Source organism: Devosia sp., from assembly GCF_040509215.1.
In the GTDB taxonomy this organism is placed as follows: Bacteria; Pseudomonadota; Alphaproteobacteria; order Rhizobiales; family Devosiaceae; genus Devosia.
The window spans coordinates 1-46,142 of the sequence record NZ_JBEVLL010000234.1; the positions used below are offsets into that span (position 1 = coordinate 1).

The following is a 46,142-nucleotide window of genomic DNA, read 5'->3' on the forward strand; positions in this document are numbered from 1 at the left end:
CCGACCGGGTGAACCCGGCGGATGATCCGCCAGCACCGCGATTAGCTTGCCTCGGTGGGAAGCGTTCGGCGCCTCGGCGATCTCGGGCGCACGGATGGCGAAAAACTCCTGCTCCTGCAGCTTGATCCGCTCCCACGGCGGGTTCCCCAGCACCACGTCGAACCCGCCGCGCTGCATCACGTCGGGGAACTCCAGCGGCCAATGCAAGGCGCGGACGTTGCGGGCCGCCTTGGGCGCCTCGACCATCGGCTGGCGCATCTTGCCCTGATTGAGGGCCATCCACAGTTCCTCGGTCGTCGGCACGGTGCGGGCCGATGCCCCTGCCGGCGCGCCGCCGACCTTGGGCAGCAGGAAGGCCGCCACATAGAGATCCGCCGCCGCCTTAGCGCGGACAAAGGTCTGCCCCTTGCGCAGTTCCTTGAACCGCTTGGCCTTGGCCCCTATTTGCTCGACCGAATCCTCTGGCAGGTCACGAAAGCCCGAAAAATCCAGCGCCAGCGGTTTCATCGCGGGCATTGACGCCTGACCAGTACCGAAGTCAAACCCGCCCTGCCCCGAGGTCGCGGCGCGGTTGGCCTGCAAGTAATATCGTGCGGTATCTTTGTCGTCGCCGGTCAGCGGCTTGTATGCGGCATCTGGTATGCCGTCCTGCAGCACCTGCATGTCGAACACCCCCAGCAGCGCATCGCCGCAGCGGATCTGCGCATCGAAGAAGCCCAGGGGAAGGCCGGGGTCCACCGTCTCGATCCAGAGCGCGACTTTCGTCAGTTCCACGGCCATCGGGTTGCGGTCCACCCCGTGAATGCAGCAGCGCGCGACATCGCGCAGGGCATGGCGGAAATCGGCCAGCGACGGCGTGCCCTCGGCCCGGATGCGGGCCAGCCGCGTGGCGATACGACGGGCGGCGGCCAGCAGGAAGTGGCCCGAACCGCAAGCGGGGTCGATAACCGAAAGCTTCAGCAACGCCATGGCGGAGTCGTCCGCCTCCGCCTCGGTCTTGTCGAGCACCGGGTCAAGCGCGGTGTCGAGCAGCGCCTGCACGAGGCTGTCCGGGGTGTAGTAGGAACCGGTAGTCTTACGCTGGTTGCCCTTCTGCTCGGCCGCCTCGGAGGCGAAGACCAGCGTCTTGCCGTCGCCGCCCAGCTGAGGCTGGAGTTCGAGGAGAGATTCGTAGACGGAACCCAGTTCCTCGGTCTCCATCGCGCGCCAGTTGACGGGGACCATGCCGTTCTTGTCGGCGAGCCAGGAGAGGCGATAGAGCGCCTCCATGAAGGCGCGGTTGCGCAGGCGGGCGGTTTCCAGATGGGGCAGCCTGTCCTCGGCAAAGAGGCCGCCGAGGGCGGGCAGCGCAAGCACGGGCTGGCCATGCGCGAGAGCGCGGAAGACGATCTTCATCCCCTCGTAGCGGTCATGGTACCTGTCCCATGTGGCGGCGCGATAGCATTGCTGGCGCAGCAACTGGAGCGAATAGCCTTGGGCGTAGAGGACACGGGCTTCGGGTTTGGCCTTCTCGGGATGGAGGAGGTTCCGGTCCTCGGCCACCATGAGGAAAATCAGGCGGTAGACGAGGCGCAGGAGTTCGTTGAACCATTCGGTCAGGTTCACTTCGCCGGACTGGAGCTTCGCGGCGAGGTCGGGGTTGGCCTCGATGAAGCCTGAGCCGAGGAGTTTGAGGGCCAACTGGACCTGACCTGCCAGACGATCACGTGCAGCCTCGCCCTCCTTGGAGCCGGCATCCCGCCAGCGTTCGAGCGCGCAATCTGTGGCAGGAGTGTCTACCGCCCCGAAGCGGGAACGGTGGATGAGGAGCCAGAGCACCGCAAAGGACGCGATGTCTTCGTTGGTGAACATCTGCGTCAGATCGGCCTCGATATAGGCCGGTCGGGTCAGCGAGGCATTGTCGCGCATGAGGCGCAACCGAGCCCCGTTGGTGACGATGCCCCAAAGGTTTTCTTCCCTGTCATTCAGTTGGTCCTGAAGGGCGAAGGCCGGCGAGCGAGACCGGTCTGTCGAGAGCGTCGGACTGCGGCGATCAAGCTGCTCCGAGGGTGGGACAACGACGACAGGCACACGATCGGACGAGGTCAGCGCGATTGGTGCCGCTGCCACCGCAAGATCGGCGTAGCCGAAAGTTTCCTTGAAGAAGTCGGCGATGAAACGCGTGGTCGCGGCTGGCGATGGGTGCTCGATCTTCGCAAACGCGTCATAATGAGATTGTCCCACGCGGAATGCTGTGGCGATTTCCTCACGTATTTGCAGTCCTCTACGGACGCCGTACTCCTCAGGGGCCTGCTCAGGTGCCTGGCGCTGATCGATCTTGGCGATCATCGCAGGCGCGATCAGGTTGCCCTCCAGGCTCAGAGACGGCCACGCAGACATGTCGGTGATTGGTTTGCGGGCCATGACTACACTTCCCCGGGAACGAGCACGAAGAGACCGATGACATCGGGGGGAATGACCGCCTCAACACTGACACGGGACGCAGAACCGGAGGCTGTACGCAGACGGGCGTGATCTTCAACCAACTCGGCAGCACGCTGCCGAATGAAGTCAGCAATCGGACCTTCGAGCATTTCAGGAAGAGCAGCCTTTGCCGTGTTGATCATTCGGTCGCGGGCGACCGGCGCGAGATCAGCGGTCGCCGGCGACGCCAGTAACGCACGCACATCACTGCCAGACGCCACCACTGAATTGCTGTCGATGGCAACAAGCACCGCTTCCTCTGCGAGCAGAAGTCGCTCGCGCCGAGCATGAACCGTGAGCTTGTAGCGAATGCGCAAGAGCACGACGCGGGTCATCTGAGTGACGGCTGCACTCGGCCAGGCCCCCACGCGACCGATGCCGAGATCGGGCAATGTTTCGGTGTCAAGCGAAGCTTCGAGCAGGCTTTCGGCCAGGGACGACGTCAGAGGATGTGTCCTGGTCAGAAGTGAAGTGCCGGACGGTGCTGGTTCCTGCGTGGCCAATTTCACGGATCCCTTCAGACCACGCTGCTCCAGCTTTTCCTTGAGGCTATCTTGAAGGGCGTGCACGTGAGCGAACTGCAGCGACTTCTTCTTTTCGAGGGGTACCCCGAACCGCGACATTGCCCTTTCGACGAATTCGAGCGTTTCCGCGGGTGATCCCAAAAGGGACTTCGCCTTGTTCCATTCGGGGGCGACTTCACTGGGCTTCATGGCGTTTTGTGCAAACCGAGCCCGTGATCGTTTTTCATTCTCGCTGGCGTCGCGCCAGCGGGTCTCCATCACCTGGATGCCGTTATCCAACCTTAGATCAAGTGTCAGCTGGCGGTTGGCTCCCCCGCCCCTACGAAGCATCATTGCCGCCATGAGGGCGTCAGTGACGGGTCCCCGCTCGTCTGGAAGAGGAACGGTCACGCCGGTTGCCTTGCGTATCTCTTCGGCCTTGCGAAGAATGACGTCCAAAACAGCGCCATCGATGGCGCTGTCAGGCGAAAACATCATAACTGAACGAACGAGTTCAGCGGGCTGCCCAAAACGGTCAACACGACCCTCGCGCTGTTGATGTCGGGTGGGGTTCCAGGAGAGATCGTAGTGTATCACGGTGTCGAAGAGCTGTTGGAGGTTGATGCCTTCCGACAGACAATCTGTGGCAACAAGAATGCGCTGAGCGCCGGCGGCACCTTCTTCGGTCGCCATCTCTGCGACGCGGTCTCGGCGTTCGTCCGGCGTCAACTCACCCGTTACTGCCTGCACATTAAGTTTTGGGAATACCTTCCGCAGCCCTTCCTTCACATGTTCCGCCGTTGCCAGATAACGACAGAACACGACAGGATTTGCGCCAAGTTTGATCAGCGGTTTGAGGGCCTTGACGAGAGCGTCTAATTTGGGGTCGTCGGCAGTCAGAAGCCGGCTGGCCTTGTCCAGCAGTCCTTGGAGCGCAGGATCATTGGAGAAGACTGTGTTTGGCTCAATGTCGACGGCGTCTTCGTCATCGCCATCCTCGTCATAAATTTGCGGCTCGAGGCGGTCGATTTCATTGGAAGCCCGGTTTCGCAACGCGCTCATCGCTGCCGCCGGTGACGAACCGACACAACGCATCAGCGCCAGCGTACCCCAGAAGGCAAGCCGCTGGTCTTTTTGCGTATCCCCGGCCCGGGACACGACGGATAGACAATAATCGAGGACAGATTCGTGAAATGCTCGGTGATCGTCGGTCAATCGGTAAGAGTATTCTGTAGTTTCATGCTTCGGAAAAGCACGCTCCTCATCCCAGTTCCCGTCGACCAAATCTACTCGCCGCCTTTGAACAAACTGGCGGGCAAGCCTTTCACGGTAGCCTTGATTTTCGAAGTTTACGCCACCGAATTCTACATCGATTAATGACAGAAGGCGGGCGAACGCATCTTCGTCCCCGGAATGCGGCGTTGCGGTGAGCAGAATCAACCTACGCGCAGGATCCCTGGAAAGGCCCTGAAGCAGGTCGAAGCGCTGCTGTCTGCCCTTGTGTGTGCCGACGCAAGCGTGAGCTTCATCTACTATAACGAAGTCCGGGCAGGCCCTGGCGAACCCATCCCTGCGCTTTTCTGCTTTGATATAGTCGAGGCTTACGACCGTGTAAGGATAGGCATCGAACAGGGTCTGAGCCAGGGGCAGGTTCCGCTCCAGACGCGCCGCAGTTCCGGAAGTGACAGCCACAGCGTCGATCCCGAAGCGATCCTTCAATTCGATGATCCACTGGTCCACGAGGTGCGGAGGGCAGAGCACAGAAAACGCGTCTACCTCGCCGCGGTCCATCAGTTCACGAAGGATCAAACCCGCCTCAATGGTTTTGCCGATGCCGACGTCGTCGGCAATCAACAGTCGCGGCACCGGCAGCCTGAGGGCCATGAGCAGCGGGACAAGCTGGTACGTCCGGGGCTCAAAAGCGAGCTGTGCCGCTGACCGGAATGGGCCCGCTCCGCGACGGAGCGTCAGTCGCAATGCGTCGGCAAGAAGTGCTGCTTTTGCCTGCACCGTTGGACGCGCATCGTCAGGCAGGTCGAAGCGAGCAGCCGCAACCGGCGCCAGCTCGAGGTCAGGAGCCAGTACAACGATGTCGTTTTCATTACCTGAGAGTGGGCGTAGGGCCAATAAGCCTTCACCGGGTGTTGGCAGGGTTACCCACTCGCGACCGCGCGCTCTAACGAGATCGCCAGGTGTAAAATTGGCCGTCATATCAACCTGCAAAATTCTTAATGAAGCCATCCGGTAGCCCTTGAGCCGGATCCGGGGGCAAACTAATCACGACCCAGCCCTTCTTCGCCGCATCCTCTTCGGCCTCAGCTGTTGCATCGGCAGTCGTCGCGGCAACTGCAAATGCGCGCCAAACGAACTCAAACTCACGACCACCAAAGGTTGCTGGCATAGTATCGACTTGCGGAATGCTTGCAGCGCTGAAGGTCTCAAGCCACGGTGACGTCACCGTTCCAGCGGCCGGCTTGGCTGCGAGGGAAATCGAGCCGCGTGCAAGATCGATAAGGAATTGCGCTACTTCCGGGCTGGAACGGTTGATCAGCTCATGATCTGGTTGGTTGAAGTATGAAAGCAAGCAGCGGTAACAACCGCGAACGCAACTTCCGTTTTCCCGCTCCCGCAAAATTTTCGCGTCGCCGGCGGCAATCGCAGCGTCAACATTGTCGAAGTGCATAAGGCCCAGAGCGGTCTTCGCCACTTCGTTAATGGCCTTTCCATCATCGATAAGGCGTGTGAGTACGCCAGCGCCGCCTTCAGTAGCCTCGTAGGCGAGGATTGCGCGTCTGTTATCCCTTGCGGGTAGTGGCTCCCCGAGGATTTCTCCCTCCTCCAATTGGAAGACCACTTCGATGCCACGAAGCAATGCGTGTTGAACGGTTGCAATCGTCTCTGGCTCGTACCGCTCCGGCTTCTCAAACCGGAACAAAAGGGCATTCTTCCTGTCACGCACAATCGGAACGATGCGAACAGGCTTGACCACGTCAGGCGGGACATCCGTGTCGCTCTCCTCGTCGTCAGCCTTCGCCCAGTAGCCAGACCTGGGATCGATGTAAAAGCCGAAAACAGTCTGATCCTTGCGACGCTTCAAGCCCTTGTTCAGGCGGCTGATTTCCGCACCATTGGCGTATTGCAGTGCCAGGAGCGAAGTTTGTCCGCAGGCGAATTCGGCGCTTGTCACTTGGATCTGCCCTTCCTTCTTCGGCCAAGAGAACACCGTCTGAATGTCAAAGCCCTGGCGCACCCTCTCTTCGTCGTTCGCGGTGATGCGCTCTGTCGGGGTCGCTTCGACATTGTCGATGCGCAACGTTTTCTTGATTGGCACCTCACCCGCCATGTGATTGCTACACCCATGGCAGCGTTCGACCTCGCCCTCATGGGAGGCGCCACAGTTCGAGCAGATGTAGATGTCCTTTGTTGCCAATTCCGATCCGTCACCCTGGCGCACCTCGGGCGGCAGTTTAGCTTTCGTGACCCGGTAGGCACGCCCTTCATGATAGATCAAGCTGCGTGGGCCGAACTCGGAAATTGCGAGGAAGCGAGCCCTGGATAGAAATGACCCTGTCCTGCCTTCGCCAGGCACAAATGCATAGAGCGGGAGGCGGGGGAAATTGTAACCAGGCAAAAATCCCTCTGTGGCCAGATACCGGTAAGAATAGAAGTCAGATCCGTTTGACGCTTTGCCCTGCTCAAGAATAGCAATCTGATCCTGAGCCTGCATTTGGGCAGCTTTGATCTTGCGGCGGTCAGCACCCGATAGACCCGTAATCTCCGAACGCTTGTTGGCCTCGGCTAACTGCGTACGAGCAGAGTTATAAAGTTCTCTCCATCGATCGAAAGCGCGGTCGAACTCCATTGGCGCATTCATAGCCGTTTGGCGAACATACTCGTCTGGGTCTGCCATCCAGATTGGCGGTTGCCCTCTGTCGGATGCCAATATCTGCTTCAAAACACGCGCCATCGGTTCCTGGGCTCTCGAAGCCAGGGCAGGCCGGGAAATTAGCATCAGGATGTCATTCTTAAGCGGGAACTTTTCGTCGTGAAGGTCCAGAATTTCAGGGATATCCGGAGAAAGCGCCAGTTTGGCTTCGGCAAGCCAAACCGCATGCATGTGCGATCGAACCAGTTCTTCATTCGTGATGTCGAGTGCAGGCGGCCGAACTACGCCGGCAACCATGTCGTTTCGCCGCTCGAAGAAATATTGGTCATGCGGAGACCCGGAGGCGCAATAGGTCACTATGACTGCAGCCTGGCCTGAGCGACCGGCACGCCCGGCGCGTTGAGCATAGTTCGCTGGCGTAGGCGGCACGTTGCGTAGGTAGACAGCATTCAATGCGGAAATATCAACGCCAAGTTCCATGGTGGGGGAACAGAAAAGTGCCGGCAGGAACCGCTCCGACTCGCCGCTTGCCCGGATTTCCGTGCGGTATTCCGAGGTCGTAAGGTGGTCAATGTCGTCCTGCTCGAACCGGAAGCGCCATTCACGCCACTCACGCTGCTTCTGCGAGACCTGCGCGGTATGCTCGCGTCCTTCCAGACCCCAGAAAGAGCTGTGGCCATCGTCAAGATTACTGGCGATCGCGGTGTAGAGGTCGTGGAAGTAACGGTTGCCCCGCTTGGCATCAACAGCAAGGGCCGAACCGGGAACAAGGCGAACCACGGATGGAGACAGACGCCAGCCCCTAACGTCGCCGTCAAGATCGACAGGCACCACAAGCCCTTCCTCGCTCAGGAAGGTGAGCACCTCCTCCATAAGGTGATAGTACTCATCCCTGTTGAGTTTCGTGCCGAGAACGGACCTCCTGTTTACCAGCCGGGCGATCCTCGAGTTGGGACCTGCTCGCAGGAGTGTTTGCTCTTCACGTAGAGTGACCGCGGTCGCGCCGCCCGCGCGCAGGGCGAGGGAAGATCGCGCACGTGGTTCCTCCTTCTGATCTATCGCCCAGGGCGATTGAAGATACTGCCGCGACTCTTCGGATACCGCTTGAAGTAAAGTGCGGTCCAAGGCTTCTGACTGTACCGCAAGCCCCTCGAGCATTGCCGACAGGACGCTCTTCAGAATGTAGAGTCGGCGATCATCGGACAGACTGCCAAGCGCCGGGTTGATTGCCGTGAAGCGGTCTCGATCCTGAGCGAGATCTCCCAGGCCGCGGAAGTGAACGTCGATCAGTTTGAGGACTGAGAGGCTGGGATTGGTAAAACGCCAGCCGCGTCTCAAGTCAGTCCAGACGCGATGTGAAAGCACGCCAGCGAGGGCAAGCTGGGCATCTTCGCGTTTTAAGGCACCGGCGTTTGGATCCAGCAGCCAATGCTGTCGGGCCCGTTTGTTCTCTGCCGTAAAGCCAAGCGCTTCGACGACTTTCACGCCAAACTGAGTTGGTGACAGACCTCCACTTCCCGCGGAAATGACTGCACGAAGTATGGCTCCGCGCAGCAAGCTAACAAACAGGAAGTCGTTAAAATGGCCAGACTGCAGCGCCGCATCCTGACGGTTGTCCGTGAAGCCAAGGAGCTTGCGTTTCGTCTCAGGAACGCCGCTGCTAGGCTTGTTCATCCATTCCAGGGCACTGGCCACCAGCAAGGTGGTTGCCGAGCTTCGCCCTTCGCCAGAAAGTCCCGCCAGCTTGCTACGTTCGCGCATGCCCTGTGTCGGCTCGTCGTGGCAGCATAGGCAAAATGCGAACTTGCCGGGGACAAACCAGAACTCACTTCCCCCTGCCCCGAAGCTGCCATCGGCACCCACCAAGTAGGATACCGGCATACGCTTCTTTCGATAGCCCCGTAGCCGCTCGATGCCGTTCTTTTCTTCCCGCCAACTTTCTGGATAGCCCTCGAGCTCGCCAGTGAACAAAAAGTCTGCATCGTCGGGCAACACCGGACAGAGATAACCTGCGACCTCGTCGTCCTCTGTGTCGAGAGGCGTATCGTCGATGCTTCGGGGCAAAAAGCGCAGTCGGCCGTCGTCATCGACTTTGGTAACGACATGGTATTCCTGGCCGCAATTGCGGCAAAAACGTGTGGGATAAAGACGGTTGCCGGGCGCTTCAGGATCCTCAAGTTGACCGTCCAGAAGGATCCGGCGAGGCCTGGCGGTGAGTGTTGTGAAAACCTCTCCGGCACCGGAAATGAAACGGTGCAGCTTGAAAGCGAGGAAAGCGCCGTCCTTCGTCCCACCACGCTCCAGCTCTGGCAAACTTATGCGGGTTAGAAATTTCTCGAGGTAGCTCCGGCAAATTTCGACATCCGCGCCACTGGCTGTTGAGAGCTTGCTGACAGCTTCTTCAAACGGGATCGGCTTTTTCCTGCGGAGCTCAAGACCGTCATCCAGACCGAGTTCAAGTTCAGCCCAAACCGAAAGCGGGTGGCGCTTGAGGACTTCGTCATCAAGCGCGTCAGGCAGGGGCTGCGACAGGACGTCCCCCAACGCGCCACGAACGTGCTCGTATTTAAGGCTGTCGTCCGTCGCGCGCTGCAAAGACTCGTCGATGACGGCATCCGGGCCGATCTCAGTGCCAAACAGACGCGACGCTACCTTGGCAACGGCAGATGCCCGACTCTCGTCTGATCCTTCCGATGCCATCGTGGCAGATGTTCCGATGCAGATTGGTTCCTTGTCTGGCGAACACCTATCGCGCAGACGTCTGACGAGCACCGCCACATCAGCTCCCTGGCGCCCGCGATAGGTGTGCAATTCATCAAGAATGATGAACTCAAGGCCTGAGGCGTTCGCAATGACCCGCGAGTCCAGGTCGTCCTGACGCGTCAAAAGCAACTCAGCCATCATGTAATTGGTAAGGAGAACGTCGGGCGGATTGGCGGCAATGCGCTCGCGTTCTTCGCGACTTTCCTGGCCCGTATAGCGCTTAACGACCGGCTTGAGCTCATCCGGCAGGCCGGAACCAGCGATGAACTTGTCAATTTCTTTCATCTGGCTATTTGCCAGTGCGTTCATTGGGTAAACAATTATCGCTGTCGTCCGTCTCGGCCTTCCTGCCCGTCGGGCTCGAATAATTGAGTCCACAACCGGAACAAAGAAGCAGAGGGATTTGCCCGATCCGGTGCCGGTCGTCACGACATAACTTTTGCCCTGCTTTGCCTTCGCAATAGCCTCCGCCTGGTGCCGATGAAAGCGAAGTGGAGTGGCGCCGAAACGAAAGACTTGGCCCGTCCCTTCATCGAGGTCACCGGCGGCGACGAGTTCAGCGACCGACGGCCCTGCCATGAAACGTGGGTTCAAGGAAAGGAGGGCATCCGGCCAGAACCTTCCTGCGTCGTACTGGGCGTCGATTTGCGACTTGAGGTCGGAGGCCCGAACCGCACTAAATGAACGGGAAAATTGCTCGTAGGCGCCAATCAGCTGGTGATCAAATTCAAACGCTTTCATAGGCGGCCCACCGTCCCCAAGATTTCTGATTCGGACTCTTTTGCCGTCACTATAGTCGCCTCTCATCTACAAACATCGGCGCAACCAGTCCTATAGATGAACATAATAGATCCGACACACGTGCCGAATATCATGGCCGGGCCAGACTGCATGCTTCAAGAGTGAGATATCAACGCCTGTACCGGTCGGCGAGGTCGCCAATATCTTACCTCATCGACACTGGACCGATGCTGTGGACCCGTTTCATCGCGCGACGAAGCTGGGAGCCGGAAACAAGCGCTCAGCGGACAGGACAGATGCCGGGAAATAGTCTGGGGCGCATATCCCATGCCCACCAATCGGGCGTATTGGGCGGCTTACTCAAACACAAGTTCCGGCAGTACGACTTCCCATTGATCGCGCTGGATATAGGTTCGGTATTCCTCCGCGTTGTCGGTCTTCTTCCAGATAATGACGGCGCCGATGGTGCCCCGGACGAAACTGCGACCATCTGGCGGAGACCAGGCTTTGGCCATGCGGGCTAACTGCACACCGTTTTGGTCCTCTATCATCCAGGTCTGTCCGTCATGCAGCAGTCGAATTTGGTCGCCGACGCGGGCAGCCGCAATCGCTGCAGTCGATGGATTCCCATGGCGAAGGCGCCCAGCCCAGGACAGGTCCACCACAGTGAGGTCGGGAACTTGGTAGGCGCGATTGGCCAAGGGAGTTTGCGCAACGCTGGGCGGCGCCTGGCGGCGGAGGGCGATGGTCCCATCACCCGGCACGAGGGCATGGGTGCCTGTGGTCATGATGGCCAGACTGCGGCGCGCGCGCGTCATAGCGACATAGAATAGTCGGCGGGGCGCGTCGGCATCCTCGTTGCGCGATGCTCTGTCCCAACCGCCGTCGAGAATGACGACATCTTGGAATTCCAGACCCTTTGCCCGGTGTGCGGTGAGCAGGAGGAGGCCCCGCTGCTCACCGCGGGCGTCGCTGGCCCACTCGGCAAACCACTCGACAATGTCCGGGCTTGGCATCGCCTGGCTAGCAAGCTCCCGCGCCAGCGCCGCCAGCCCCTCCGCGATGAGATCAGTCCAAGCATTGGGCGGGATGGCGTTCAGCGCCGAAACCATGTCGGCAATGGTCATCATGCCTGTCGGTGCTGCCCGCACCGCTTCGATGAAAAGCTGCATTTCGCGCAGGCGCCAGATGCTGGGCAGGCTTTCATTGGCCATTTCGACGGGAATGCCCTGCGCTTCGGCATAGGAGCGCACCGGCGCCAGGCGGCGCCAGTCGCGAGCGATGATAGCGGCATTGGCCCAGTTCCAGTCTGGATCGAGACGCGACAGACGCGCCAGTTCATCCACGGCCGCCATGGCCTGCGCCAGGTCATCGGATGGCGCATGGAGAAGCTGGAGCCGGCCCTGCGCGACGGGATCGAGCGCTGTCATTGCGCCACCTGAACGCTCGCCGCGGCGCTTGCGGTCGATGACGATGTAATGGCCCGATTTCATGCGATCCCGCGCCGGGGCAATCACCGTATTGGCGGCAGCGATGATGGCCTGCGTCGATCGATAGTTTTCGATGAGAAATTCTGGCCGTGCGTTGTAGTCGCCTTCGAATTTTCGGATGAAGTCGATCGAGGCGCCGGCAAAGGCATAGATGTTCTGGTCGTCATCCCCGACGGCGAAGAGGCTGAGCTTTTGGTCAGCATCCTCCAGCGAGCGGCCGGCGATGGCTGAGATCAACGCATATTCCTCGGGTCCGATGTCCTGATACTCGTCCACCAATATCCAGCGATAACCCTGGATCAGCGTCTCGCGAACGGCCTCCGCTTCGGACTTGCTCAACCCCTCCCCGTTCAACTGACGCACCGCTTCGAGCACCACACCGTCGAAATCGCGTACGCCGGTCTGCGCCCCGGCGAAACTGGCGCCGACCAGCCGCATGGCCAGAGCGTGGCAGGTCGAGACGGTGACGGCATTGACATCGTCGCCAATCAGGTGACGAAGGCGGATGCGGATTTCCGATGCGGCGTGGCGGTTGTAGGTGAGAACCAGGATTTCCCGTGGATCTTCGCGCCTCACCCGAATGAGATAGGCGATGCGATGGACGAGGACGCGCGTCTTGCCGGAGCCCGGGCCCGCAAGCACCAGAACATTGGTCTGCTCGCGGTCGTCGGAAACTATCTTCTGCTGAACGGGATTGTTGAGCGCGTCGACAATGGCTTTCCATGAAGGACCAGTGGTCTGGCGTCTGATTTCCATGCCCTTGCCGGGCATCCAGCGGCGCATGAAGGCGTCGCGATCGAGCACGAAATAGTCCTCGGAGAGCCGGACAGCTTCTCTGATCTCCAGCAATCCCTTTTCGGCATAGGCAGCCATGACATGGGTCTGGGCTGTCTGCTCGGCATAGTGTTCGTCGAGCGGGATAAAGTCCTTCTGAGTGAACTGGCCACCGCCGGGATTGAGATGCACCGTCATGGCCGGGCGGAAGATGGTGAGGCCCTTGCCCAGGGTTACCACTTCCTGTTCGTGCAGCCAGAGCAGCGCGCGCTCCATCAGCCGGGGCATTTCCTTGACGCCGCTGCTACGCAGGAAAGCATCGCCGGTCAGTGTGGCCAGTAGATCGCCCATAGTCGTCTCGACCTGGATATCCTTGCCCCGCGTACCCCTCCCGACCTTGCCGAGGAGGTGAGCGAGCAGAAGCTCCGCACCCTGATGGCGAATGGAGGCCGTCTGCTCGAGCGCCTCCCAGGAGCGCTGCAGGGTCACGGCAAGTGTGGTCCGCGACAACTTGCGTAAGCGGAGGTTGCCCTTGCCACCTTCCTGGTCGCGGCCATCGCGCCCCATGCCGCGAATGAGCTTTTCGACGATGCCGGGGCCGACGGTGGAATGGCCGCGATCGCGCAGGGCCTGGCAGGTGGCGGGCAGATTGAGAGGCACGCCGATCTCGCCCTCGGCATCGGGCGCAGCCTCGCGCATCATGGCAATGAGGTCTGTTTCCAGGCGCGATGCGAGCTCGAAGCGATGGCGCGAATAGCCTTCCCCGCCAACATGGACGAAAACAGTAATCGCCGTGTCATTGCGGGCGATGCCTAGCGCCTCGAGATCGGACATGGCCTTGTTCAGTGCGCCGGCGCCAAAGCCGCTGGCGCCGCTGAGTTCGTCCGTGGTGATGCCCTGATCGGGCGGCGCGTTGATGAGGTGGCGGACTAGATCAAGAAGCCTGTTCCGGTTGGCATCGGTCATGTTGGACTTCGCCAGTATCGCCTGTGCCTCGTCGGTCGACCTGACCCTAAGCGAGGAGGGAAAGATCTGGACCCGGTTCTCTTCACGGGCCAGCAGCGTTGCCTCCTCGAGCCAGGAGATGGCTGTCTTGACCCGCGTGTCGTCGGTGGCCGTCTCCCGGACGAATTCCCGATCCTTTTCAGCCACGACAATCTCGCCGGATGTGGCCACGACTTTGCCCGACTTGCGGGTGCGCTCGTCCATGCGACGGATCGCCTTCAGGATGGCGCCGATTTCGTGCCGGGCAAGGCGCGAGCGGGCCGAGAGCGAGAACTGTCGCTCCACATCCTCGGATGCGTAAAGCAAGACACAATCGGCATGGTCACGATCGCGGCCGGCTCGCCCGGCTTCCTGCAGATAGTTTTCCAGCGAGCCGGGGATATCGCCATGAACAACGAGGCGAATGTCTGGTTTGTCGATACCCATGCCAAAGGCATTAGTGGCGGCGATGATGCGCAGGTCGCCGGTGCGAAAGCGTTCCTGAATGGCGCGCTTTTCATCCGGCGGCAGGCCAGCGTGAAAATGCTCGGCGGCAAGGCCCTGTTGCTTGAGGAAGCCGGCGACCCGCTCGGTTTCGGCCCGGGTCGCGCAATAGACGATCGCGCCGGAGGCCCCTTGTGGCGGAAGCTTGTCCTCGATGACATCGAGAATATCGGCCAGCTTGGAGGCCTTGTTGGTTTGCCGAACCGCAAAGCTGAGATTGGTGCGCACCGAACCGCCGTCGAGCAGCCGCAGGTCGATACCCAGGCGGGTCTGGAAATGGTCGCGAATGTCGCGCACGACTTCAGGCTTGGCAGTGGCTGTCAGACAAAGGACCGGCGGTGACGGCTGATCGCCGGCGCTCTCTTTGATGAACCGGCCGACATAGCGATAGTCGGGACGGAAATCGTGCCCCCATTTGGAAACGCAATGGGCCTCGTCCAAAACCCAGAGGCCGATTTCCCGCTGCGCCAGAATGGTGCGTACGGATACGCTCCGCAATTGCTCGGGCGAGATCAGCAGCATGGACGCTTCACCCATCCTGACCTTGTCGAGTGCGTCCTGCCGCTCCGGCATGGACAGAAGGCCATTGATGGTGACAGCCGAGGCGATGCCCGAGCGCTCCATGCCCTGCACCTGGTCGGACATCAGCGCCACGAGGGGCGAGATGACGACGGTCAAAGCGCCCGTCTTGTCGAATTTGGACAAGGCAGGAATCTGGTAGCAAACGGACTTTCCTGTTCCGGTGGGCAGGATGCCGAGCAGCGACGAGCTCTTCATCGCTTCGTCAACTATGCGCTCCTGCAGCGGACGCCCCATCTCATCCACTGGCTCTGGTCTGAAGCCATCAAATCCAAACCAACGCGACAACGCTTTTACCGGATCGTTCTGCTCTCGGCACCACGTGCAAACAGGATCGTCGCAAGCGCTATCGCGCAGGTCTCGCACGATCTGCCCAGCCTCGGGAAAGGTCATGCGCACCCATGGCGGCATAACAGATTCACCGCCGGCGACGAGAATCCAGGACAGCGCGTAGGCTGTCGGCCAACCGCGCTGTGGATTGGATAGCCGTTGCAGAAGCTGTCTTATTCCCGAGTGGCAGGCGCGCCCACTTAAGAGCCGGAGAACGCTTTGCTCCGCCTCAATCAAGCTTGGCGTCGGCGCCTCCCTCACATATCGAAAGACAGCATCGAAGCCGGTCGACTGTTCGGGTCTCGTAGTTAGGAAGTGAAACGCTCCGATAGCATCCGGTTCATCTCGGTTCATTTGCTGAAGCGCGGCAAGCTGGTTGCGCAGGACGTCGAAAACGAGACGCGCATCCATTTCAGGATCATTCACATGACCGCTTTGAAGGCGGCCGTCGTGATAGTGCTTAACCAGGTGATGATAGGGATTCCGCGGGAATGCCAGAGGATTGAGCCAGAGTGTATCAATCGGGGCATTGAACAGCCTGGCCAATGCCGGCTTGGCCGCGACGAGATGTGGCAGATCGTGATGGAGGATATTGTGACCGAGAATATGCCTGGTTTCGGCGAGGGTATTGTGAAGACGGTCCAACCCTTGCTCGACCGAGCCTTTGGCGCCAACCACGACTGATGAGCCATCGAGGAGCACTGCCGCGAACGCAAACAATTTTGCAGTTGCTGGATTAACCTCTAGATCAACTGAAAGGCAGTGCCGCAGAAACGTATGATTTGTCTCACTCATTCGAAGTCGAGACTCGCGGCATAAGGCCCTCGCCGAAAATCAAATCACTATGCAATGCTAATATTGCATCGCTGCATTTTTGCGCCAGCGCAAAGCGCGCCCGTCACTAACGGGCGCTCGCCACAGGTTGGCGATTAGCGGGATCATCTCAGGCAATATGCGGGGCGCTCCTCCCGCACGGATCTTCAAAGCGAAGTTTCAGTGCAAAGCGTTTCGCCTAAGACGATCTCATCGGGGCAGACCAGTATTTGAGACAGCTGATTAGTCTGAGCCTGTCCTCCCAAACAGGCTTCATCTCGAAGAGTGCACCATTGACCGTTGGCCACCGACATGGTCCAAGTGGCCAAGTTGGCCACTGACCACATCAATGTTTTCAGTGACTTACGGGCCATATTTAGTTTTGCTGGGAATCCAGGTTCCCCAGCCAAATCTCCCTAAACATAGGATCTGCAAGGTCCAGTAAGCGCGCAAATCGCCACGTGTTGCGTTGCTGCGTCTCTTGTCGAGCTCACCGGCCGTCGGATGAGGTCACTACTCGATCAAGGTATCGTGGCGCGTCCCTTGGCCAGGAAATCAAGTGCCCGGCTCGAGGATGGCAGCCTGCCCCAAGTCGAGGACTTCGGTGGAGGCCGCCCCTACCCCCGCTAAACGCGGAGCTTGCCAAGCGGGTTTTGTGGGACCAATCTTGCCAGGCGAGACAGTGCGTTCCGCCAGCGGGAGGGTGTCATGGTGACAAAGGGTGGTTTTCTCGGTGCCGACGAGGTCAACTCGGACGCGGGGCCCGGGCGCGTAAGTCGCCGGTCTTTTCTGGCGGGTGGCGCGGCAGCCTTGGGTGCGCTCGGCCTCGCGGCTTGCTCACCTGCTGGAATGAGCATGGCGGAAGCGGAAAGAGTCTACGGGCCCGTTCCCAATGAGCGCTTCCCCATCCCGGCGGTGAAACTGAGCAAGGTCGATCCAAAGTATCTGCGCCGAACGGTGCGCTACAATTCCAATGAAGCGGTCGGCACGATCATCGTCGATCCTGCCCACTACTATGTCTACCGCATCGAAGGCGACGGAAATGCCACCCGATACGGTGCCAATGTCGGCCGCGCCGGGTTCCTCTGGAGCGGCGACGCCTATATTGGCCGCAAGGCGGAATGGCCGGTCTGGACGCCGCCCAAGGAGATGATCGCGCGCCAACCGGAGGCGGCCCCCTATGCCGGCGGCATGCCGCCGGGATTGGACAATCCCCTCGGCGCAAGAACGCTCTATCTCTACCAGAATGGCGCCTATACGCTTTACACGATCTACAGCACGATCATGCCCGAGACGATCGGCAAAGGCGTGTCGAGCGGCTGCGTCGGTCTGCTTACGCAGGACATGCTGGACCTCTACGAGAAGACCCCCGTGGATACAAAAGTTGTGGTGCTGAAGGCTTGACAGCCTCTACCGCCGACGGTGTTGCCGCGGCAACTACCGTGCCCATGTCGGCACGGTAGCGATAAACGGTCAGTCCACAGCTTAGTGGTCGGCGGCGTCCGCAGGCACCAGTTCCACGCTCGGCGCGGGCATTTCAGCGTTTTCATCGCCAGTCACGTCGATCCAGGCCTCTTCGCCCGTGGCGCAGCCCTGGATAGCGGGGAAGTAGAACGTGCCCGCCTCAAGCGTGCTCGCGAAGGTGCCGCGGAAGACGAACTCGTCGTACCAGTCGTTGGGCAGATCGCCACCCGACCAGACAATTTCGGTCACGCCCTCGTTGAGCTGGGTGCCGTGATTGTCATAGGGCTGGGAATAAGGACCGGTCACAGTTTCAAGCGTCCAGCCCGCCTTCGGCATCGGCTTCACATTGTAAAAGCCTTCCGGAATTTGGACGCGGACAACGTTGGTCGCTTCGGTCCCGCAACCGTGGGGAATGCGCAACACGGCCTTGTAGGTCGAGCCAACGGCGGCCTCCTGAACTTCCAAAGTGACGTGTGCGAAAGCGGGAACGGCGGTCAGGGCGACGACGAGTGTGGCCGAAGCGGCGAGAATGCGGATCATGATGATTTCCAGTGCGAAAGGGGGTCGGAGGGTCGGCGTTACGCCGGTTGCTCAGACCATCACTGGTGGCGCGCGGGCCTGCCCGATATGGGGCGCGGTCGAAGACTGTCTCTGCTCGACGACAGAGGGATAGAAGGTTTTTGTCGGCAGCCGGAGATATCCGAGATCAAGCGAGGCAGGCTCGACCAGGTCAATGTCATGCTTGCCAAGGCCCGCGACGGGGCACTTGGCCACCTGCGGCTGTTCGTCGGTCTGGTCCACGGTGAGCGGTGCGCAGACCGACCAGAGGTCGAGCGAGGCATAGCCGAGGGAATCGAAATCGCGCTGCAGGCCGGCGGCCTGTGCAGCGGCGCCAGCAGCACGAGGACATAAAGGGCCAGCACCGCAACGGCGGTGGCGGTCTCCCTGATGATGCTCCGCGTTCTGAACGGCATCGTGCCCCCTGATAGTGCCGCTATATCCGGCGATCAGGCTGCACTCAACGACATCTTTGTCGCAACGTCCTTGACCTTGGTCAAACCGACCTAAGCCACCTCGGTCGGCGGGCCGGGCGGGGCTTCGTCGTGGAGTGTGCCGCGCCGTCGCAGGGCGTGTGCCACGGCAAGACAGATCAGTGCCCAGGCAGCCCCGAGGGACCAGCCAGCGAGGACGTCGGTTGGGAAGTGTACCCCGAGATAGATCCGGCTCAGGCCCACTGCCGCCACGAGGATGATTGCGCCGGAAATGTAGAGGGTACGGGCTGGCCAGGTCGAAGAACGCTGCGCCAGCAGCACGCCGATCGTCAGGTAAACGACAGCGGAGGTCGTCGCGTGCCCGCTCGGAAAGCTCGATGTAAACACATCGACAGCCCCGGTGAAATCCGGCCGTGGCCGATCAAAGATCGCTTTGAGCGTCATGCTGATAATTGTGCCGCCGATGACGCTTATGGCGATCAACAGCCCGGTGCGGCGCGACCCGGTCAACAGCAGATGCAATACTACGCCGATGACCAGCACGCCGAGGACGGGGAAACTCCCCAGCGCAGTGATGTCCCTCACCGCTTCATTGAACCATGCGGGACCGAGCGGCACTGTTGGCGCAGCGGGGTCGCGGAACAGCATAACCATGGCACGATCGAAATCGGCTGTGTCGCCGTCAACAACCTGATCGGCCAGAATTCCGAAGACGGTCAGCAGCGCAGCGGCCACCGCACAGCCGATATAGAGCAACATGTTGTCTGGCGATCGCCACGCGGGCTGGACCTGGCCTGATGGGTTCAACTTCCTGTCTCCGGTGCGTATGCAAGAACTGTTACGGTGACTTTCCGATCCTTCAGCCGGGCGAAAATACGGAAATGGCGTCTGGCCTGATCAGAAAATGGGCCGGCGTCTGGGTCACCAGATCACCATCGGTATTGATCGGCATGGGCTCGTCGGTGCGAATGTCGAATTCGGTACTCTTGGCCGTGCGCACTTCGTCCCAAAGGCCATGCTCCCCCCGGCGGAAAGCGCCCAGCATCAGGCCGAATTTCCAGACGTTCTTGAGTTCAAGACTATAGAGATCGAGGTGCCCGTCCTCGATCGTCGCATCGGCATGGATCATCGTGCCGCCGCCGTAGTGAACGCCATTTCCCACCGCGATCTGCAGCGTCTTGACGCGTTCGTGGCCGGTATTGCTGATGATCTCGGCACGAAACGGCTTGGCGCGCATCGCCACCTTCAGAGCCGCGAGGGCATATCCCAACTTGCCCCAGCGGCGCTTGGCTTCCGGGGTAAGACCGCGGGCAAGATCGACGCTCAGGCCCAAGCTCGCGACATTGAAGAAGGGGTGGCCATTCACCTCACCCAGATCGACCCGGCTGATGTTCCCGGCAACGATGACGTCGGCGGCCTGCAGCAGGCCATTGGGAATGCCAAGCGTCCGCGCCAGATCGTTGGCTGTGCCCATGGGCATGATCCCCATGGGCAGCCCGGTTTCCAAAATCCCCTTGGCGGCCGAATTGATGGTGCCGTCCCCGCCGCAGACAATGACCAGATCAGCCTCATGCCGACGGCGCGCGATATCGGCCGACACTTCGTCGGGCGTCTCGAAGCGCTCCACCACGGCGTCGACCCCGCCCTTTGCCAAACGCTCGATGACCGGCGCGAGGGCCTCGGAACCGCGCCTGGCATTGGGATTGACCAGCATCAGAGCGCGGCGACGGGCAGATGGAACAGCACTCATGAATTGGACCTCGAATGGCGAAGGTCTCCACATGGCCACGAAACCGCCCCGCCGCAACCCCGGCAAAGCGCTTTCGGCAATTGAAACGCGCCGAGCGAGGGGTGTGAAGCGGGAAGTTTGGAAAGCCTCTCTCGAAGCGGACCGAACTTAGCCCTCACGCTTCAGCCGATAGCCGATGCCTGGTTCGGTCACGATGAAACCGGGCGAAGCCGGATCGGCCTCCAGCTTTTGGCGCAATTGGCCGATGGCGACGCGGAGATATTGCGTATCTTCCGTATGGGCGACGCCCCAAACGGCCACCAGTAGCTCCTTGTGGGTGAGAACTTTGCCATTGCCCGAAATCAACCGCGTCAGCAGCGCATATTCCTTGGGCGGCAGGTGTACCGGCTCGCCGTTTCGGGTCACGTAACGCATGTCGAGGTCCACCTCAACATCGCCGAACCGCACTTTTGTCGCTGCCGGTTGCGCCACGACCCGCGGACGTAGGGCCACCTTGATACGCGCCAAAAGCTCGCCGATGCCAAAGGGCTTTTCGACATAGTCATTGGCGCCGCTTTCGAAGGCTTCGATCTTCTCGCCTTCCTTGTCGCGCGCCGAAAGGATGAGGATTGGCCCTTCATAAAAGGCCCGCGCCCGCGTTAGCACATCTTTGCCGTCCATGTCGGGCAGGCCGAGATCGAGGATGACGACATCGGGGCTCCACTGCGCGATCTCGCGCAGCCCCTGCGTGCCGTTGTCGGCGCGCCGATGGTGGTATCCCGCTGCCTCCAGCGCCGGTCCGAGGAAACGATGAATTTGCGGCTCATCGTCGATGACCAGAATGCGTGCGAGTGGTTGGTTCACTTGTCTTTCCAGACGTCGGCTTCCGACTTGTTGAGAGCGATCAGCATGCGCGTGCCCTTGTCGCCATGAATTGGGCTGGCTGCCACGATGGTGCCGCCCATGGCTTCGATGAAGCCCTTGGTGATCGAGAGGCCCAGCCCCACGCCCTTGCTGCGATCGGTCGGCTCCTCGAGCCGGCGAAACTTGTCGAAGACGCGCTCCAGCTCGTCGGTGGGAATGCCTTTGCCCTCATCCTCGATGCTGATGATGATCTTCTTGCGGTCCTCATAGGCCGCGATGCTGATTTCGGTATTGTCGGGCGAATAGGCAATCGCGTTTTCAAGGATATTGACGACCGCCTGTTCCAGCAGCCCCGGATCGATCGTCACCTTGGGCAGTTCTGCGGGAAAATCGTAGGTGATCGAATGTTCGCCCAGCCTCCGGCTCAGCCGCGCCGTGGCCGCGCGAAGCACCGCCTCGATATCACTGTCTTCGAGCCGAAGCGTCACCCCGCCGCCTTCGAGCCGGGTCATGTCGAGGAGATTGCGGATATAGTGATTGAGCCGCTCGGCCTCCTCGCGGATGGATTCCAAGAGGTCCTGCTTGACCGCCGGCGCCAGCTTGTCGCCCAGCTCCAGCAGCGTCGAGGACGACCCAAGCACCGTCGACAGCGGCGTCCGCAGATCATGGCTTACTGAATTCAGCAGCGCCGTCCGGAATCGATCCGAACGCCGCAGCGTCTCGGCCTCCACCGCATGCAGCGCAAATTCGGCGCGCTCGATGGCAATGCCACCGCCATCTGCAAGCGCCGTAAGCAGCTTTTCCTGATCCGATCCCGGCAATGTCGCGACCCGCTCGATGCCGACCACGCCCGCCCGGTTCTGCACCCCGCGCAGCGGCCGGAACGACCAATTGCTCTGCGGCAAGGTACCAGTATTGTGCCCGGCCGGCTCGCCCCGCTCCCAGGTCCAGCGCGCCGCCGCCATGGCGCCCGGCCCCAGCTCCTGCGCCTCCGGCGCTCCGGCGACGGTTACCAATTCACCGTTCTCGGGAAGCAGCACGATGGACTTCGCCCCCGTCGCCGCCGTCGTCTGCTCGGCCAGCGCCCGCGCTGCCTCCGCCTTGGTCGGCGCGCGCGAAAAGGCCCGCGTCGCCACCAGCAGCGAGGTCACATCGCTTGCCCGCCGCTGTGCTTCTCGCGCCCGGTCGCGTGAACGGCCGGCCAGGATACCCGTCGCCAGCGCCACGGCGAGAAAGACCATCAGCGTCAGCAGGTCTGTCGGCGAGCCGATGGCAAAGCTGTAGCGCGGGCTCAAAAACAGCACGTTGTAGACGGCAAAGGCGCAGACCGCCGCCACCATGCCCGGCGCGAGCCCATGCACCACCGCCGCCGCCAGAATGGCCGCAAGGAAGATCATGCCCAGATCCGCCCGCTCGAACTGCAGATCGAGCAGATAGGCCAGCGCCGTGGCGACGCCCACATAACCCAGCCCAATCGCATAGGGCGCCCAGCCGCGTTTCAATATCTGCAACCACGGCCGGCGCATCCGCACCTGGTTCTCACCCGGCTCGGTCACGACGTGAATGGACACGCCCCGCGCCGCTCGCAGCAATTCAGCCGCCAGCGACAGCCCGAACATTTCGCGCAATCGATTGTCGCGGCCCTTGCCGATGACAATCTGCGTCACGTTGTTCTGACCCGCATAGGCGAGCGCCGCCGCCACGAGATCACTGCCGTTGAGCACCACCGTCGTCGCTCCCAACTGCTCTGCCAGTTTCAGCGCATCCGTCAGCTTCGAGGTCGTCCCGGCTTCTCCGTCCTCCGACCGTCCGCGTGTGATATGCGCCACGATCCAGGGCGCATCCTTCATGGTGTCAGAAAGCCGCCTGCCCTGCCGCACGAGGGCACTCGACATGCCATCGTCGGCCACCAGAACCAGAATACGATCTCCCGCCGCCCAAGGCCCCTCCAGCCCCTTCACCCGCATCGCAGCGTTAAGCTGGTCGTCCACCGTCTGCGCCGCGCGCCGCAGCGCCAGTTCGCGCAGCGCCGTCAGGTTCTCGGGCTTGAAGAAATTGTCCGCTGCCAGCCGCGCCGTTTCGGGCACATAGACTTTTCCCGCCGCCATGCGCTCGCGCAGTTCAGCCGGGGTAATGTCGATGACTTCAATATCATCCGCCCGCGACAGCGCTCCATCCGGCACCGTCTCGCGCTGCCGGACGCCGGTGATCTTGAGCACGACTTCGACGAGGCTTTCGAGATGCTGGACATTGAGCGTCGTCCAGACATCGATCCCCGCCGCCAGCAATTCCTCGACGTCCTGCCAGCGTTTCGGATGCCGCGAACCCGAGGCATTGGTATGGGCATATTCGTCGACGATCAGCAGCTCGGGTTTTCGCGCCAGCGCCGCATCGATGTCGAATTCGAGCAGCGTCCGCCCCCGATGCTCGATCGGCCGCCGCGGCAGCACATCCATGCCGCGCAAGAGGCTCTCGGTCTCCTTGCGCCCATGCGTCTCGACGAGCCCGATGACCACATCGAGCCCATCCATCTTGCGCCGCCGCGCCTGGCGCAACATCTCGTACGTCTTACCGACACCCGGCGCCATGCCCAGGAAAACCTTAAGCTTGCCCCGATGCGCCTTCTGCGTTTCGGCGAGGAGCGCTTCGGGATCTGGACGCCGGATGTCTTGCACGTCGGACTACTCGGTTTTGATCGGATAGGCGCTGTCGAGCGCCAGATTGGTCATCAGCACATTGACGCGCGCCTGGCCGATAAAGCCCAGCAGCGGCGCCTCGGTATTGGCCGCGACAAGAGCCCCTACCAAGGAGGGTTTTATACCCCGCGCCGCGGCAATGCGATCCACCTGCAGCGCCGCAAACTCCGGCGATATCTCGGGATCGAGCCCCGAGCCGGATGTGGTGACCGCATCGGGCGGAATAGCCCCTTCTGGCGCATAGGCCCGAACGGCAGCGGCATCCGCCGCCACGCGCTCGATCAGCACCGGATTGAGCGGTCCCAGATTGGACCCCGACGAGCCGGCAGCGTTGTAGCCGTCCCCCGCCGCAGAAGGACGCGGCCAGAGATAACCCGGTTCAGTCGTCACCTGCCCGATGAGGTTCGAGCCGACAACCTCGCCCGCCGCATTCCTGACGAATGACCCCTCGGCCTGCGCCGGGAACAGCGCCCCGCCCGCCGCCGTCACGACGGCAGGATAGGCGCCGCCGAGAATGACGGAGAACAGCAGCATGGAGACGATTGCAGGTCTTGCCTGGTTCAGCATTTTCTTTGCTCCTTATGCGAGACCGAGTGCGGTGATGGCAACGTCGATGATCTTGATGCCGATAAAGGGGGCGATGAGGCCACCAAGACCGTAGATCAGGAGGTTGCGCGACAGCAGCGCACCGGCCCCAACTGCGCGATATTTAACGCCGCGCAGAGCGAGGGGAATGAGCGCGACAATGATCAGGGCGTTGAAGATCACCGCCGAGAGGATCGCGCTTTCCGGGCTCGTCAGCCCCATGACGTTGAGCGCCTGCAACTGCGGCAGCACAACCACGAACAGCGCCGGAATGATCGCAAAATACTTCGCGACGTCGTTGGCAATCGAGAAGGTCGTCAGCGCACCGCGGGTAATCAGCATCTGCTTGCCGACTTCGACGATCTCGATGACCTTGGTCGGGTCACTGTCGAGATCGACCATATTGCCCGCTTCGCGCGCCGCCTGGGCGCCCGTCTGCATGGCCACGCCAACATCGGCCTGGGCCAAAGCTGGCGCGTCATTGGCACCGTCACCGCACATAGCGACCAGACGCCCCTTGCCCTGCTCCTCGCGGATCAGGCGCAGCTTGTCCTCGGGCGTCGCTTCGGCGAGGAAGTCATCGACGCCCGCCTCGGCCGCGATAGCCGCAGCCGTGACCGGGTTGTCGCCCGTGATCATCACGGTGCGCAGACCCATCTTCCGAAGATCGGCAAAGCGAGCGGCAACGCCGGGTTTCACCACGTCCTTGAGGTGAATGACGCCGATCAGCGTCTTCCCCTCGGCAATGGCCAGCGGTGTGCCACCGCTGCGGGCAATGCGATCCACCGCCTGCCGGAACTGTGCCGGTGCGTCGGCATCGGTCTTGCCGGTCAGCTTCAGGATCGCGTCGACGGCACCCTTGCGCCACGCTTTGCCGTCCGTGTCGATGCCGGAAAGCCGGGTCGATGCCGTGAACGGGATAATCGTGCTGTCGACCGGGGCCTCGAGGCTGATGCCCTTGTTGCGTGCCAGTTCGATGATTGAACGACCCTCGGGTGTTTCGTCACCCAGCGAGGTCATGACCGCCGCGCGGAAAGCCAGATCTTCCCTGATCCCCGGAGCCGGAATGACTTCGGTCGCCATGCGATTGCCGAAGGTGATGGTGCCGGTCTTGTCGAGCAGCAGCGTATCGACGTCGCCTGCGGCTTCCACGGCGCGCCCCGAGGTTGCCAGCACATTCACCTTGAGCAGACGATCCATGCCGGCGATACCGACGGCCGAAAGCAGGCCGCCAATGGTGGTCGGGATCAGACAGACGAATAGCGCGCCAAGCACAACCGGATCGAGCGCAATACCCGAATAGGCGGCAAAGGCCAGCAGCGTCACGACGGCGATCAGAAAGATCAGCGTCAGGCCCGCCAGCAGCACAGCCAGCGCAATCTCGTTGGGTGTCTTCCGCCGATCAGCGCCTTCCACCATGGCGATCATGCGATCAAGGAACGTCGAGCCCGGACGCGAGGTGACGCGCACCTTGATCCAGTCCGACACCACCGTCGTGCCGCCAGTCACCGCCGAACGGTCGCCGCCGGATTCGCGGATCACCGGAGCGCTTTCGCCCGTAATCGCCGCCTCGTTGACCGAGGCCACGCCTTCGATGATCTCGCCGTCGACCGGAATGACATCGCCGGCCTCGACGAGAATGACCTGGCCAAGGCCGAGTTCATGGGCCGGCGTCGGCACCACAAGACCCTGCTTTTCGTCGACGATCAGCTTGGCCTTGGTCGTGGTGCGCGTTGCCCGCAGCGAGTCAGCGGCGGCCTTGCCCCGGCCTTCGGCAATGCTCTCGGCAAAATTGGCAAAGAGCACGGTGGCCCAGAGCCAGAGGGCAATGGCGACGGCAAAGCCGCCATTGGTCCCGCTGCCGATGGCAATCACTGCCGAGACCGTCGCGAGGACCGCGACGAGTTCGGTGGCGAGAATAACCGGATTGCCGAACAGCTTTCGCGGGTCGAGCTTGACGAAAGCATCGCCCATGGCACGGGCTAGCGTCGCGGCCGTGAGGCCACCGGCTAGCCTTGTGCCTCCCTTGCCTTCAGTTCCAAATTCCATTGTAGACATGTGAGGAGACCTCAGTTTGCCGCGACCGCTTCGAGCACCTGGAAGTGCTCGACGATCGGGCCAAGGGCGAGCGCCGGGAAATATTGCAGCGCGCCCAGAATGATGATGACGCCGACAAGCAGGCCAATGAACAGCGCGCCCGTCGTCGGCAGGGTGCCCGTGCTCGGAGCCAGCTTGGGCTTGGCGACCATGCTGCCGGCGATGGCGAGCACAGCCACGATCGGAATGAAGCGACCGAGCAACATGGCGAGGCCTAGCGTGGTGTTCCACCACGGCACGTTGGCCGAGATGCCGCCAAAGGCGGAGCCGTTATTGGCCGTGGCCGACGTGAAGGCATAAAGCAGTTCGCTCAGCCCATGCGCGCCAGGATTGAAGAGGCTCGCAAGCCCATCCGGCCAGACGACGGTCAGCGCCGAAAAGCCCAGCGTCGACAGCGGCACGACCAGCAGCGCCACCATGGCGAACTGGATTTCGCGCGCCTCGATCTTCTTGCCCAGATATTCCGGCGTGCGCCCAACCATGAGGCCAGCCACAAAGACCGAGAGCACGGCCATGACAACCATGATGGCAATGCCCGAGCCGATGCCGCCGGGCAGAATCTCACCCAGCATCATCAGCAGCATGGACATACCGCCGCCCAAGGGCATGAGGCTGTCGTGCATGCCATTGACCGAACCATTGGATGCGCCCGTCGTCTGGGCGGCCCAGGCGGCCGTGCTGGCAAGACCAAACCGGGTCTCCTTGCCTTCCATATTGATCGGGTTTTCGATTCCCGCGGCAACGAGAGCCGGAGCTGGCTGTGCTTCGGCCACATAGATCACCCCAGCGCCAGCGCCGAGGATCAGGATGCCGGCCGTTGCGAGGGCACGGATTTCCTTGCGCGCAAAAGCCGAGCGGCCAAAGGCGAAGAAAGCGGCCCAGCCAAGCGTATTGATGGCGATAGCCGTGATCAGGTTGGTCAGCGGGCTCGGATTTTCGAACGGATGCGCCGAGTTGACGTTAAAAATACCGCCGCCATTGATGCCCAACTGCTTGATCGCAAGCTGGCTCGCGGTCGGGGCCACCGAAATGGTCTGGCTCGCGCCATCGAGCGTTGTCACGCTGACCGAAGCAGCAAAATTCTGCACCACGCCCATGCCGATCAGGGCCACGGCGAGGACGATCGAGAGCGGCAGCAGCACATAGAGCGTCGTGCGCACCAGGTCGGCCCAGAAGTTGCCGATTCCGCTTTCGCGATTGCCGGCAAAAGCCCTAGCCAGCGCAGCAGCAATAGCTGCACCCGTCGCCGCAGACACAAAGTTCTGCGTCGTCAGGCCGACCATCTGGGTGAAGTGGCTCATGGTGGTTTCGCCACCATAGCTCTGCCAGTTGGTATTGGTGACGAAGCTGACGGCCGTGTTGAACGCCAGGTCCGGCGAGACGCCGGCAAAGCCCTGCGGGTTGAAGGGCAAAATGCCCTGCAGACGCAGCATGGCGTAGAGCAACACAAAGCCGAAGAGGTTGAAGGCGATCAGCGAGGCGCCATAGCCCAGCCAGCCCTGCGACTTGTTGGGGTCGATGCCGGCGACAGCGTAGAAGCCGCGCTCAACGGGTTTCAGCACCGGGTCGAGCCAGGTGCTTTCCTTGTTCCAGACGCGCGACATGAAGATGCCCAATGGCCAGCCCAAAGCGAGGGCGAGACCAAGGGTCAGGGCGATTTCCGCCCATCCTTGCCAGTTCATTTTGAAGAGTTTCCGCTAAAGTTTGTCGGGCCGGAACAGGGCGATGACCATGTAGACGGCGATAGCGAGGGCGCCGAGCCCCCAGAGCCAGATCAGCATGGCGCTAGACCCGAGCCAGGAGTTTTGCGAGGGCAAAGGTCAGGACAAAGAAGCCCACGCCCAGCGCGAGAAAGAAGATATCGAACATGTCGAGCCTCCATGAGAGAGGCCCGCACATTCATACCTTCGGGCGTAAAGTTTCCATACGGAATGCATAAAGCCGCATAAAGCGCGCATAAAGAAAAGGCGCCGCTGATCCCCCAGCGACGCCCCAAAAATCAAGACTTTCGAACCAAACTAGCCGGCAAAGAACGGCTGCGTGCCATGTGCCTCGATGGCATTGGCCAGGCGCCCGAGCGCGTGGATATAGGCCGCGGAACGCGCCGACACATTACGAGACTGGGCGATGTCCCAGACCGCACGGCCTTCGCGCTCGACGATCTTGAGGAGGCGCGCGTGGATCTCTTCGAGGTCCCAATAGTAGCCCTGACGGTTCTGCACCCATTCGAAATAGGACACAGTGACACCGCCGGCATTGGCCAGAATATCGGGGAGGACGATCACGCCCTTGTCGTTGAGGATCTTGTCGGCATCCGGGGTCACCGGGCCGTTGGCCAGCTCCAGCACAACCTTGGCCTTGATCGTCGCGGCATTGTCCTTGGTGATCATGTCCTCCAGCGCGGCCGGCACAAAGAGATCAGTCTCCACCCCGAGGAGATCATCGGGCGAAATGACATGCGCGCCGAGTTCGGCGGCCATGTCGGCAACGCGACGGCCGGCTTCCTTGCCCGCGATCAGCTTTTCGACGTCGAGCCCACCCGGACGATGGATCGCCCCGGTCGAGTCCGAAACCGCAATCACTGAATTGCCATCAGCCGCCGTCAGACGCGCATAGTACTGCCCGGCATTGCCAAAGCCCTGAATTGAAACCGTATGGTCCTTGTCGAGGCCGAGTTCGGTCGCCAGGTGCCGCACGAGATAGAAGCCACCGCGCGCCGTCGCGTCATTGCGGCCGAGCGAACCACCGAGCGCAATCGGCTTGCCGGTGATGACGGCCGGGCGAACTTCGCCGGTGATCTGGTTATATTCGTCGGCCATCCAGCCCATGATCATGGCATTGGTGTAGACGTCAGGCGCCGGAATATCGCGGTCGGGGCCAATGATATTGGCAAAGGCCTGCACATAGGCGCGCGACAGGCGCTCCAATTCGGTCTTGGACAATTGATGCGGATCGACCCGCACCGCGCCCTTGCCGCCGCCATAGGGGAGGTTCATCACCGCGCACTTGAAGGTCATCCAGAAGGCCAGCGTTTCGACTTCCTCGACGGTGGAATCGGGATGGAAACGGATGCCGCCCTTGGTCGGGCCGCGCGTGTCGTCATAGCGGCAGCGCCAGGCGAGGAACGACTTGCGCGAGCCGTCGTCCATGCGGATCAACAGGCGCGTCTTGGTGGTTTCGCGCGGATATTTGAGTTTCTCGATGACGTCCTGGTCGATCTTGAGATGGTTGGCGGCCTCTTCGAGACGCAGAAGGGCGCGATCTAGCAGGGTGTCGTCGGACATCATGGTTCCTTGCGATCATGAAATGTGCACTATGCACAAAAATGCATCAACAAACTTCCATATCAGAATGCATAGGTCAATAATCCTGACGCTTGTTGACCAGAATATATTCTGCCCGCCTATTGACTGTGCATTTCTGCGGTCGGAGTATCGTAAAACCTCGTTATCCCGGTTCCATTCACCTGTGTTTCCTTCCCTTCCCCTGCCCGAAATCCTCATCAATTCAGACGATTACAACCGCGTCATGGTGCTGGCCGAGCGCTCGTTCGAGTCGATGCCCTATGTCTCGGCCTATCTCGAGCGCGAGTTGAAACGGGCAGAGGTCTGCGATCCGTGGAACCCCGCCGGTGTCTCGATGGGCCACCGCGTCATGTTCCGGCTGGATGATGAAGGCCAGGTCCGCCTCGGTCGCCTGACCTACCCCAATCGCGCCTTCGGCGAACGCGGCAATGTACCCATTCTCGGCCCCGTCGGCGCCGCGCTGATCGGCATGCGCAAGAACTCGTCCATCGAATGGCTCGACGATGGCCGCCTCCGCACGCTCACTGTGCTGGACTACGGCTGGTAGCGCATCGCCGGAATATTGCATTCCGACCACCCAAGCATCGCGAATAAAATATTACTTTATCTGATCTGCGGCAGGTAGACTCATTCGCGCGCCAGCCATGTCGAAGATCGGCCCGACCAAATTCTTCCTGTGACAGCGCGCCTAAATATGCGCCATCGCTTGGCTTGTTCGCCGGCCCAGCAGGCGTCTTCCACAGCCCGGTCGTCACCGGAATAGAATATTCCTTCAATCGTTGACACTTGGAATATTCGCTCCTAGCATCCCCTTGCAACGATGCGAAACGGTGTGTGGAGGCTCTTCTGGGAGAGGGCCGCAGAGTCACGCCCCGGTTCGTCGCCGAGAGGAGCGGCGCACAAGACATGGACCTGCTCGTCAATCTCTATAGCCGCAAGCTCGACGAACTCCGCACCCGCGTCGAGGATGTCGAAGCGACCATTCGCGTCGCCCTGCCGCCCGAGCAGCACATCATCAAGGATTGGGTTCGCACCCATTTTTCCGAATACTGGGTCAGCGAAGTCAGCGCCGCCATGGCCCACCAGCCGCCCGGCTGCCTCATCGCCACGGTCGATGGCCAGCTTATCGGCTTTGCCTGTTATGACGCGACGGCGCGCGGCTTTTTCGGCCCTACCGGCGTTTCGGAAGACCAGCGCGGCAAGAATATCGGCCTCGCCCTCTTCTACCACACCCTCGCCGCCATGAAGGCGCATGGCTACGCCTACGCCGTCATCGGTTCGGCTGGTCCCGTCGATTTCTACGTCAAGGCGGCCGGGGCCATGCCCATCCCGTCGGACAAGGAAGACATCTATCAGGGCCTGTTGCGCATCAAGAAGCCCGAGGCAAACTAGACAATGACCACGACGCCCCTCGCCCTTTTCGTCGGCATGCCGGGATATGAGCTCTCGGCCGACGAGATCGCCTTCTTCCGCGAGACCGATCCCTTCGGCCTCTTCCTCTTCAAGCGCAATCTCGACAATCCCGAGCAGATCAAGCGCCTCGTCCACCAGTTCAAGGAGGCCGTCGGCCGCGAAGATGCCCCGGTCTATATCGACCAGGAAGGCGGTCGCGTGCAGCGCCTCGACAATGGCAATTGGCCGCTGTTTAGGAGCCTCGGCCAATTCGGTGCCCTCGCCCGCAAGGATCTCGAAACCGGCAAGCGCGCCCTGCGCCTCTCGACCCTCGCCATGGGCTCGATGATGAGCGAACTCGGCCTTGGCAGCGGCACCACGCCGGTCGTCGATCTCGCCCGCAAGGGCACGCATGACGTCATCAGCCAGCGCTCCTTTGGCGACGATCCCGATCTCGTCACCGCCATGGGCCGCGTCGTCATCGATGCCATGCTCGAAGTCGGCTCCATGCCGATCATGAAGCACATTCCCGGCTATGGCCGCGTCACCGTCGACCCCCATTTCGATTGCCCGGTGGTCGATGCCGAAGTCGAGGACCTGCGCCAAACCGATTTCCGCCCCTTCATCGCGCTCAAGGATTCCCCCTGGGCCATGGTGGCGCACTTGGTCTTCACCCAGATCGATAAGGACCACCCCGCCTCCGTTTCGCCTGCGGTCTGCGATCTGATCCGTCGCGACATCGGCTACAATGGCGTTCTTATAACCGATTGCCTCACCATGGAGGCGCTCAAGGGAACCTGGCCGGAACGCGTGCGCGCTGCGCTCGATGCCGGCTACGACATTGCCCTCCATAGCCAGGGCGATCTCAACGCCAGCGAGGCGGCAGCCAAGGCGGCGGGTCCGCTCGCCGCCGAAAGCCTCGCTCGTATCGACCGGGCCCAGTCGCGGCTCGGCAAGTCTCGTGTGGACGTGAGGGCGCTCCATGCCGAGGTGGAAGACATTTTCAGGGAGAACGGACTTGCTTGAGGCAGGACCGTATTCAAAGGAGAGACGTATAATGCTGAAAACTACGCTGATCGCGGCCGTTTCGGTTGCGACTCTGGCCATGGCGGCACCCGCCAGCGCCCAGAACGTGCTGACCCTGAGCTCGGAACAGACCACGACCTTCGTGCGCAATTTCAACCCGTTCGGGCAGACTTCGGCGCGCTACACCACGCTCGATTTCATGTACGAGCCACTGGTCGTGTTCAACCGCCTCAATGGCAACGAACCCAATTTCCGCCTCGCCGAAAGCTATGAGCTGGCCGACGATCTCAAGTCGATCACCTTCGTGCTGCGCGATGGCCTGAAGTGGTCCGATGGCGAAGCGCTCACGGCCGACGACGTCGTCTTCACCTATGACTACATCAAAAAATTCCCGGCGCTCGATTTCATCTCGGTTTCGGCCCAGCTCGCTTCGGTCGAAAAGGTCGATGACCGCACGGTCAAGTTCAACCTCAACGAACCCAATTCGCTGATCGCCAATACCATTGTCGGCATGCCGATCGTGCCCGAGCACATCTGGGCCGACATTGCCGATCCCGTGACCTTTGCCAACGAAAACCCGGTCGCGTCCGGCCCGATGACCGAGATCACGCGCTTTACCCCGCAGGTCTACGAACAGTGCCGCAATCCCAACTATTGGGACGCTGAAAACCTCAAGGTCGACTGCCTGCGCATGCCGCAGCTCGCCGACAATCCGCAGGTTCTCGCCGCCCTCGCCGATGGCACGCTGGATTGGGCCACGAGCTTCATCCCCGACATCGACAACACCTTCGTCGCCAAGGACCCGGAGCACCACAAGTACTGGTTCACCCCGTCAAGCCTCGTCTCTTTCCAGGTCAGCCAGATCACGCCCGACGAGAACAACCGCAAGGCGTTCACCGATGTGAACTTCCGCCGCGCGCTCTCCATGCTCATCGACCGCCAGACCATTGTCGACATCGCCGGCTATGGCTATCCGCTGGTCAATGAAGACCCGGCAAGCCTTGGCGAACTCTACAAGGCCTTCGCCAATCCTGAAGTGGAAACCCAGTTCGGCCAGTACGGCAAGTTCGATCTCGAAGCTGCCGTGGCTCTGCTCGATGAGTCCGGCTACGTCGACGCCGATGGCGATGGCTTCCGCGACAATCCCGATGGCACCCCGATCGCCATCGACATCATGGTTCCCAATGGCTGGACCGACTGGATCGACGCTGTCCAGATTTCCATCGAAAGCCTCGCCGAAGCCGGCCTCAACGTGAAGATGTCGACCCCGGAAGCTGCGGTCTGGACCCAGAACCTGATCGACGGCACCTATTCCATGACGCTCAACGCCCTGGCATCGGCGGCCAATCCCTACTTCCCGTATATCCGCTCGTTCAACCCGGGCGATTTCGGCAAGAGCCGCTTCACCGCGCCGCATTGGGAAAATGCCGAGGTTATGACCCTCCTTGACCAGTACACCCAGTCCAAGGACCCGGCCGAGCAGAAGTCGCTCATGGACCAGCTCCAGTTGATCGTGGCCGAAGCCATGCCGATCATCCCGGTCTACAACAGCCCGTCCTTCTACGAGTACAATACCAGCCGCTTCACCGGCTGGGCCGACGCCGAGAACCCCAAGTACTCGCCCGTCGTTTCCAACGCCAACCCGGCCCGCCTGCTGCAGCTGCTCGATCTCGATCCAGTGGCTCAGTAATCGTTCGCGCTGACCCCCCACCCATCCTCCCCCTGCCAGGGGGAGGAGCCGTTCGGTGGCTCACGTATTTCACGGCAAACTCGATAAGTCCCTCCCCCTACCAGGGGGAGGTTAGGTGGGGGTAGGCCCCAGCGCCCCGCCACCACGAAAGGCACAAGCACCGATGACCTTCCTGCTCCGGCGTCTCGCCTTCTACCTTGCGGCCTTCATTGCCGCGGCCACCGTCAATTTCTTCCTGCCGCGCCTGATGCCGGGTGATCCCATCCAGATCATGTTCGCCAGCGCCGGCTCGGAACTCAGCCTCGAAAATCTCAACGCCCTGAAGCTGACCTTTGGCTTCATCGATGCGCCCATCGGCGAGCAGTATCTGCGCTACCTGCAGAGCGTCTTCACCGGCGATCTCGGCCGCTCGATCAAGTACTTCCCCCTGCCCGTCACCGAGCTTCTCGGCCGCGCCCTCGTCTGGACCCTTGGCCTTGTCGGCATCGCGACGCTCTTCAGCTTCTGCCTCGGCACCTTCCTCGGCATCATGGCCGCCTGGCGCCGGGGCACGGTGTTCGATTCCATCGTCTCGCTCACCGCGATCTTTTCAAGCTCCGTCCCGGCCGTCGTCGTTTCGCTGATCATGCTCTTCCTCTTCGGCTATACGCTCGGCTGGTTCCCCAACGGCTATGCCGCCGATCCGCTGCTCGATCCGGGCTTCAACTGGACCTACATTTCGAGCGTCATCCACCACGGCACCCTCCCCATGCTGACAATGGTCATCGTGCTCACGGGTGGCTTTGCCGTCACCATGCGCAACAACATGATCAACCTCTTGGGCGAGGACTACATCGTCATGGGCCGCGCCAAGGGCCTCGCCGACAATCGCGTCATGCTCTGGTACGCCGCCCGCAACGCCCTGCTGCCGACCGTCTCGAGCCTAGCCATTGCGCTCGGCACCGTGCTTGGCGGCTCGCTCGTCACCGAAGTGGTGTTCAACTATCCCGGCCTCGGCAACACGCTCTATCAGGCCATCATCGCCCGCGATTACCCCGTCATCCAGGGCCAGCTCCTGATCATGACCGCCGCCATGCTCATCGCCAATTTCGCCGTCGATCTCAGCTATGTGCTGCTCGACCCCCGTTTGAAGAAGGCCTGAGCCATGACGCTTTTCCGCCAGCTGCTCGGCAACAAGAAGGCGATGGTGGGTCTCACCATTCTCCTTCTGATCATCCTCGTCGCCATTTTCGCGCCGTTCCTCACCGAATATAGCCCGGTGAAGCGCGTCGGCCGCCCGCATCAGGCTCCCTCATGGGAACATTGGCTGGGCACGACCCGTCTCGGCCACGATGTCTTCGCGCGCCTCGTCTACGGCGCCCGCGTCTCGCTCGCGGTCGGGTTCGGTGCCGGCCTGGCCATCACCATCATCGGCACCGTCCTCGGCATCATTGCCGGTTACAAGGGCGGCGTCATCGACGAGGTCATCAACTTTTTCACCAATATGGTGCTCGTCGTTCCCAACCTGCCGCTCCTGCTGGTCCTTGCCGCCTTTATCGGCCAGGCAAGCCCACTGGTGATCGCCGTCATCCTCGGCCTCACCTCCTGGGCCTGGGGCGTGCGCGTCACCCGCTCGGAAACCCTCTCCATCCGCCAGCGTGACTACGTCAAATCCGCTGAAATGCTTGGCGAACCAAGCTGGCGCATCATGGCCTTCGAGATTTTCCCGAACCTGATTTCCATCGTCGGCATCAATTTCATCGGCAGCGTCATCTTCGCCGTCATCACCGAAGCGACCCTCGAATTCCTCGGTCTCGGCGATCCCAACACCGTCTCCTGGGGCATCATGCTCTACAACGCCCAGAACGCCTCGGCCCTCTCGGTCGGCGCGTGGTGGGACCTTCTCGCCCCGTGCTTTGCCCTCGCCGTTCTCGGTCTTGGCCTCGCGCTCATCAACTTCGCCATCGACGAAATCGCCAATCCGCGCTTGCGTACAGGCGGCATGCTCAATCGCTGGACCCGAATGGTCCGCATTGGAGAGGGCAAGCTATGACCAATCCCGTTCTCTCCATCCGCAATCTCAACATCGACTATATCGGCGCCGAAAAAGACTTCCACGCGGTCAAGGATGTCTCCTTCGACATCGCGCCGGGCGAGTTCTTCGGCCTTGCCGGCGAATCCGGTTGCGGCAAGTCGACCATCGCCTTCGCCGTCAGCCGACTCCACCGCCCCCCTGCCCTTATCCGCAAGGGCAGCCAGATCCTCGTCGGTGGCCGCGACGTCTTGGCACTCGACGACAACGAGTTGCGCAGCTTCCGCTGGCGCGAAGTCGCCATGGTGTTCCAGAGCGCCATGAACTCGCTCAATCCGGTGCTGACCATCGAGACGCAGTTCTACGACGTCCTCAAAGCCCACAGCCGCATCAGCCGCGCCGAAGCCCGCACCCGTGCCGCCGAACTGCTAAAGCTCGTAGACATCTCCCCCGACCGCCTGACATCTTATCCGCACCAGTGCTCGGGCGGCATGCGCCAGCGCATCGTCATCGCCATCTGCCTCGCGCTCAATCCAAAGCTTCTGATCATGGATGAGCCGACCACCGCGCTCGACGTTGTCGTGCAGCGCGAAATCCTCCAGCGCATCGACGTCCTCAGGAAAGAACTCGGCTTCTCCGTGCTCTTCATCACCCACGACCTTGGCCTCATGGTGCAGGTCAGCGACCGCATCGGCATCATGCTCGAAGGCGAGCTGGTCGAGGTCAACGACGCCCAGACCATCTACCGCACGCCCCAGCATGCCTACACCAAGCGCCTCTGGGCCTCGATGCCCAAACTCCATGGCGAACAGATCCGCGAGGGAGCCAAGTCATGAGCGACGCCATCCTCGCCCTCGACAATGTCAGCAAAACCTTTGGCCGCGCCGACAAGCCCGTCTACGCCGCCCGCTCGGTCTCCTTCGGCCTCCATCCCGGCCGCACCCTGGCGCTGGTCGGTGAATCCGGCTCCGGCAAGACCACCGCCGCCCGCCTCATCATGCGCGAATATACTCCCGACGAAGGCCAGTTGCTCTTCCGTGGCACGCCCCTCGGCAAGGCCAATGCCAAGGCCCTAAAAGCCTATCGCGCATCGGTGCAGATGGTGTTCCAGGATCCCTTCGCGGCCCTCAACCCCACCCACACGATCCGCTACCACCTCGAACGCCCGCTTCGCCTCCATCAGCCAAAGCTGAACAGCAGGGAGCGCACCGCCGCCATCGAGGAACTACTAACGCGGGTCAAACTCGACCCCGCTCTGCTGATGCCAAAATATCCGCACGAACTCTCAGGTGGCCAGCGCCAGCGCATCAGCATCGCCCGCGCGCTTGCGGTCAATCCGCAGGTCATCGTCGCCGACGAGCCGACCTCGATGCTCGACGTCTCCGTGCGACTCGGCATTCTCAATCTGCTTAATGATATGAAAGCCCAACTGGGCCTGGCGCTCCTCTACATCACCCACGACATCGCCACGGCGCGCTATGTCGCCGAGGACATCATGGTCATGTATGCCGGCCAGATCGTCGAATGGGGCGACACCGAGAGCGTGCTGACCAATCCCCAGCACCCCTATACGCGGCTATTGCTATCCGCGGTGCCCGACCCCGATCGCCGCTTCTCGGACACGCGCTTTTCCGAAGAACTCAACCGCATCGAGTTCATCCGCCGCCAATCGGCCCTGCCGCAGCCCGAAACGCGGGAAGTGGCAAACAACCACTTCATCCGGCCGATGCCGGAATAAGAAACTCCCGGCGCGCGCAGTGCACGCCGGGAGTTCTGCTTTTACCAGCTCGCGAGAACGGCGCCGTTGAAGGTCGTCTCGACGAAGGTGCGGATTTCATCCGAGTGGTACGCCTCGACCAGAGCCTTCACCCACGGCTTGTCCTTGTCTTCGGTGCGAACGGCAATCACGTTCACATAGGGGCCCTTGGGGCTTTCGCGCAGAATCGGGTCGTTGACGGGATCAAGGCCAGCCTGTTCGGCATAGTTGGTGTTGATGCCGGCAGCATCGACGTCCGGCAGAACGCGCGGCAGCTGGGCAGCGTCGACTTCGAGGATCTCAAAATTCTTCGGGTTGCCGATGATGTCAGCAACGCTCGCAGCGGTGCCCACGCCTTCGGTCAGGTCGAGCAGGCCATTGTCCTCGAGCAGCAGCAGCACGCGGCCGCCATTGGTCGGGTCGTTCGGAATGCCGATCTTGGCGCCATCGGGCAGGTCGGCAATGTTCTCGAACTTGTCCGAGTAGATGCCGATCGGGAAGTTCACGGTCGTCGCCACGGACTCGATGGCATAACCACGATCCTTGACCTGGTTGTCGAGGTAAGGCTGGTGCTGGAAGGAGTTCGCGTCGAGTTCGCCCGAATTCAGCGCCTCGTTCGGAATGACATAGTCCGAGAATTCGAGGATTTCGAGGTCGATGCCCTGGGCCGCCAGGATCGGCTTCACGGCTTCGAGGATCTGGGCATGCGGGCCGGGGGTGGCGCCGATCTTGATGGTTTCGGCATAGGCCGGCGCCGCGATCAGGCTGAGGCCAAGGGCCACACCGGCAATGACGGTCTTGAACGACATGGGAGAAAGTCCTTTCGAGGGAGGGGAGTTAGTGGCGCGAGCGCTTGTCGAAGCGTCGCGCAAGGGAATCGCCAAGGCTCTGCACGCCCTGGACGAGAACGATCAGCACCAGCACCACGGCCAACATCACGTCGGGCATGAAGCGCTGATAGCCGAAACGAATACCGAGATCGCCGAGACCGCCGCCGCCCACAGCACCCACCATGGCCGAATAGCCGATGAGGCTCACGACGGTCAGCGTCAGCGCCAGCGTGATCGCCGGCAGCGCCTCGGGCAGCAGCACTTTTTGCACGATCTGCAAGGGGCTCGCGCCCATCGATCGCGCCGCCTCGATCAACCCCTGATCGACGCCACGAATGGCCGCCTCGATCACGCGGGCAATGAAGGGCGCCGCCGCAATAGTCAGCGGCACGATGGCCGCGCTGGTACCGATGGAAGTACCGGCAATCAACCGCGTCAGCGGAATGATTGCGACCACGAGAATGATGAACGGCGTCGAGCGCGCCGCATTGACGATGAGCCCAAGCACAGCATTGACCGCCGGCGCCGCAAACAGTTCGCCGCGCTGACTGGTCGCCAGGAAGACGCCGAGCGGCAGGCCGATCAGCGTACCAATGACCCCGGCAATGCCGACCATGTAGAGAGTCTGCACGAAGGAATCGACGAGCAGCTTCAGGATTTGGGGCGAGAAAACCTCAGGCATAGCCGAGCACCTCCGTTTCGAGACCCAGTTCCTTGGAGGTCACCAAAAGGGCGGGCAATTTGGCCACGTCCGGCAGGCTCACCACCAGCGTGCCGAAAGGCCGGCCGGAAATGTGGTCCACCTTGGCCTGTACGATGCCGAGATCGACATCGAGTTTTCGAGTCAGCACGGAAAGCCACGGCTGCGCCGCGCCCTCCCCCTTGAACACAAGCTGCACCAGCGCTTCCTTGCCGGCCTCTGGCGCGGCGGTCAGACGCTTGGCCAGATGCTCGGGCAATTGCGTACCGGTAATGCTGGCGACGAAATTGCGCGTCGTCGCATGCTGCGGCCCGGTGAACACATCATAGGTCGCGCCCTCTTCGACGATGCGACCTTCGTCAATCACCGCCACCCGATCGGCAACGCCCTTGATCACCGACATTTCGTGGGTGATCAGCAGCACGGTCACGCCGAGATCGACATTGACCTGCCGGAGCAGCGCCAGAATCTGTTCCGTCGTTTCCGGATCGAGCGCCGAAGTCGCCTCATCCGAGAGCAGCACCTTTGGATTGGTCGCCAGCGCACGGGCAATGCCGACACGCTGCTTCTGCCCACCCGAGAGTTCGGCGGGATAGCGATCGACCTTGTCCGACAGTCCCACCAGATCAAGCAGCGGCAACACACGCTTGCGGATTTCGGCTTTCGATACGCCAGCAATTTCCAGCGGCAGCGCCACATTGCCAAAGGCCGTGCGCCGCGCCAGCAGGTTGAAGTGCTGGAAAATCATGCCGATCGAGCGGCGCTCCTGGCGCAGCGCCCGCTCTTCCAGCGCCGAAATCTCTACGCCATCGACGCGAACCGAGCCGGAACTGGGCAGTTCCAGCCCATTGACCAGCCGGATCAGCGTCGATTTGCCGGCGCCCGAGCGGCCGATAACGCCAAGAATGGCGCCCCTCGGCACGTCGAGATTGATTTCATGAAGTGCAGTAACGGGCGCATTGGCACCGCGTGCCGCAAAGGTCTTTTCGACCCCGCGCAGTTGGATAATGGCTTCACTCGAAGCCGCGCCGCTGGAGATGTGATCGGTCAATTTCAGTCCGTTAAATGACGACGGAATTAGTCGGCATTTACACCAAAAAAGTCGAGGGAGACACTTCCAAACAATGGACGATATCCGGGTTTTTCGTCCACCGCTTCCGGATTGAGCGCAAAATCCGGTTTTTCGTGGGCGAGGAGATCACCCAACCACCGGTCGTCATCCTCGGGCCTGACCCGAGGACCCTGCACTTGGCGATAGCTCAGCAAGTACAAAGCCCTCGGGTCAAGCCCGGGGGTGACGATCCGCGATCAGGCCGCCCCCAACTCCTCCGACAAATACGCCTCTACACTGCGCGGCTTGCGCTCCAGCACCCGCTCGACCGTATCGGTCAGCCCCGCAGCTCCGCCCTGCCCAATCACCACAAAGAACTGCTTCACCACCTGAGCTTCAAAGCCCTCAATGCCCGGCGGCAATCCTGCAGCCACGGCCGAAGACACGCCCACCGGCTTGCCGGTAATCCGCGTCGCCAGTCCCGCAATATCGGGAATGGACAGAGAATCCGGTCCGGTAATCACCAGCGGGCTCGCCGCCACCTTGGGCGCCAGAAGCTGGCTGATCGCCACATCGGCAATGTCCCGCACATCGACATAGCCCACCTTGGCCCCGCCATGACGTGAAGCAATGGCCTCGCCCCGCTTGATCTGCGCCGCCACCGCCGCGAGCGAAACCTGCAGCCAGGCGTTCGGCCGCACGGCAACATATTCGAGCCCAGACTGGGCCAGATGATCCTCGATCTTCTTATGCGCATCGCCCGAGAACGAGGTGCCGACCGTCCAGTCCGACCCCGAAATCTTGACGATCCGCTTCACACCAGCCGCCTTGGCCGCATCGACCAGTGCAATCTGGTCCTCCGCCAGTCGCTCGCTGATCGGGGACAGCAGCAACACCTTGCTTACCCCGTCAAGCGCCGCCGGCAGGGAGGCGGGCACAGAAAAATCCCCCTCTGATATTTCGACCTTGTCGCCATAAAGCTCCCTGGCCGTTTCCGGCCGCCGGGTCAGCACGCGAATGTGATGCCCTTCCGCAATGAGTTTGGGCGTCAGCACGCGACCGAGTTTGCCGGTTGCACCGGTAATCAGGAACAGTTCGGAGGAATTTGTCATCTTGGCTCGCACCCGGAGAATTTGTTTCGCCTAATGTCTATTAAATCCATCAACATTCTAAAATATGAAAGTGGGTATCAGCCGAAAGGCAAAATATTCCCCTCTGCACCGGAGCGTCAGCCGTGTCTTCTCCCTTTTCCCTCCGTCGCCGCACCCTCTTGCTGTCGACCGCCGCCCTTGCTCTTGCGAGCGCCCTGCCGAGCCACGCCTGGGCCCAGGAGCCGGTGCAAGGCGGCAGCATTTCCATCAATGTCGGCTCCGAACCCACCGCCCTTCTCTCGGCGACCAATACCGGTTCAGCCATCAGCATCGGCCCCAAGATCGTCGAAGGCCTTTTGAGCTACGATCTCGATTTTACCCCCCGCCCGCAGCTCGCCACCGAATGGGCCGTGAGCGAAGACGGCCTCACCTACACGTTCAAGCTGCGCGAAGGCGTCAAATGGCATGACGGCGAAGATTTTGACGCCGACGACGTCGTCTTCTCCATTCTGGCGCTGAAGGAAGTGCATCCGCGCGGCCGCGGCACGCTGGCCAATGTCACCGAGGTCAAGGCTCTGGGCAGCCACGAGGTACAGGTCACCCTCTCCGATCCGGCGCCCTATCTCCTCAAGGCGCTCGCCGCCCTCGAATCTCCGATCCTCCCGAAACACATCTTTGAAGGCACCGACATTCCGGCCAATCCGGCTCTCAATGCCCCGATCGGCACCGGCCCCTTTATCTTCAAGGAATGGGTGCGCGGCAGCCATGTCCTGCTCGAACGCAATCCCAATTATTGGGATCAGGGCAAGCCGCATCTCGACCAGATCGTCATCCGCTTCATCAACGACCCGGCTGCCGCCGTCGCCGCGCTCGAATCGGGCGAGGTGCAGGTCTCCATCGGCGTCGTGCCGCTGACCGATCTCGAACGCCTCAAGGTCGATAGCCGCTTCGTCTTCGAAACCCGCGGCAATGGCTATATCAACGGCATCCTGCGCGGCCTCTTCAATCTCGACCGCAAGGAATTGCAGGATATCCGCGTTCGGCAGGCCATCGCCCATGTCATCGACAAGCAGTTCATCGTCGATACGGTCTTTCTCGGCAATGCCAAGGCGCTGACCGGTCCGGTCAACCCGGCCGTCGCCGAGTTCTATACGCCCGACGTTGAAACCTATCCGCTCGATATCGCCAAGGCCGAAGCCCTGCTCGATGAAGCCGGCTACAAGCGTGGCGCCGATGGCAGCCGCTTCGCTCTCTTCGTCGATCCGATGATTGCAGTGGGCCCGCAGCGCCAGATCGCCGAATATGTGGCCCAGCAGCTCGACAAGATCGGAATCAAGCCCACCATCCGCACCGGCGACTTCGGCTCCTTCGTCAAGCGCGTCTATACCGATAGGGATTTCGATCTCGCCATCGAGCCGATGAGCAATCTCTTCGATCCAACCGTCGGCATCCAGCGCCTCTACTGGAGCAAGAACATCAAGGTCGGCGTGCCCTTCTCCAATGGCGCCAACTATATCAGTGCCGAAACCGACCGCCTGCTCGAAACCGCCGCGCAGGAAAACGATCCGGCCGTGCGCGTCAAACTCTTCGGCGATTTCCAGCGCGAAGTGGTCAAGGACCTGCCGGTCATCGACCTCGTCGCCCCCGATAGCTTTACCGTCTACGACAAGCGCATCCAGAACCTCGTCACCACCATCGACGGCAACTCGGCCAATGGCGCCGACGTCTTCCTGAGCCCGGCATGAGTACGCAAACCACCGAAGCCGGCATTGCCGCCGTCCTCGAAGGAGAGAGGGCCCGCTTGCGGGCCTTCTGCTCCGGCGATGTGGCAACGCTCGACCGCCTTCTCTCCGATGAACTGACCTATACCCACAGCAATGGCATGATCGAGGGCAAGGCACCTTTCCTCGAACGGCTCGCTGCCGGTCGCGTCCGCTTTGCCAATGGCGAGGTGTCCGAGGCCAGCGTTCGCCTTCTGGGCGATACAGCCATCTACAATGGCCGCTTCGGTCTCACGGTCATTTCAGGCGAGCGCGAAGTTCACCTCGATAGCCGCCAGCTCTCGGTCTGGCAGCGCCACTCCGACGGCCAATGGCAGCAGATCGCCACGGCTTCCTCCCGCATTCCCCCGGAACCATCATGATCTTCGATTTCGCACAGATCGGTCCGCGCGACCGTCACAAGCTCCTCACCTCGACCATCATTCCGCGCCCCATCGCCTGGGTATCGACGCGCAGCGCTGACGGCGTCGACAATGCCGCGCCCTTCGCCTTCTTCAATGTCTTCGGAGAGGACCCGCCGGTTCTCGCCCTCGGCATCCACGATGGCGCCAATGGCCCCTCGGACACCGGCAACAATATCCGCGCCACCGGCGAATTCGTCGTCAACCTCGTGCCCCGCGCCGCCCTCGCCCAGATGGACGTCACGGCCCGGGATTTTGCCCCCGAGGTCGACGAGTTCAGCGAAGCGAACCTCACCAAGCTCGACAGCGTGAAGGTCAAGCCGCCGCGGATCGGGGAAAGCCCGGTCGCCTATGAGTGCAAGCTGATCCACACGGTCGAACTGGGACCCAGCCGCTGGATCGCCGTCGGCCAGGTGCTCATCGCCCATATCGCCGATGAAGCCATCCTCGACGCCGATCGCTTCCACATCGCCAGCGACAAGCTCGACATCGTCGCCCGCATCGCCGGCGGCCGCTATGCACAACTCACCGAAGCGTTCGGGCCTTGAGCCCGGACGTCTTCTTAGAAGACCTTGCCTTCCTTGAGGTGGGTCGTGGTGCCGTTGAGGATGTAGTCGCCGACAATGCGCGACTTGTGCAGCAGCGGATTGTGGTTGAGCACGGTCCGGATGTTCCGCCAGTGACGGTCGAAATTGTACTTTCGCGAGGTCGCCGAACCGCCGCCGAGTTCGAACATGCGCTCAGCCGTGCGTGGTCCTAGCTGACCAATAACCAATTGGGCTTTCGCCGTTACCAGTGTGCTAGCAATAAGGGACGTTTCGATCGCCTCTGCGTCACCCGTTGCGAACGTATCCACCGTGTGCTGCAGCGCCCTCGCACCCTCGGCGATCAGGGCGTCGATCGCCAGAGAATTGGCCGCTATTTCGCCGATAACCTGTTGAACGAAATGATCTTCCCGCGCCGTCGCCGCCGGACTATGCGCCGCCGACCGCGCCTGCTTCCTTACATAGTCGATCCCATCGCTCAAAACGTTCCGCACCGCCCCCGCGGCACTCGCCGCCAGATGCAATTGCCGCAGCGTCGAGCAGTGCCGGCCGACCTGATTTTCCAAGCTCCGACGTGCAAACTCGTGCTCAAAAACCTCAACATTATCAAGCACTACGCCGCCGCTCGCGGTTAACTTCTGTCCCATGCCGTCCCAATCATCGAGGATGTTTATCCCCTCCCGATCGACCGGCAACAGCACGCCCACCGTCTGGCCGTCCTCATTGACCGCACTGAACGAAGCATAGTCAGCATAGGCCGTTCCGGTCGCGTACCACTTGCGCCCATTGAGCCGCCAAGTGCTTCCAACCTTTGAGATTTTTGTCGTGACCTCACCCGGGCGCGCGGTCCCTTGCTCGGTATGAGCCCCACCAAACAGCTTGCCCTCCAGCACCCGCTCGATGGCCCCCGCGTCGCGCTGGTCGGACCCGCTCAGCACCAGGTTCTCGACATAATTGAAATGCGACCTAAGTGCATGAGCCACATTGGAATCTGCCGATCCCAATGCCACGATCAGCTCGATGTAATCGGGCACCGAACCACCCGGCCCACCCAATTCCACCGGCACCCGCAAGGCACCAAGCCCCGACTCCCGAAACAGCCGAAAAGCCTCGAACGGCAGTTCGCGATCGAGGTCCCGCTGCGCCGCGCCCTTGGCGATTTCGGCGACCAAAGCCGGGATACGGGCGAGCAATTCTTCCCGGCTCGGACCACGCGAAACGGGCGAGATTTTCTGGGCGGCAGCGGTCATGGTCGGGCCTTGGTCTTCTGAAAATTCTTTGCTGCGGCAAGGTGTTGCGGCGCCACCCAGGCATCGAGCGGGAAATCCTTGTCGAGGAATTTCCACTCCAAGAGGAACTGCTTATAGGCCTCAAAGGCCCGCAACTCGCCGACTTCCAGCGTCAGGCCCAAGGCCGTCCGCAGGTCGTCGCCCAGCGCCAGATTGGCAAAATGCTCGCCGACATTGTTCTCCCGGGCAAGGATGGCAATCGCCTCGGCGCGGTTCTGATTGGCCCAATCGCCGACGCTGGCGATCTCGCCCACCAGCAGGTCCACGAGGTCCGGCCGCGCATCGATGAAGGCTTGGTCCACCGTAAGGGGTCGCGGTGTGCCGGCGTTCACTCGGATATTGATGTCGGGATGAAAACCGAATTCGCTGACAACGCTGGCTCCAATAAAGCTAGCCGCCGCAATGCCTTCGCTGCCCTTGACATAGAAAGCATCGATCTCGCCGCGCAACAGCGCGAGGGATTCGTCGGCGTAGATGGCGAGGCGCTTTGGCGCAAAGCGCCCGAAGGTTTCGCCCTGCCCCGCAGCGTCGCGACCAACATGCACGTCGACCAGTTCGATGCCGGCGATATCAAGCCCTTCGGCGGCACGCGCATTGACGAGGCCGCGAATAGCGAAGGGTGCGAGCACTTGATAGCCGAGCGGCGCAAAGCGCGGCACGGCGTAACGGCGGCCGGTCAAGTCCTTGGCCGTCTTGATACCCGTCTTGGGCAAAGTGACGATGGCCTGGAATTCCTGCGTCCAGGTGAGGCCGACGAGACGCGTATTGGCGCCGTTCGAGCGCGCCCAGAGAGCCGGCACATTGCCGCCCTGGCGGATCTGGAAATTGAGGTAGTGGTCCGAATAAGACCGGCGAATGGCCGGATCGGCATGACCGCTGACCGACTGGAAGCCGATGCCCTGCTGGGAGAGCCCATCGGCCAACCAGCCCTTGTGCAGGGCAACGATCAGCGGCGCGACGGCGGGTGAATGGGCGTACCAGACGCTTTGGGGCACAACGGTCATTGATATTCCTGCA

The 46,142-nt window shown here is 61.5% G+C and carries 33 protein-coding genes; 12 read left to right on the forward strand and 21 right to left on the reverse strand.

The window, feature by feature from the left end; all coding sequences use genetic code 11:
• The 4 genes from ABW043_RS12865 to ABW043_RS12880 all read right to left on the reverse strand — a co-directional run.
• Positions 1-2,403 (reverse strand): Eco57I restriction-modification methylase domain-containing protein (locus ABW043_RS12865; RefSeq protein ID WP_353921607.1); only part of this gene is annotated, 2,403 nt, incomplete at its 3' end.
• A gap of 2 nt (positions 2,404-2,405) precedes the next feature.
• On the reverse strand, positions 2,406-5,177 hold the full coding sequence (locus ABW043_RS12870) for a DEAD/DEAH box helicase (RefSeq protein ID WP_353921608.1): 2,772 nt from the start codon (positions 5,175-5,177) through the stop codon (positions 2,406-2,408).
• A 1-nt stretch (position 5,178) separates the two neighbouring features.
• Positions 5,179-10,356 carry a DEAD/DEAH box helicase family protein gene (locus tag ABW043_RS12875; protein ID WP_353921609.1) on the reverse strand — a complete coding sequence of 1,726 codons (5,178 nt, stop codon included), beginning with the start codon at positions 10,354-10,356 and terminating at the stop codon, positions 5,179-5,181.
• A gap of 356 nt (positions 10,357-10,712) precedes the next feature.
• Positions 10,713-15,812, reverse strand: a complete 5,100-nt coding sequence (locus ABW043_RS12880; RefSeq protein ID WP_502908644.1) for a RecQ family ATP-dependent DNA helicase — start codon at positions 15,810-15,812, stop codon at positions 10,713-10,715.
• 726 nt (positions 15,813-16,538) lie between these two features.
• Between ABW043_RS12880 and ABW043_RS12890 the strand changes: the two genes are divergently transcribed.
• Positions 16,539-17,234, forward strand: a complete 696-nt coding sequence (locus ABW043_RS12890; RefSeq protein ID WP_353921612.1) for a L,D-transpeptidase — start codon at positions 16,539-16,541, stop codon at positions 17,232-17,234.
• Between the two features lie 81 nt (positions 17,235-17,315).
• Here the strand turns inward: ABW043_RS12890 and ABW043_RS12895 are convergent, their stop codons facing one another.
• The 10 genes from ABW043_RS12895 to ABW043_RS12940 form a co-directional block, all read right to left on the reverse strand.
• Complete coding sequence (locus ABW043_RS12895) at positions 17,316-17,834, reverse strand: YcnI family copper-binding membrane protein (RefSeq protein WP_353921613.1); 519 nt, start codon at positions 17,832-17,834, stop codon at positions 17,316-17,318.
• A gap of 51 nt (positions 17,835-17,885) precedes the next feature.
• The gene (locus ABW043_RS12900) at positions 17,886-18,095 is read right to left on the reverse strand and encodes a hypothetical protein (RefSeq protein WP_353921614.1); all 210 of its coding nucleotides are present in this window, start codon (positions 18,093-18,095) and stop codon (positions 17,886-17,888) included.
• Positions 18,096-18,358: 263 nt separating this feature from the next.
• A complete protein-coding gene (locus ABW043_RS12905; protein WP_353921615.1) occupies positions 18,359-19,045 on the reverse strand; it encodes a phosphatase PAP2 family protein in 687 nt (228 codons plus the stop codon).
• Positions 19,046-19,145: 100 nt separating this feature from the next.
• On the reverse strand, positions 19,146-20,036 hold the full coding sequence (locus ABW043_RS12910) for a lipid kinase (RefSeq protein WP_353921616.1): 891 nt from the start codon (positions 20,034-20,036) through the stop codon (positions 19,146-19,148).
• Between the two features lie 147 nt (positions 20,037-20,183).
• The gene (locus ABW043_RS12915; RefSeq protein ID WP_353921617.1) at positions 20,184-20,879 is read right to left on the reverse strand and encodes a response regulator; all 696 of its coding nucleotides are present in this window, start codon (positions 20,877-20,879) and stop codon (positions 20,184-20,186) included.
• Positions 20,876-23,554, reverse strand: a complete 2,679-nt coding sequence (locus ABW043_RS12920; RefSeq protein WP_353921618.1) for a DUF4118 domain-containing protein — start codon at positions 23,552-23,554, stop codon at positions 20,876-20,878. Before ABW043_RS12920 ends, ABW043_RS12915 begins: the two co-directional genes overlap by 4 nt.
• 6 nt (positions 23,555-23,560) lie before the next feature.
• On the reverse strand, positions 23,561-24,142 hold the full coding sequence (gene kdpC / locus ABW043_RS12925) for a potassium-transporting ATPase subunit KdpC (protein ID WP_353921619.1): 582 nt from the start codon (positions 24,140-24,142) through the stop codon (positions 23,561-23,563).
• 12 nt (positions 24,143-24,154) lie between these two features.
• The gene (kdpB, locus tag ABW043_RS12930) at positions 24,155-26,209 is read right to left on the reverse strand and encodes a potassium-transporting ATPase subunit KdpB (protein WP_353921637.1); all 2,055 of its coding nucleotides are present in this window, start codon (positions 26,207-26,209) and stop codon (positions 24,155-24,157) included.
• Between the two features lie 20 nt (positions 26,210-26,229).
• The gene (gene kdpA / locus ABW043_RS12935; RefSeq protein WP_353921620.1) at positions 26,230-27,939 is read right to left on the reverse strand and encodes a potassium-transporting ATPase subunit KdpA; all 1,710 of its coding nucleotides are present in this window, start codon (positions 27,937-27,939) and stop codon (positions 26,230-26,232) included.
• A 336-nt stretch (positions 27,940-28,275) separates the two neighbouring features.
• Positions 28,276-29,541, reverse strand: a complete 1,266-nt coding sequence (locus ABW043_RS12940; protein ID WP_353921621.1) for a Glu/Leu/Phe/Val family dehydrogenase — start codon at positions 29,539-29,541, stop codon at positions 28,276-28,278.
• Positions 29,542-29,725: 184 nt separating this feature from the next.
• Here ABW043_RS12940 and ABW043_RS12945 point away from each other — a divergent pair, with 184 nt between their 5' ends.
• From ABW043_RS12945 to ABW043_RS12980, 8 genes are all read left to right on the forward strand, one after another.
• Positions 29,726-30,109: a GreA/GreB family elongation factor gene (locus ABW043_RS12945; RefSeq protein ID WP_353921622.1), complete on the forward strand. Its 384-nt coding sequence runs from the start codon at positions 29,726-29,728 to the stop codon at positions 30,107-30,109.
• A 359-nt stretch (positions 30,110-30,468) separates the two neighbouring features.
• Entirely contained in the window at positions 30,469-30,954 is a 486-nt protein-coding gene (locus ABW043_RS12950) for a GNAT family N-acetyltransferase (protein ID WP_353921623.1), read from the forward strand.
• 3 nt (positions 30,955-30,957) lie between these two features.
• Positions 30,958-31,980, forward strand: coding sequence for a glycoside hydrolase family 3 N-terminal domain-containing protein (locus ABW043_RS12955; RefSeq protein WP_353921624.1), 1,023 nt, complete (start codon positions 30,958-30,960; stop codon positions 31,978-31,980).
• A gap of 34 nt (positions 31,981-32,014) precedes the next feature.
• Positions 32,015-33,670, forward strand: coding sequence for an ABC transporter substrate-binding protein (locus tag ABW043_RS12960; protein WP_353921638.1), 1,656 nt, complete (start codon positions 32,015-32,017; stop codon positions 33,668-33,670).
• A 163-nt stretch (positions 33,671-33,833) separates the two neighbouring features.
• Positions 33,834-34,811, forward strand: coding sequence for an ABC transporter permease (locus tag ABW043_RS12965; RefSeq protein WP_353921625.1), 978 nt, complete (start codon positions 33,834-33,836; stop codon positions 34,809-34,811).
• 3 nt (positions 34,812-34,814) lie between these two features.
• Complete coding sequence (locus ABW043_RS12970) at positions 34,815-35,702, forward strand: ABC transporter permease (protein WP_056309149.1); 888 nt, start codon at positions 34,815-34,817, stop codon at positions 35,700-35,702.
• The gene (locus ABW043_RS12975; protein ID WP_353921626.1) at positions 35,699-36,517 is read left to right on the forward strand and encodes an ABC transporter ATP-binding protein; all 819 of its coding nucleotides are present in this window, start codon (positions 35,699-35,701) and stop codon (positions 36,515-36,517) included. The genes ABW043_RS12970 and ABW043_RS12975 overlap by 4 nt, the downstream gene beginning before the upstream one ends.
• Positions 36,514-37,419: an ABC transporter ATP-binding protein gene (locus ABW043_RS12980; RefSeq protein WP_353921627.1), complete on the forward strand. Its 906-nt coding sequence runs from the start codon at positions 36,514-36,516 to the stop codon at positions 37,417-37,419. The genes ABW043_RS12975 and ABW043_RS12980 overlap by 4 nt, the downstream gene beginning before the upstream one ends.
• A 41-nt stretch (positions 37,420-37,460) precedes the next feature.
• Here the strand turns inward: ABW043_RS12980 and ABW043_RS12985 are convergent, their stop codons facing one another.
• The 5 genes from ABW043_RS12985 to ABW043_RS13005 form a co-directional block, all read right to left on the reverse strand.
• Positions 37,461-38,246, reverse strand: coding sequence for a MetQ/NlpA family ABC transporter substrate-binding protein (locus ABW043_RS12985; RefSeq protein ID WP_353921628.1), 786 nt, complete (start codon positions 38,244-38,246; stop codon positions 37,461-37,463).
• Between the two features lie 28 nt (positions 38,247-38,274).
• A complete protein-coding gene (locus tag ABW043_RS12990) occupies positions 38,275-38,949 on the reverse strand; it encodes a methionine ABC transporter permease (RefSeq protein WP_035086102.1) in 675 nt (224 codons plus the stop codon).
• Entirely contained in the window at positions 38,942-40,018 is a 1,077-nt protein-coding gene (locus tag ABW043_RS12995) for a methionine ABC transporter ATP-binding protein (RefSeq protein ID WP_353921629.1), read from the reverse strand. The genes ABW043_RS12990 and ABW043_RS12995 overlap by 8 nt, the downstream gene beginning before the upstream one ends.
• A 26-nt stretch (positions 40,019-40,044) precedes the next feature.
• Positions 40,045-40,173: a hypothetical protein gene (locus ABW043_RS13000; protein ID WP_353921630.1), complete on the reverse strand. Its 129-nt coding sequence runs from the start codon at positions 40,171-40,173 to the stop codon at positions 40,045-40,047.
• A gap of 102 nt (positions 40,174-40,275) precedes the next feature.
• On the reverse strand, positions 40,276-41,130 hold the full coding sequence (locus ABW043_RS13005) for an NAD(P)H-binding protein (protein ID WP_353921631.1): 855 nt from the start codon (positions 41,128-41,130) through the stop codon (positions 40,276-40,278).
• Between the two features lie 122 nt (positions 41,131-41,252).
• Here ABW043_RS13005 and ABW043_RS13010 point away from each other — a divergent pair, with 122 nt between their 5' ends.
• From ABW043_RS13010 to ABW043_RS13020, 3 genes are read left to right on the forward strand one after another with little or no spacing between them, the layout of a single operon-like run.
• A complete protein-coding gene (locus ABW043_RS13010; protein ID WP_353921632.1) occupies positions 41,253-42,854 on the forward strand; it encodes an ABC transporter substrate-binding protein in 1,602 nt (533 codons plus the stop codon).
• On the forward strand, positions 42,851-43,252 hold the full coding sequence (locus ABW043_RS13015; protein WP_353921633.1) for a nuclear transport factor 2 family protein: 402 nt from the start codon (positions 42,851-42,853) through the stop codon (positions 43,250-43,252). The genes ABW043_RS13010 and ABW043_RS13015 overlap by 4 nt, the downstream gene beginning before the upstream one ends.
• Positions 43,249-43,839: a flavin reductase family protein gene (locus ABW043_RS13020; RefSeq protein WP_353921634.1), complete on the forward strand. Its 591-nt coding sequence runs from the start codon at positions 43,249-43,251 to the stop codon at positions 43,837-43,839. The genes ABW043_RS13015 and ABW043_RS13020 overlap by 4 nt, the downstream gene beginning before the upstream one ends.
• Positions 43,840-43,853: 14 nt before the next feature.
• Here the strand turns inward: ABW043_RS13020 and ABW043_RS13025 are convergent, their stop codons facing one another.
• Positions 43,854-45,086 (reverse strand): acyl-CoA dehydrogenase family protein, encoded by a 1,233-nt coding sequence (locus ABW043_RS13025; RefSeq protein ID WP_353921635.1) that lies wholly within the window; start codon positions 45,084-45,086, stop codon positions 43,854-43,856.
• A partial coding sequence (locus ABW043_RS13030) for an ABC transporter substrate-binding protein (RefSeq protein WP_353921636.1) occupies positions 45,083-46,142 on the reverse strand: 1,060 nt, incomplete at its 5' end. The genes ABW043_RS13025 and ABW043_RS13030, both read right to left, overlap by 4 nt.

What these genes read in the sequence shown, in the direction of transcription:
- ABW043_RS12910 (WP_353921616.1), bottom strand. Translation starts at nt 20,036, where the DNA reads ATGAGTGCTGTTCCATCTGCCCGTCGCCGCGCTCTGATGCTGGTCAAT.
- ABW043_RS12870 (WP_353921608.1), bottom strand. Translation starts at nt 5,177, where the DNA reads ATGACGGCCAATTTTACACCTGGCGATCTCGTTAGAGCGCGCGGTCGC.
- kdpA (WP_353921620.1), bottom strand. Translation starts at nt 27,939, where the DNA reads ATGAACTGGCAAGGATGGGCGGAAATCGCCCTGACCCTTGGTCTCGCC.
- ABW043_RS12980 (WP_353921627.1), top strand. Translation starts at nt 36,514, where the DNA reads ATGAGCGACGCCATCCTCGCCCTCGACAATGTCAGCAAAACCTTTGGC.
- ABW043_RS12940 (WP_353921621.1), bottom strand. Translation starts at nt 29,541, where the DNA reads ATGTCCGACGACACCCTGCTAGATCGCGCCCTTCTGCGTCTCGAAGAG.
- ABW043_RS12990 (WP_035086102.1), bottom strand. Translation starts at nt 38,949, where the DNA reads ATGCCTGAGGTTTTCTCGCCCCAAATCCTGAAGCTGCTCGTCGATTCC.
- ABW043_RS12985 (WP_353921628.1), bottom strand. Translation starts at nt 38,246, where the DNA reads ATGTCGTTCAAGACCGTCATTGCCGGTGTGGCCCTTGGCCTCAGCCTG.
- ABW043_RS13020 (WP_353921634.1), top strand. Translation starts at nt 43,249, where the DNA reads ATGATCTTCGATTTCGCACAGATCGGTCCGCGCGACCGTCACAAGCTC.
- ABW043_RS12880 (WP_502908644.1), bottom strand. Translation starts at nt 15,812, where the DNA reads ATGAGTGAGACAAATCATACGTTTCTGCGGCACTGCCTTTCAGTTGAT.
- ABW043_RS13015 (WP_353921633.1), top strand. Translation starts at nt 42,851, where the DNA reads ATGAGTACGCAAACCACCGAAGCCGGCATTGCCGCCGTCCTCGAAGGA.
- ABW043_RS12975 (WP_353921626.1), top strand. Translation starts at nt 35,699, where the DNA reads ATGACCAATCCCGTTCTCTCCATCCGCAATCTCAACATCGACTATATC.
- ABW043_RS12970 (WP_056309149.1), top strand. Translation starts at nt 34,815, where the DNA reads ATGACGCTTTTCCGCCAGCTGCTCGGCAACAAGAAGGCGATGGTGGGT.
- ABW043_RS13025 (WP_353921635.1), bottom strand. Translation starts at nt 45,086, where the DNA reads ATGACCGCTGCCGCCCAGAAAATCTCGCCCGTTTCGCGTGGTCCGAGC.
- ABW043_RS12950 (WP_353921623.1), top strand. Translation starts at nt 30,469, where the DNA reads ATGGACCTGCTCGTCAATCTCTATAGCCGCAAGCTCGACGAACTCCGC.
- ABW043_RS13005 (WP_353921631.1), bottom strand. Translation starts at nt 41,130, where the DNA reads ATGACAAATTCCTCCGAACTGTTCCTGATTACCGGTGCAACCGGCAAA.
- ABW043_RS12965 (WP_353921625.1), top strand. Translation starts at nt 33,834, where the DNA reads ATGACCTTCCTGCTCCGGCGTCTCGCCTTCTACCTTGCGGCCTTCATT.
- kdpB (WP_353921637.1), bottom strand. Translation starts at nt 26,209, where the DNA reads ATGGAATTTGGAACTGAAGGCAAGGGAGGCACAAGGCTAGCCGGTGGC.
- kdpC (WP_353921619.1), bottom strand. Translation starts at nt 24,142, where the DNA reads ATGCTGAACCAGGCAAGACCTGCAATCGTCTCCATGCTGCTGTTCTCC.
- ABW043_RS12955 (WP_353921624.1), top strand. Translation starts at nt 30,958, where the DNA reads ATGACCACGACGCCCCTCGCCCTTTTCGTCGGCATGCCGGGATATGAG.
- ABW043_RS12890 (WP_353921612.1), top strand. Translation starts at nt 16,539, where the DNA reads ATGGTGACAAAGGGTGGTTTTCTCGGTGCCGACGAGGTCAACTCGGAC.
- ABW043_RS12895 (WP_353921613.1), bottom strand. Translation starts at nt 17,834, where the DNA reads ATGATCCGCATTCTCGCCGCTTCGGCCACACTCGTCGTCGCCCTGACC.
- ABW043_RS12905 (WP_353921615.1), bottom strand. Translation starts at nt 19,045, where the DNA reads ATGTTGCTCTATATCGGCTGTGCGGTGGCCGCTGCGCTGCTGACCGTC.
- ABW043_RS12875 (WP_353921609.1), bottom strand. Translation starts at nt 10,356, where the DNA reads ATGAAAGCGTTTGAATTTGATCACCAGCTGATTGGCGCCTACGAGCAA.